Below are 57671 nucleotides of genomic sequence, written 5' to 3' on the forward strand. Positions count from 1 at the left end.
AGCATCTGCCAAGAGCGTAATCAAGGCCACGCCGCTTCGCGGTGGCTGGTTTCTGCACCTCTGGCTCCAAAAACCAATTTTGCTATCGTCACAGAGAGCGATTTACAGAAAAAATCTCACAGAGCCGATTAGGTATTTTTATGGCATTACTTTATCGTGTCTTAGAATAGTGTGGGTAGTTTTGTACTTACAAGAATTCCCCCCTCCAATTACGCGAAATTAAAGAATTAGCATAATTGAGGATTATTATAAACCAAAAGTCCAGGCTTTTTTATTACAGATTTGTTACATTGCTTAAGGCACTTTATTATTCTAAAGTGTACTTAAGTACAAAAATATTTCAAAAAAATAAGCAGTCGTTAGACTGCTCTTTTTTATGCTGTGAACTTCATTCTTCCGACTAGTATATCGAGAGAAATCATGTAATAATCTGCTAGTTTTACTAATGTTCCTATATCCGGTTGCCTATAATTAGTCTCGTATTGTGTGTATGTGTTTGTTGCGACTCCTAGTAGTTTTGCTATTTCTTTTTGTGTCATATTTCTTTGTATTCTCAGGTATTTTAAATTTTCTCCTATGTTCATTGCTATCACCTTCCTTGTTTTAATTATAGCCGAAAATCGAAGCAATTTAAAGTAAATTGGTTATTAAAGGGAAATAATGGATTTTATTTGTCACGTAACGGGATATTTGGGACTTGTCCTATGTCACGAAAAGTGATATCTTATTTTTAATCACGGTGCGTGATATTTTTTACATAATTGGAGGTTGCTACCATGAAAATTCGGGCGGTTAATTGTATGATTGATTGGCTTGAGTTTTCTGTCTTTGGTATGACTGAAATTGATGTTTTGAAGCTTATGGGTATTAATGAACTCATTTTTGATGTTAAGCGTGGTTTTTATTATGAACGTGTTTTGAGCTATGAAAATATTGTACAAGTTAGTTCTGGTTTGAAGGGCAATGACAGTGATAAACATGAGCATATACATGTAAGACTTACAGGAAAGGGTTGTCGTTTGCTTGAACAATTTTATGGTACTGATGATATTAGGACTGAGATTCGTTGTAGGTTCATCCTTAATGAAATTAAGGTATCCAGGATGGATATAGCCGTTGATTACAGTATGAAATTTGTTATAGATTACTTTCATTCGGCACTGAATAAGCGTTTAAATGGTGTAAAATCTATTGACCATGCTGGAAATTTTGTATCTGGGCTTACTCTTTATTTAGGCTCTAGGAAGTCGGAGAAGTTTTTTCGGCTGTATGAAAAAGATTTTGAAACTGGTGATTTTGTAAATTATAAAGACAGGCTTGAACTTGTTTTGAAAAATGAATATGCCACATTTGAAATGTTAAATGAAAACTTGTTGATAAAGATTGTTTCAACGTATATGAACGATATTGTGTGGTTGGAGGATGATAGACGAATGTTATGGTCTGAAATGAAGAATGGTCAATGTGAAATATCTCCTAAGATACGTCATAAAAAGACTACGCTTAAAGAAAAGCGGGATTACATATTGAATACATATGGCAAAACGTTAAAAGCATCCGCTGAAATGTATGGTACAAAGGAAATTACGTCTGCTATTCATGAGTCTGTGTATTCTGAAAGGGATTTAAGGATGATTAAAAACGAAAAGGTTATTAATGTCATGAAATATAAAAAGGAAGCTAAAAAGCGTGATTTATCTCAACGTAAGGTAATTGATGAATTAAAGTACCATAAGGGAATTTGGCTTGATAGGCCAGTATACGAAAATGGTGAAATAGTTCGTTATGAAAAGCAATTTGTACAGCAGTTAGAGCCTGATAGAGACAAGCTTAATCAATTAAGTATTTTAGCAGAGCTGAATAGTGAGGTAGGGTAATGTTGAAGTTGAAATCTAAAAATTTCGTTTATGCTGATATTAAAATCCAAGGTAGGGTAAAAACTTTCTATTTAGGTAGAATTGATAAGTTGATTGAAATTGGTGAATCTGTTGTTACTAGAAGATTAAAAGAACTTGTTGATGCTTATGTATCTGAATATGATATTCAGTACGTTCCTGATAAAACCATATATGGTCGTTATGTTGTTGATATGCAATATTTATACCCCGAATGGAAGCGAAAACATTCGGATCTGTATGGTGAGGTAGGGTAACACATTATTGAATTAGTTATTAACGGTTAAACTGGTGAATAATCGCTGGGCCGTATAAGGAGGATATAAATGAAATTATTAGTTATGAACGTTAATCATGCTGCTGGTATCAGCAAGAAAACAGGTAAGTCTTTTGACTTTATTACAATGACTGCTTTTAAGCCGGGTGCGGTCAGTGAGACTGATTTTAAAGGAATGAAACCGCTTGAATTTTTCTGCAATCCAGATATATTTTCTCGGATTCCCGAACTTCCGTCTGTATGTGATGTTGAATACGAACTTGAGCCTGGTTTCAATGGTCAGCCAAAAATGACTGTTGTTGGTATTAAGACTTTCAGCAAGCTTGAAATTAAGTTTTAATGGGGGGTGGGGCATGAAGCGTAATATAATAATTGCTTTGATTTTAGGGGTATTTTTGAGCGTTTCATGCTCCTTAGTTGCCTATGCTTTAACAGCAAATGACCAAGTAACACAGGCTCAATTGGATGCCTATCCTTATTGGATTGAAGTAATTCAGCCTAACTATGATTCTCGACAACATACTATAATTCGTTCTGCTGGTCCTATACCTGCTAGTTGTTTTAAGTTTTGTACTGATGGTTCTGGTAAGCGTGTTTTGTATATTGATAATAGTCCATATAATTTTATATATTGTGACCATTGGATTCATGTTGCTGATGGTTGGACTGATTATAGTCAACCTTATAATTTTTTTGCTCGTGGTGGTATTGAGGACTCTCGTTGGTATGTTAGTGTAGTTGGTGGCAATTATAGTTTACTTGATTATGAAACTGCTGAACTTAATATTTTAAATCCTGTTGATAATAATACTTACAATACATATCAAGATATTAAGTTTAAATATACTGGTTTTAAGTATCTTGAAGTAGTTTTTAATGATAAAAATATTGCTGATGATCCTAAAACTGGTCTTGTTGAAAACAATATTTTGAATAGATTTTATGATATCCCCGGCGAATACACTATTCCACAATCTGAAATTCCTTATAGCAATTCCGAATATGAATTACAGTTTTATTATTCAAGTGATGGAAGCAATTATGTTTTTTGGAAATCAATTAGTTTTAAAATAAAACCACCTGACAAGAAGTCTATAACGTGTAATTTATCTAATGGACAGACTTATAATATTCCTCAGGATTTAATAATCCGTAGTGTTGGTTATTCTCCATATACGATTTATGTTAACGACTTGCCAATACGCCGAATTGTTGCAGATTGTGGGTTTTCTTTATCTCCGTCTATGGGTAATATTTCGACTGGTTCAACCAATAAACAGGATTTTTATAATTATAGGATTGGCAAAAATACTGTTAAAGCTATAAAGGATGATGGTACGGTTATATTAGATCTATCTGTTACATATTTGAGGGAATTGATAGATTCTTCTGAATTGCCTTCTAATACTGTTGGTGACGGTAAAATGATTGATTTATCATTTCCGCAAAGAAGTGATTATCCTGATGGTATTTTAGGTGATGTTCAATTCGGATTTGCTTATCTTATATATTTAATTACATTTCCATTCATGGCTATAGCTAAACTTTTTTCTATCCTTAACAATCATTTTGCTACATTTTTAAATAGTACGTCTGGTGTTGCAAATTTCTTTAGGCAAATGTTCGGATTTCTTCCTACTGAGGTACTTACAGTCATTGTAATAACTATAACCCTGTCTTCATTCTTTGTAATATTAAGAATGGTTAGGAGGTAGCTGTGGAGCTTTTGGGGGCAATTATAAACACTATATGGCAAATGATGTGTATACCATTCCGAATATCAAATACAATAACATTTTCTCTTTGGCATTACTTTGCCTTTATTATAGTTTTAGCTGTTTTATGTAATTCCATATTTCCAAAAAAGGGGGATGATAAATGAACACTATAGATTCATTAATGACAAATTTGTTAGGTGCTGCTCCTGTAAATTATATAACTGATGCAACTGGTAATGTTTCTGTTGTGTATGATACATGGTTCATTTTAAAGGCCATTATACTTGTTATTACTCTCAAGACTGTCTTTGATTTAATGCTTATTATTCCAAAGATAGTAGCTAGGAGGATTACGAAAAATGATTGATGCAATGTTATTATCATTAACCTTTTTAGAGGGAGTATTCACTACTATAACAACTGCTGACAGCCCTTTTATGTTTGTATTTGGTATGGGGATGTTAGTTGCTATTATATCAATATTCATGTCTTTAACAACTGTAGGAAGGGGGAAACGTCGTTTATGACGGAATCATCTATGTCAACAATTTTATCAGGTTTAACAGATGTAACAACCGCATTAATCTCTGTATGTACAAGTTTGGTAACTGCGGTAGTATCACAGCCTTTATTGCTTGTCTCAGTTTTAATGGGGATGGTAGGCGGGGGAATTGCACTTTTTAAAAGCCTTCGCCACGGTTAAAAATATGGGCGACACTGGGGAAGCGTAGCCCCCCAGTGTTGCCTATATTTTTTATTCTATTTTAGGGGGAAATAAAATGACATTGATATTATTAATTGTATTTATACTTTGTTTGTTATTTTTTATGGGTAGACCGAAGGAAGGCCAAATGGTTCTTGTCTTTGCTAATATAGGTGCAGGAAAAACAACATTGTTGTCTCGTTACGCTTTTAAAGAGCAGAAGAAAATTAAAAGGGGTAAAAGTAAATATAAGCAGATAGTGTCTAATACTCCTATAAGTGACTGTATCTATGTATCAGATATACATAAGCTACTTAACGATTTTGCACCGGAGAGAACGCTATTTTTGATTGATGAAGGTGGTATCGTTTTTAATAATCGAAAAATGAAATTAACAGATAGGGAAATAGAGTATCTTAAGCTTATCCGGCACTATGATAGTAAAATGGTTATTGTATCTCAGTCTTATGATGATGTTGACATTACGATTAGACGTTTGTATACAAATATGTATTTACTTAATAAGTTTATTTTTGGTCAAACTTTAATTAAGCCTATAAGGAAATTTGTAACCATTGAGGAAGAAACAGAACAGATAATAGATGCTTATGCCTTTAGACCAATATTTAGCTGGGGATTCCTTAACCGTAAAAATTATTATCATATGTTTGATACAAAATGGAAGCCAGATGGTAGGCAACAACCTGAATATAAAGATTTTCAAGTTATACCTTATCGTTGGAAACTTAATGTTTATAACAAATATATTCACCCTGCGTTTTATCGTATTAAGATTAGAACTATTATGTTTTTTATGTCTTTAAAGCGTTATATATTTTCTAAAAGGAATATATAAACCATTCTCTTTTGTTGACTTTTATGTAATATTATGATATTATATATGTAATAGATTAATATTACATAAAGGGGCATTAATTATGGATAAAAAATATATGGAATGTATTGCTACTATGGATTTGAGTACTTACAACTATAAAATATTGCTCTTTTTAAATATACAATCATATACTCAATCTCAAATAGCTAATATGCTTGGTTTGCAGAGACAGAATGTTAATAAATATTTCAAGGAATTGGAAGCTTATGGTCTTGTTTCTGTCGAAAAAACAGAAGGCCGTAATACTTTCTATAAGGCTGTTACAAATTTAAGGCTTATAAAGCAGAATGTAAAAGGTCAATTGAAATTGGAATCATTTATTTAATTTTTGCATGTTGACAGCAAGACGGGAGCGTAGCGGTTCGGCTACCGTTCGCCCAGTAGACATTTAAACGCAGAGTTTACGCTAATGCGACGGACAAAACACTGCCAATGTGTGCCATTGCACCCTTAACTCGTATCTGGTTTTATATTAGCTATTGATGCGGAGCTGATGCAGAAGGTAGGGTAAACATCTATTCGCGCCTATATGCCGAGGGTTTTTCGTTTTTCTTTCGGTAGGTAAGCACCAAGGCTGATTTTATACAATTTGTGGATAACTCAAAACCCCCGCTCTGTAATACGGGGGTACAACCGTAGTAACTATAGGTGAAACTGTGGAAAACTCGTCTTTTAATCTTTTAAACTTTGTAGTTTCTTTCGTAGTAGGTTAGAGTTATACCGATAGTTCCAGTAAATTTCTTTCAAGTCGAAGTCTGATTCAGAAAACTTCTTAAAGGTTCTTAAAATCTCCATTTGTGAAAATTCTAGTAGTTTTATTAATATGTCAAGTTCGTCTTGGTCGAATTTGGCTGTATAAACCTTTTTGACTGCACATTTTTTTGTGGGTCTGATGAAATGCCTGTAAGCTCTCTGCAATGTATTCTCCCTCCAATTACGCGAAATTAAAGAATTAGCATAATTGAGGATTATTATAAACCAAAAGTCCAGGCTTTTTTATTACAGATTTGTTACATTGCTTAAGGCACTTTATTATTCTAAAGTGTACTTAAGTACAAAAATATTTCAAAAAAATAAGCAGTCGTTAGACTGCTCTTTTTTATGCTGTGAACTTCATTCTTCCGACTAGTATATCGAGAGAAATCATGTAATAATCTGCTAGTTTTACTAATGTTCCTATATCCGGTTGCCTATAATTAGTCTCGTATTGTGTGTATGTGTTTGTTGCGACTCCTAGTATTTTTGCTATTTCTTTTTGTGTCATATTTCTTTGTATTCTCAGGTATTTTAAATTTTCTCCTATGTTCATTGCTATCACCTTCCTTGTTTTAATTATAGCCGAAAATCGAAGCAATTTAAAGTAAATTGGTTATTAAAGGGAAATAATGGATTTTATTTGTCACGTAACGGGATATTTGGGACTTGTCCTATGTCACGAAAAGTGATATCTTATTTTTAATCACGGTGCGTGATATTTTTTACATAATTGGAGGTTGCTACCATGAAAATTCGGGCGGTTAATTGTATGATTGATTGGCTTGAGTTTTCTGTCTTTGGTATGACTGAAATTGATGTTTTGAAGCTTATGGGTATTAATGAACTCATTTTTGATGTTAAGCGTGGTTTTTATTATGAACGTGTTTTGAGCTATGAAAATATTGTACAAGTTAGTTCTGGTTTGAAGGGCAATGACAGTGATAAACATGAGCATATACATGTAAGACTTACAGGAAAGGGTTGTCGTTTGCTTGAACAATTTTATGGTACTGATGATATTAGGACTGAGATTCGTTGTAGGTTCATCCTTAATGAAATTAAGGTATCCAGGATGGATATAGCCGTTGATTACAGTATGAAATTTGTTATAGATTACTTTCATTCGGCACTGAATAAGCGTTTAAATGGTGTAAAATCTATTGACCATGCTGGAAATTTTGTATCTGGGCTTACTCTTTATTTAGGCTCTAGGAAGTCGGAGAAGTTTTTTCGGCTGTATGAAAAAGATTTTGAAACTGGTGATTTTGTAAATTATAAAGACAGGCTTGAACTTGTTTTGAAAAATGAATATGCCACATTTGAAATGTTAAATGAAAACTTGTTGATAAAGATTGTTTCAACGTATATGAACGATATTGTGTGGTTGGAGGATGATAGACGAATGTTATGGTCTGAAATGAAGAATGGTCAATGTGAAATATCTCCTAAGATACGTCATAAAAAGACTACGCTTAAAGAAAAGCGGGATTACATATTGAATACATATGGCAAAACGTTAAAAGCATCCGCTGAAATGTATGGTACAAAGGAAATTACGTCTGCTATTCATGAGTCTGTGTATTCTGAAAGGGATTTAAGGATGATTAAAAACGAAAAGGTTATTAATGTCATGAAATATAAAAAGGAAGCTAAAAAGCGTGATTTATCTCAACGTAAGGTAATTGATGAATTAAAGTACCATAAGGGAATTTGGCTTGATAGGCCAGTATACGAAAATGGTGAAATAGTTCGTTATGAAAAGCAATTTGTACAGCAGTTAGAGCCTGATAGAGACAAGCTTAATCAATTAAGTATTTTAGCAGAGCTGAATAGTGAGGTAGGGTAATGTTGAAGTTGAAATCTAAAAATTTCGTTTATGCTGATATTAAAATCCAAGGTAGGGTAAAAACTTTCTATTTAGGTAGAATTGATAAGTTGATTGAAATTGGTGAATCTGTTGTTACTAGAAGATTAAAAGAACTTGTTGATGCTTATGTATCTGAATATGATATTCAGTACGTTCCTGATAAAACCATATATGGTCGTTATGTTGTTGATATGCAATATTTATACCCCGAATGGAAGCGAAAACATTCGGATCTGTATGGTGAGGTAGGGTAACACATTATTGAATTAGTTATTAACGGTTAAACTGGTGAATAATCGCTGGGCCGTATAAGGAGGATATAAATGAAATTATTAGTTATGAACGTTAATCATGCTGCTGGTATCAGCAAGAAAACAGGTAAGTCTTTTGACTTTATTACAATGACTGCTTTTAAGCCGGGTGCGGTCAGTGAGACTGATTTTAAAGGAATGAAACCGCTTGAATTTTTCTGCAATCCAGATATATTTTCTCGGATTCCCGAACTTCCGTCTGTATGTGATGTTGAATACGAACTTGAGCCTGGTTTCAATGGTCAGCCAAAAATGACTGTTGTTGGTATTAAGACTTTCAGCAAGCTTGAAATTAAGTTTTAATGGGGGGTGGGGCATGAAGCGTAATATAATAATTGCTTTGATTTTAGGGGTATTTTTGAGCGTTTCATGCTCCTTAGTTGCCTATGCTTTAACAGCAAATGACCAAGTAACACAGGCTCAATTGGATGCCTATCCTTATTGGATTGAAGTAATTCAGCCTAACTATGATTCTCGACAACATACTATAATTCGTTCTGCTGGTCCTATACCTGCTAGTTGTTTTAAGTTTTGTACTGATGGTTCTGGTAAGCGTGTTTTGTATATTGATAATAGTCCATATAATTTTATATATTGTGACCATTGGATTCATGTTGCTGATGGTTGGACTGATTATAGTCAACCTTATAATTTTTTTGCTCGTGGTGGTATTGAGGACTCTCGTTGGTATGTTAGTGTAGTTGGTGGCAATTATAGTTTACTTGATTATGAAACTGCTGAACTTAATATTTTAAATCCTGTTGATAATAATACTTACAATACATATCAAGATATTAAGTTTAAATATACTGGTTTTAAGTATCTTGAAGTAGTTTTTAATGATAAAAATATTGCTGATGATCCTAAAACTGGTCTTGTTGAAAACAATATTTTGAATAGATTTTATGATATCCCCGGCGAATACACTATTCCACAATCTGAAATTCCTTATAGCAATTCCGAATATGAATTACAGTTTTATTATTCAAGTGATGGAAGCAATTATGTTTTTTGGAAATCAATTAGTTTTAAAATAAAACCACCTGACAAGAAGTCTATAACGTGTAATTTATCTAATGGACAGACTTATAATATTCCTCAGGATTTAATAATCCGTAGTGTTGGTTATTCTCCATATACGATTTATGTTAACGACTTGCCAATACGCCGAATTGTTGCAGATTGTGGGTTTTCTTTATCTCCGTCTATGGGTAATATTTCGACTGGTTCAACCAATAAACAGGATTTTTATAATTATAGGATTGGCAAAAATACTGTTAAAGCTATAAAGGATGATGGTACGGTTATATTAGATCTATCTGTTACATATTTGAGGGAATTGATAGATTCTTCTGAATTGCCTTCTAATACTGTTGGTGACGGTAAAATGATTGATTTATCATTTCCGCAAAGAAGTGATTATCCTGATGGTATTTTAGGTGATGTTCAATTCGGATTTGCTTATCTTATATATTTAATTACATTTCCATTCATGGCTATAGCTAAACTTTTTTCTATCCTTAACAATCATTTTGCTACATTTTTAAATAGTACGTCTGGTGTTGCAAATTTCTTTAGGCAAATGTTCGGATTTCTTCCTACTGAGGTACTTACAGTCATTGTAATAACTATAACCCTGTCTTCATTCTTTGTAATATTAAGAATGGTTAGGAGGTAGCTGTGGAGCTTTTGGGGGCAATTATAAACACTATATGGCAAATGATGTGTATACCATTCCGAATATCAAATACAATAACATTTTCTCTTTGGCATTACTTTGCCTTTATTATAGTTTTAGCTGTTTTATGTAATTCCATATTTCCAAAAAAGGGGGATGATAAATGAACACTATAGATTCATTAATGACAAATTTGTTAGGTGCTGCTCCTGTAAATTATATAACTGATGCAACTGGTAATGTTTCTGTTGTGTATGATACATGGTTCATTTTAAAGGCCATTATACTTGTTATTACTCTCAAGACTGTCTTTGATTTAATGCTTATTATTCCAAAGATAGTAGCTAGGAGGATTACGAAAAATGATTGATGCAATGTTATTATCATTAACCTTTTTAGAGGGAGTATTCACTACTATAACAACTGCTGACAGCCCTTTTATGTTTGTATTTGGTATGGGGATGTTAGTTGCTATTATATCAATATTCATGTCTTTAACAACTGTAGGAAGGGGGAAACGTCGTTTATGACGGAATCATCTATGTCAACAATTTTATCAGGTTTAACAGATGTAACAACCGCATTAATCTCTGTATGTACAAGTTTGGTAACTGCGGTAGTATCACAGCCTTTATTGCTTGTCTCAGTTTTAATGGGGATGGTAGGCGGGGGAATTGCACTTTTTAAAAGCCTTCGCCACGGTTAAAAATATGGGCGACACTGGGGAAGCGTAGCCCCCCAGTGTTGCCTATATTTTTTATTCTATTTTAGGGGGAAATAAAATGACATTGATATTATTAATTGTATTTATACTTTGTTTGTTATTTTTTATGGGTAGACCGAAGGAAGGCCAAATGGTTCTTGTCTTTGCTAATATAGGTGCAGGAAAAACAACATTGTTGTCTCGTTACGCTTTTAAAGAGCAGAAGAAAATTAAAAGGGGTAAAAGTAAATATAAGCAGATAGTGTCTAATACTCCTATAAGTGACTGTATCTATGTATCAGATATACATAAGCTACTTAACGATTTTGCACCGGAGAGAACGCTATTTTTGATTGATGAAGGTGGTATCGTTTTTAATAATCGAAAAATGAAATTAACAGATAGGGAAATAGAGTATCTTAAGCTTATCCGGCACTATGATAGTAAAATGGTTATTGTATCTCAGTCTTATGATGATGTTGACATTACGATTAGACGTTTGTATACAAATATGTATTTACTTAATAAGTTTATTTTTGGTCAAACTTTAATTAAGCCTATAAGGAAATTTGTAACCATTGAGGAAGAAACAGAACAGATAATAGATGCTTATGCCTTTAGACCAATATTTAGCTGGGGATTCCTTAACCGTAAAAATTATTATCATATGTTTGATACAAAATGGAAGCCAGATGGTAGGCAACAACCTGAATATAAAGATTTTCAAGTTATACCTTATCGTTGGAAACTTAATGTTTATAACAAATATATTCACCCTGCGTTTTATCGTATTAAGATTAGAACTATTATGTTTTTTATGTCTTTAAAGCGTTATATATTTTCTAAAAGGAATATATAAACCATTCTCTTTTGTTGACTTTTATGTAATATTATGATATTATATATGTAATAGATTAATATTACATAAAGGGGCATTAATTATGGATAAAAAATATATGGAATGTATTGCTACTATGGATTTGAGTACTTACAACTATAAAATATTGCTCTTTTTAAATATACAATCATATACTCAATCTCAAATAGCTAATATGCTTGGTTTGCAGAGACAGAATGTTAATAAATATTTCAAGGAATTGGAAGCTTATGGTCTTGTTTCTGTCGAAAAAACAGAAGGCCGTAATACTTTCTATAAGGCTGTTACAAATTTAAGGCTTATAAAGCAGAATGTAAAAGGTCAATTGAAATTGGAATCATTTATTTAATTTTTGCATGTTGACAGCAAGACGGGAGCGTAGCGGTTCGGCTACCGTTCGCCCAGTAGACATTTAAACGCAGAGTTTACGCTAATGCGACGGACAAAACACTGCCAATGTGTGCCATTGCACCCTTAACTTGTATCTGGTTTTATATTAGCTATTGATGCGGAGCTGATGCAGAAGGTAGGGTAAACATCTATTCGCGCCTATATGCCGAGGGTTTTTCGTTTTTCTTTCGGTAGGTAAGCACCAAGGCTGATTTTATACAATTTGTGGATAACTCAAAACCCCCGCTCTGTAATACGGGGGTACAACCGTAGTAACTATAGGTGAAACTGTGGAAAACTCGTCTTTTAATCTTTTAAACTTTGTAGTTTCTTTCGTAGTAGGTTAGAGTTATACCGATAGTTCCAGTAAATTTCTTTCAAGTCGAAGTCTGATTCAGAAAACTTCTTAAAGGTTCTTAAAATCTCCATTTGTGAAAATTCTAGTAGTTTTATTAATATGTCAAGTTCGTCTTGGTCGAATTTGGCTGTATAAACCTTTTTGACTGCACATTTTTTTGTGGGTCTGATGAAATGCCTGTAAGCTCTCTGCAATGTATTCTCCCTCCAATTACGCGAAATTATTATTTCGCGTAATTGGAGGGGGTATATATTGCAAAAGGCTCACAGACATTTTTCTTGAATTTATAAATAATACAAAAGTTGTAAACATCTTATACAATATAATCAAAAATATCTTCTTTTCACATACTCAATCATTTCCTTATTTACTACTACACAACTGATTTCATCCTTGGCATTATTTCTACTACCACTGTTTGACAGCCAATTATGTGATCCTATCAGCATAAATTCATCATCAATTATTAATGCCTTTGTATGAATTGGGGGAATGTATTTTAAGTCTTCTTTTAATACCTCTTTTAACTTATTAATAGCATACATACTCCCTGCATTATCACCGAAGTTATCCTTTTCAACAATTTTATCGACCTGCTCTAATGTATAGTTGGTTTTGTGGTAACCAAAACATATTAAAAATTTATTGTCGTCAATTACTTTTTGTTTTATTATATTAATCATTTCATCATTAACTACTGATTTAGTTATCCAAGGGCTTACTACATATATTGATTTATTTGACTTTTGTATTATATTTACAAGGAAATTATAATGTTTTTTGGGCTCAACCAACAATCCACTAGTCATATACTCTTTAAACAGTTCAGAATAAATTTCACTTGATGATTTTTTCACGTCAAATAAATTTAAAAACTGTTCGATATGCTTTTTATCTATATCCTTTTCCGCTATCAATTCCGTTCTATAGATAGAATATATCAATCCATAATGCTCAATTGTTTCTATAGCTTTTGTCAGATAATTATTACTATTTTTGTACACTTCATAGTTACCAATAACTATTAGCTGCTTTTTAGCTCTAGTAAATGCAACATTAAGGAAGTTGGGTTTTCGGCCAACAAAACCTACACCATTATTCTTTTTTGAATCATCTATGGCAGAGCAAAGTATTATTATTTCTTTTTCCTGCCCTTGAAAAGAATGAACTGTGCCAACTTCAATTTTATGAACATATTTTTCTATGAGTTTAACTTGATTTTTAAAAGGTGTAACAATTCCTATTTTACTTCTATATTCTTCCCCATAAAGCGCTATTATTGAATTTATAACTCTTTCACAAATGATTGCTTCACTAGAATTTTCGTTATTTTTATTTTTTGACCCTCTTACATCGATGAAGCAAAGATTCTTTCCAAGGAACACCTTATCTTCATCTTCTTTTACAATCTTTAACCGTCTTTCATAAACATGTCTGTTTGAAAATTGAACAATTGCATTTTCACAACGTCTATGTTCATCAAGTATTATTCCTACCCGTTGTTCATTTAAAACCTCATATGTATCAGCTCCGCGGTCAGCCCCATGTTGAACGCTATTTCTCTCGATATCAATACACCCTTCTGTATTCTGATCAAATTTATATCTCTCAACTAGACGTTCTTCACTACCTCTTATAGGTTCAAGTTGAAACACATCTCCAACTATTATACATTTTCTCGCTCTATATAAAGGAGCAACTGCAGTATGCAAAAGTGCTTGTCCTGCTTCATCAAACATAATGGTATCAAATAATCCACTAATCATATGGAATTTGCTTTTATCAAAAGAATGCAAAGTTGTTGTCACAATTGGAAAACATAAAAACATGGTTTCCCACATAACTTTGATACACTTTGTATATGTATCATCATATTTGTTTTCCCTTCTATAGAATGGTTGAAACCATTTGTCAGGATATACTTTTTCCAAGTTAAATATGATTTCTTTCTTGTTCTTTTTAATATATGCCTCATTTATTCTAAGGCCAAGGATAAATAATTCATTTCTGATATTTACAAACACAATATCATTAAAAAACAAATATTCTTTTGCATCCCAACTACAGCTAAAATGGTACTTTTCTTTTAAATAGTCATATGTATCTATTATCCCTTGAACCTTCTCAATATGAGTAAGTTTCTCTTCTATGTAACTACATTCTTCATTTTGACTTTTTAGTTCTACCTTATATTCATCTATCTTTTTGCTTTTTTCTTCATATTCCTGAATCATGTTTTGCTTAACTGTAATAAAGTGTTTCAGTTCAAGCTTATTATCTTCCAGCTTTTCTTCCAATTCTTCTTGTGTTCCATTCTCTTTCTCTATTTTTGAGAACTTCACGATAAGGTTTCCAATAATGGGAACCTTTTTGTACTTTTTTATTGTATCAATAATGACATTTATACTTTGGTTTTCCTTTCCGTTCTGCTTTATTTTTGTTAGGGCATCGTTAAGTGCTACATTAATCTCAACAAGCTCAGCCCGGCATTTACTTGAGCTTTCTTCAATATCAGAAACATGTTTACATATTTTCACATATTCGCTTTGCAAGTCACGGTTTATCTTTTCAATCAGTTCAGTTGTTATCTCATCCCTCACAATATTTTTTTGTTTTAGCTTTTCTAAGGTATCTCGCCGATTACTTAAATATTCCTTAATTTCAGCTTCAGCAATAGATATAACTTCCCAGTTCTTCTTAAAGCTATCAAGTAATGTAACAGTAGCTTCCTCGTCGTAAACATCTGAGTTCTTAAGATACTCTATCAAAGGTTTCAGTGCACCCATATTAAAGATATCCATATTTTCTTTTTTCCCGAGCCTAGCACAAAAAATGCCTTTGAGGTTCTCGTTTTGATATTTTGGAGATAAGCTATTTTGAGCAATTTCACTGAAATATTCAATCTCCCGGAGTAATTCCAGACCGATATTATCCACTGCATCATTGTTTGTACTAGTCAAAATCATAGATTTATTACATTCACCTTTGAAAGGCGAAGAATAAACTTTTTGATTGTTATATCCAAATTCTTCCCACGGTTTATCCCAATTATCAACTATATCCTTAATCTTACGGGTAAGGTTATCTGCTATTATTTCTTTTAGAATGGTTGTCTTACCGGTTCCAGGAGGGCCACTTACAGAAGTTAATTCATTTGAATTATACGAAGAAATTACCTTCCATTGTTTTTCGTTTACAGAAAAGCCACTTGCGTAACTGCCGAAGTGAAAATTGTCATTTATCAAATCTATATGTTTTGAATTTTCATTTGAAAACAAGTATTTTTGAATAAGTGTGGGCAATCCTGAATCCTTAACTATATCTTTTAAATGCTCCAATTCTTCTCTGAAAATAGGTTCCTGCAACTCATTCAAGCTTTCAAGTGTAATTGCTAATTCTTCTGTTACTGCCCAATTCTCATAATCTTTTATACTCCAGATACCTTCAAATTCCTCGCTTGCAAATTTGCTTTTTAAATCTTCATCAATTATATTTATGGTTTCAAAAATATCCGGATTCTGAATACTGGCCAATGAATTTGACAATTCGTAAAATTCATTTCCCATAGCACTGGTTATATCCCTTATTCCATGTTTTAATATACTGGCAACTATCACTCTAAGTGCCTCTTGCTGTACTTTATAGTTCAAAATTACATGTTTATTATCTTGAATTTTACACTCAAAAATAACTAATGGTATTTTCTTTTTACCTCTTGCCAAAATAGGATAGAGCACTATCAGATTATTATCCATAATAATGTTTGCTAGTACATATATATCTAATTCATAGTTGTTGAAAAATTCGTATTGCTTTTTATCAATAATACTCCTCAAATTATCAACCAAATTGTTTTTTTCATTAGTATATTGTAGAAATTCCAATATTTTCGGTAAAATATTTTTACCATATTGTTTATCTTTGAAGGATATTTTTTTAATGAATTCCTTTATTTTCTCTGCCTTAGCTTTATTTACCTTATTTTGTGTTTCTGCTATGTTTGCAAATAATACTTTATCAAGGTAGATCCCCTTACCTTCTTTGATTTCTATCTCATTAAATCTATTCATTAATTCATACTGAATAAAATATTCTATTGTTTTATTAAAACTTTCCATTTTTGCCTCCGGTTTATCTTTAATAGCCCTTGCTTTACTTCTTTTGTCCATGTTTCAATTAGGTCAAGAATATATGGTTACCAATTTTACTGACCAGTTTTATTTTTCATCACTGGAACCTTATTTTTTAAATTATTTTACCTTAATCAGTACGCTAAGAGGTTTACAAATCTCTCGCTTCTTCTTTTTCTAAGTCTCAAGTCAAATGCAACTTTTTAGGAAGGTTTCCTCTGCGCCGGTTAATTTTGTAATCACATTATCATTAATCCTTGCTTTATCAAATTGTTTATTCCAAATTTGGTTAGTCCAGTAGCATAAGTTCTTCCAGACCATTACGCCAATGTATTTAGTATTTTGAAGCGCTAGTTTTTTCTCCCTATCTCTATCCCCTCCAAACTTATTTTTGTTAAGTCTATATATGAATTTATTATTTTTATAAATTCCGAGCCATAATATTTATATAAATAATATTTTACCATAGTTTATCGAAATTGGTAAAAACAAAACTAAAAAATGGTTATATCCCCATCAACATTACAATAATTACATTCAATTATATAAACAAAAATAGAACCTTCAACCGGTTCTATCTTAGCAATTATTTATTATTACAAATATTAACATCTATTCAGTCAGAGTGTTTTCCTCTGTTCTTGCATCAGCCTGACATACGGTCTTTTGAGCATTGTTATTCTTATGCCCCTTAAGCATCATAGGAATCATAAACACCATCATAACAGGACAAATAAAGGGAGCTATTGCAGCCAAGGGCCTGGCAATGGCAGCACCACCGTTATTTATTAAAAATGATACCACAAGTAAAAGGATTAATGGAGCCCCGCAGCAAAGTGCCATTATTAACATGTGAGACATATGGCCTTTATGTTTTTTGTTTTGATTATTATTGTGGTTTCCGTGACAATTCATATTAATTCCCCCTTTTTATTAAGTTCAGAATTAATATAGCACATTATTATGGAGTTTTTATGAAGAGTGACTCAGATTGTATTTTAAAAATATCCCGGCTTCGGCTCATAGCAACAAAGCCAGCGTTCCTGTTGAAATCAAAACAAGGCCCATGGTAGCTTTGAACGTAAGTTTTTCCTTCAGAAACAGATAGGAAAATGCAATTGTAACCAGAATACTCAGTTTGTCTATGGGCACAACAACACTTGCCGGACCGTCCTTTAATGCTCTGTAATAGCACAGCCAGGAGCCCCCCGTTGCAAAGCCGGACAGTACAAGGTAAACCCAGCTTTTCCTATCAATGAGCTTCAGAGTATTCTGCTTCTTAGTCACCACAACTACAATCCATGCCATAATCAATACCACCATAGTCCTGATAGCTGTCCCAAGATTGGACTCTACCCCTTCAATCCCCACTTTTCCAAGAATGGCGGTCAAACTGGCGAAAACTGCCGAGCCAATTGCGTATGCTAACCAAAGATTACTCTGAGGATCGGTTTTATTTGTTTCCTTCCTTTCAATCATAAGATATGTACCGGTACCAATGGCTAATATGGCCACAGCCTTTACAACCGTCATATTTTCACCCAGAAAAACAAACGCCAGAATTATTGTCAGGATGGTGCTGGATTTGTCAATGGGAGTTACCTTGTTAACATTGCCAAGCTGCAGTGCTTTAAAATAGCAGAGCCAGGATGCTCCCGTAGAAAGTCCTGACAAAACCAAAAACAATAATGTGTTACTGCCGATTTCCGGGATAGAAGCCTGAGAACCAACAATAAATACCATAAGCCAGGAGAACAAAAGTACTATTATTGTTCTTAAGGCCGTAGCCAGACTTGAGTCCGTGTTTCTGATACCGCATTTTGATAAAATGGCTGTAAGTCCTGCAAACAATGCAGCCCCCAAAGCATATACAATCCACATAAGAAACATTCCTTACACTTTGATTTTAATCTATATTTTAACATACCCCCTGTTTAATATAAAGAAACTATATGATTTATATAAATTTAAAGTAAAGGTCCTTTCTTAATGCGATTTAACTGTCATATTACAAAATGCAAATGTAAAATTGAAATAATATACAAATAATGTTATAATTTTACTGATTTCAAGTAAATTGGGAATTTAATATCAGATTATTGCACCTTTGGTGCGAATTTTGTGTTGATTCTCAAGCTTGCTGTTTATTTCATAAACGGAAATCAGGAAAAATATTATTTGGAGGGGTGTATTTCAATGAAAAAATTTTTCCGCAAAGCGGTCTCAATAGTGACCGCGCTTGCACTGGCATGTTCTGTTCTTTTATCCATGCCTGTTTCAGTACAGGCTGCTGCTTCCCTGCCGCTAAAGGTTGAAGCGGAAGCCTGCAAACTCAGCAATGGTGCCACTGTTGCCACCAATGTCTACGGAACCAGCTATCCGGGATATTCTGGTGACGGCTTTGTATGGGCAACCAATGCAGGAACCATAACCCTGGAGGTTACAGTTCCGGAAAACGCCATGTATGAACTTTCGACCCGCTGCTGGATGTATCTTGGCAATATTGGTGAAACTAGAATGCAGGTTGTAAGTGTAAATGGCGTATCACAGGGCAACTACTATATTCCAAACAAAGGAGGCTGGATTGACTACAGCTTCGGCTATTTCTTTCTTAAAGCAGGTACTTCCAAAATTGAAATTGGAACATCGGGTAGCTGGGGCTTCATACTTTACGACACAGTGACATTTGACTACGCAGATATGACTGATCTGGACATTGATCCGGCTACCTGCGATACAAATGCGACTTCAGAAACAAAGTCCCTTAAAAAATACTTGACCGGTGTCTATGGCAATCACGTTATTTCAGGCCAGCAGGAAATCTACGGAGGCGGCAATAACGGTGATATGGAACTTGAGTTCAACTATATTTATGACAAAACCGGAAAATATCCCGCAATCAGAGGCTTTGACCTGATGAATTACAATCCGCTTTACGGCTGGGAGGACGGCTCGACCCAGCGTATCATCCAGTGGGTAAAAGAGCGCGGAGGAATTGCAACAGCCTCCTGGCATATCAATGTGCCCAGTGATTTTACCAGCTACAAATTAGGGGATAAACTGGATTGGACAAAATGTACATACAAGCCTACTGCAAGCTTTAAAACTGCCAATTGCCTTGATAAGTCCACCAAGGAATATGCATATCTTATGCTGGCAATTGACGATCTTGCAAAGCAGCTAAAACTTCTTCAGGATGCAAATGTACCAATACTTCTGCGTCCTTTCCACGAAGCAGAAGGCAACAATAATACTGATGGCTCCGGTGCGTGGTTCTGGTGGGGTTCGGGCGGCTCTGAGGTATACAAGCAGCTCTGGAAACTGCTTTACACCACTCTTACCGAGAAATACGGCATTCACAATGTAATTTGGGAGGTAAACCTTTACAGTTACACTAATTCGGCTCAATGGTATCCGGGAGACAACTATGTGGATATAGTGGCCTATGACAAGTACGAGGGCTCACCGTACACCTGGAACACAAGCGCTGCAACCTCGGTATTCCTTACCCTGGTGAACTACACAAAGGATACCAAGATGGTGGCAATGACTGAAAATGACGTAATCCCTGATATTCAGAACATAGTAAATGAAGGAGCCTGGTGGTTGTATTTCTGTCCATGGTATGGTGATTTCATAACCGGCACAAGATTTAACAATCCGACACTTCTAAAAACCATATACAACAGCCCATATGTACTTACGCTGGATGAACTGCCTGATGATATTTACCAGTCTTCACCCTCCACAGGCTTACCAGGTGATCTCAATCTGGACGGAAGCTTTGATGCCGTTGATTTCGGACTTATGAAAGCATACCTTTTGACAAATACCACTCCCATCAATATGAAAAATGCGGATGTGGATGGAAATGGACAGGTAGATGCCCTTGATTTTGCATATATGAAGCAAAGACTCCTGGGCACTATTACAAAATTTCCAATTGAATGACATATAGAAACATATAGAATAATATATACAATAGCAATGAATTAAAATTGAGCTGCACACCTGCTGGTATATTACCCCGGTGTGCAGCCTTTTTTAAAATAATCCTGCCACTTGTTTTAACAGCCGGATTTTAAATTTTATGCGCTGGCACTTATTGCAACCGTAAAGATTTTTTCTATAAGTGACAATGCACCTCTGTAGCCAACATAGGATCTGGACAAAACTACCTCATAGGAGGATGGGAAGCCTACTTCAACAATATTTCCCTTAAGCTCCCGTGCAATGTCCCTGTCCCAGGTAGTGCCGAAAATTATTGCAGGCTTTTCAGGTGATGAACGCAGAGACTCTTCAATAAGATATCCGTCTTCCAGGAATTCAACCTCAAGGCTGACATCAGTATCGATATTTCTGAAATCTTCACGTATTTGTTCTTTAAATTCTTCAGGTGTGTTTTCGGTAATAATTTGCTTGACAGAAATCAGACCCAGCTGCTTGACCAGAAATTTGGTTATGGAAAGATTATATATGCTGTCACTGACAACTGCAAATCTGGCCGGTACTCCCCACCAGTATTCAGAATAGAAGTCCGAGAAGTCCTCCAGGTATTTGTAGTATTCTTTTTCCTCTTTCTTAATAAAGGCTTCGGTGGTTTCCTGGTCAAGGACTGCAAATTGTGTTACCTTTCTCAGAAAATCAGAGGTTTCAATAGCTCCTATTGGAATTGAAGGTATGTGAAGATAGGGCTGCTGGTATTTCTCCTGCAAGTATTCAGCGACACTCTTCCCTACCCAGGGAGATATAACCAGGTTAAAAGCGGCCTTTGGAATATCCAGCCATTCACTTATGCCCTTGGAATCATGCCCGAACAGGATATTCACCTTAAGCCCTATTCCCTCAAGAATCCGTTTGATTTCGCTCAGATCACCCCTCCAGTATGTATTCTGGTATGGAACTTCCGACCATACATTTACTGTGTTTTTGGTTTTATCTCCGGAATAGTCCCCCACATACTGCTCTATTATTGCCCGTATAACAGTTTCGTGGCCTGTCAGATTATTGCCTCGAAAACCACCGGTTTCCGCATATACAATAGGTACGCCCTTACTTTGGAATTCACCTACCACAGAAGGTATGTCATCACCTACAATATCTGGAATACAGCCGGTAAGCACCACAAAAAGGTCGGCATCTACAATTTTAGTGGAAGCCTGTATCAATTCTCTGAGCCGGTCATCTCCACCGAACACAACTTCATTCTCCGAAATATTTGCACTTGGCGGAACAGCACCGCCACTATAGCCCCCTCCCTGAAAGCCGTTGTAAAAGGCCAGGCTTACATACTGCTTATCCGCACAACCCGGGCCGCAGTGGGTAATAGGCACCACACGGGGAATTGCAGATGCAGTGTGCATGGCTCCGATTGCACAGCCGTAACGGGGACGGCTTATGGAATTAGTTTTTAATTCTTCTAGTACAGACATTTTATATCCTCCATTTGAAATAATTGTTCATTCTCATTTTAATCCTGATATATCAGTTCGGGATTTTTGGCAATTATGTACGGGTCAGTTTGCTCCAGCCACCATTTTGTATAAGGCAGCTTGACATGCTTGGAAAGATCCTCATGAAATTTTTTGCGCTGGAGAATTCCCAGAATGGCATTGCCCAGGTTGACTATTCCGTCATAGCCTACTGCAATGTGTTCATCCCCCAGGGGGGCAGCGGGTATTCCCAGCCGGGAAGCAAGCGGAGCAAGGCCATTATGGCGTATAAGTATAAAATCCGGTTGGACTTTTTTAAGAAGGGCATAAAACTGGTGCTGCTGCCTGTTACTGACACTGAAGCTTTCCACATCCCCATAATTATCCACAAGATAGGATAAAGTATCCTGGGCCGGATCTTCACTGTCATATACAGGATCATGGTGAAACACCAAGGAGCCGTTTACCTCTATGCCCAGTTCTCTCATTACTGAGATAAGGCCGTGGGAATATGCGGAGCCTGTGGCAACATAGCCCTTTTTGCCTTTTAATTTGGTTTTTACATCTTCTATGAGCGGTTTCACCCGTGCATGCTCCCTTGCAATATAGCTTTCAGCCAGCTCTTCGCGGTTTGTAAGTTTCGCAAGTCCCCTTATCCATGCATCCGTGCCAGCAAAGCCGTATGGCTGAGGAGCCTTCAATTCCGGCACACCGAAATTCTGCTCCAAGCCCTGGGCAAGATATGAGGAGAGCGTATTGCAGAAACCAACTGTGGCCACAGCTTCCGACATTTGCGCCAGGTCCTCTACTGTTGCCATATCAATAACATAATTTACACGCAGATTCAATTCCTTAAGCATAGGGGTAAAAACATCCGAGCCCCATAGATTAATAACGTTGACCAGATCCTCCTGCTTTTTTGGCTGCTTTCTGACAATATCCCTTAATATACCATGCTGGGTGGAATCAAAGCCTGTACTCCAATGCTTTGAACGGAAGCCTTCACAGTGAAGGGGCACTACAGGAATCCCAAGCTTTTCAGTATACTGGGCGGCAACACTGTCTATATCATCGCCGATTATTCCTGTCGCACAGGAGGTGCCGATGAAAACAGCCTTGGGCTTATATCTGTCCCAGACATCTTCCAGGGTTTGTTTCAACTTATCCAGGCCTCCAAACACCATATCCTTTTCCAGCAGGTTTGTAGATACTATTCTCAGGTTTTCAACAGGCAGATTCCTTATGGACAGTCCATTCCTGTAAATAGAATTGTATATGGTCTGACTGACGGCACAGCCTATGGGTGAATGCTGTATAAGTACGGCATCCCTTACATTCCCTGCCTGACATTCAACCATTTGTTCACTGCACACAGAGCCCTGGGTAAAGGGTCCTCTTACTTCGCATAGCTCACAAGTTTTTCCGCTCCTTTGGGTACAATTCCTGGCATAGCCGGACGCATTCGCCAGAGTGTCGGCATTACCGTCCCAGCCGATTATTGTTCCCAGTCTCTGTTCCCGGCTTTCAACCGCTGTTGCTGCTAAATTGATTCTTTTCATAAAATTCCTCCGGTTATTTTTCAATTTTCAGGTCTGCAATTCAAAATTCAAAGTTTTAAAAGCTTCAAATAAAAAAAGACTGTCAATAAGCATTTACATACTTAAAACAGTCTCTGATATCTTCAGTCAACATTTTATAATTAGTATTCTCAGTAAAAAATCACTATTATATTGTAGAAATTGGGACAAATTATTGTCCGTCCGTCAAATATACTATGCATATATATTTAATATGCTTATATTATCATATACTTTATTCTTTGTAAATCCAAAATTTGGTTAAAAAATCAAATCAATCAATCTTCGGCAAAATAATCAAAATCAAACTGACTTACCTTGTTTTTACCGGAATATTCGTTTTCCTGGTCATCTTCCTTATCAGGCTGTGCTTCGGCCTTTTTGAATTTTGAGGAAGTATCAAATTCCTTATATTCATCTTTTTCCTTAAACTCTTTAGACTCCTTAAATTCCTTGAATTCCTTGAATTCACCAAACTCATTGAATTCCTCGGACTCCAGCAATTCATCCAGCACACCGTTTTCCTTTAAAAGCAGAAAAAGTATTGCCGCTTCCCAATAGGTCAACTTTTTTCCCTTACACTTCTTTTTGTGCTTTCTCAAATCCCCGTCATATTCATTATTCTCATATGCCTGCCCGCTGACCTGCTGTTTGAAATCACCCTTTAAAGAAGCATCATGTTTATTGACCGATGACTTTTTATTCTTTCTTTTTTTGCCATATCTAGCCATAAATTACGCTCCCGGAAAAAATATCATGTTATATAATATGTAAAGTTGACATAACACGAAACAAATTGTTTGCTTTAAAAAAAATAAATCTGAAAGACAGGCAAAAAAACAAGATAGCTTAACTATTTTTAATTGAACTTTTTATAGAAATACCAACCTGAATACAGGCCCGGTATTGCCACCCAGAGTAAAATGCAGACAGGCACTACAGTCTCAGCTTTGATAAAGAATGAAAGGACAAACTGAATAACAGCCAATGGGAAAGCAGTATAGCCCACCAGCTTGTGGGCCAGCCTCCAGGTAGCTTCATCCCTGACCGTCCATGGAAGCCTTAAACCAAGATATCTGTTAAAGGGTATCTTAGGTGCAAGATTGCCAAAAACCAGCATGAATACTGAGATTGCAGCCACCTTCAATTGTTCTGCAGCAGTGTCGGAAAGTTTTCCGTCCAACAGTTTAAACCTTACTGTTATTACAATCAGCAGAATTACAAAAGCAGCTATTCTGTTAGCCAGGCGAAAAGTTTTAACCTTTGGGTTTTCCTCCGACAGCCTGGTGATTGCAGGTGCTTTTATGTCAATGACAACTAATGCTATAAGTATAACGGCGGGAATTACCGCCTCGGCTATAGCATTATCACCGGAAAATATACCTGTGATGATGATTAATACGGATACAGCAAAAAAGAAAATATTTAACAGGTTCACTTTTGAATTTTTCATAGTTGATTCTCTCCTTTTCCATTCTCAAAAAACCCAAGAAATCCTCCGAGCACACTTTGCAAAACCGAAAGGTTTATTGAATATATTACAAATTGCCCCTTCTTTTCGGCAGTTACCAGTTCGGCCAGCTTCAATATCTCAAGGTGCTTTGAGATAGAGGGCTGAGACATGCTGAAGTGCTGCACGATTTCATTTGCCGACATATCCCCCATTGACAGGAGCTTCAGTATTTCCCTTCTTGTGGGGTCGCTCAGTGCTTTAAATGTTCTGTTCAAGCTATCACCTCAACTACTTCTTATAAACATATAACTATTTAGCTATATATTTATATTATTACATTCCTGCACTAATATCAAGTATTTCAAAAATTTTAAATTTAAAGTTTTATAGAATTTCATGATACAAAAACAACCCGGCGCCGGTGATTTGGAAATACAGGCAGTCGGGTTGTTTTCATAAACTGAACGGACACAGCCGTTACTTATTTTATAAAGAACCTATGATTTAATATTCAGGATAAATGAACTTAAGCTTGTTATTTTTATCCAGTGACCCAAGATATCCGGTGGAAAAACCGTCATAGGCATCCTTTCCACTGGCCGCTATCTTGGTGATACTGCTTAAGCCCTTTACTTTTGCTGGCTTTATCTTTTCAGAATTGTACTTCCACTCCCATACATCACCCTTACCGTCAAGTGCATAGCCCGTCATTCTTCCGGCCTCAATCTGCTTGATTCCAGTGAAGCCCGTGATTTTTACAGGCTTCTTGGCAGAATCGGAATTAAAGCTCCACTGCCACACAGTATTGTCCTTAAGCAGTGCCAGTCCGCAATCGGCTCCTGCGGAAACCTGCACTGCATTCTTCAGGCCCTGCACCTGCTGCGGTTTTTTCTGGTCTACAAAATCAGCAATCAACTGCTTATCGCACCACTGCCAGACAGTACCGTCCTTTTTTAATGCAATGGCGTCAAAATCCCTCATGGAAATGCTCACAACATCTTTCAGACCTTTGACTTCAAAAGCCTTAAGATTGTTGCCCACGCCCCAAACCGTACCATCTGTTTTAAGAGCGTAGATTCCTTCAGAGCCAACGCTTATTGAACCCACCTTGGTTAAATTTTCAATCTTTTTCTTCAGCGTATACTTGTTTGGTATTTCATAATCCTGCTCGTAATAATTAACCTCCCCTGATTTGCTTAAGGCCCACAAGCCATAATACATATCGGATGAAGCCATTTTTACGTTGGTCAGCTCCTTTATCTGCAGCAGCTCGGTTTTGTTGTATTGGCTTTTATACACCTTTCCGTCAGATGCAGTGAAATAAATATCATTACTGCCGCCCATGATGCTGGTATAGCTAATTTTAGCAGCCGCTGCAAAGATACTGCCCGACATGGACAATATCAGTATGACTGCGCTGGCAAGGATGGTGAATCTTTTAATATGTTTCTGCAAATGTTTCTTCATTTAGTCCTCCAAAAATAATATTTGTAAGGATATTCTAAAGTAAATTACCTTTTTTGACAATATTTTTATATAAAAATGGTATAATTTCTTTAAACTTTCGTTTTTCTGTTTATTAAAACCGAGGCCAGAATGCTTGCTGCAAGGATTGTAATTATGACCGCCAATGAAAGCTCAACAGGTATTTTTATGTGTACCATCAAAAGTAGCAGCTTAATACCTGTAAAGGTAAGAATCAATGCCACACCATATTTGACATATTTAAACTTTTCGTGAAGATTACCCAGCACGAAATACATGCTTCTGAGTCCCAGAATTGCAAAAATGTTTGAGGTATATACAATAAACGGGTCGGTTGTAATTGAAAATATTGCCGGAATGGAATCCACTGCAAAAATAATGTCGGTAAATTCAATAAGTATTAAAACTGCAAATAATGGAGTGGCATACAAAATGTTCTTCTTTCTTACAAAGAACCTGTCTCCCTCCATACTGTCGCTTACAGGTATGATCTTCCCCAGCACCTTCAGGATTTTACTGTCCTTCACATTGCTGCTCTCCTGCCCAAACATCATTTTTATGCCGCTGATTATAAGAATTGCACCAAAAATGTAGAGCATCCAGTGAAATCTGTTAACAATAGTAACTCCCAGCAACACAAAAATCAGCCTTAGTATAAGAGCACCTGCAATTCCGTAATTCAAAACCCTCCTTTGATACTGCGGCTTTATTCCAAAGCTGCTGAAAACCATAATGAAAAGGAATAAATTATCCACGCTCAAGCTTTTTTCAATAACAAAGCCTCCCAGAAACTCCAGAGCCTTCTCTTGGCCCATGAACAGGTATACCCCAACATTAAAGAGCAGGGCCAGTCCTATCCAGAATGCTACCCAAAGAAGTGCTTTTTTTGTTGACATAAATGTACCTCCGTAATATATGTGTTTTATTTTATAAAGACCCGTAAATAAGCTCATAATACAAAAAGACTCTGAGACAAAACCACAGGTTTTGTCTCAGAGTCTCACGAATTAAGGATAACCGGGCCTAAATGCCGTAATGACGGATAATCCTCTGCTGCTGCAGACCGTTACTCCCTCTGTTGAATTTAAGTTTATTCAGATTGCTTTCTGCCTTTTATCCAGGTTATAACAACCGGCAGCAGTGAAATAGCTACAATGGCAAGTATAACCAGTGTGAAATTTTCACTTACCGCTGGTATGTTGCCAAAAAAGTAGCCTGCGGTAATACAGATGCCAACCCAGGAAATCCCGCCTGCAATGTTATAAAGAATGAACTTTCCGTAACGCATGCTGCCCATGCCTGCCACAAAAGGAGCAAAGGTTCTGATAACTGGAATGAACCTTGCCAGGATTACTGTTTTTCCTCCATGCCTGGTGTAGAATTCATGTGCTTTGTCCAGATGCTTTACATTAAGGAATTTTACATTTTGCTTTCTGAATATTTTCGGCCCAAGATACTTGCCTATATGGTAATTTACCGTATCGCCTATAATTGCTGCTGCAATCAGCACTGCTGCAATCAGCCATATATTCATTGCTCCCGAAGCAGATAAGGCTCCCACAACAAATATAAGGGAATCGCCCGGCAGAAACGGTGCCATGAACAGCCCGGTCTCACAGAATATAATCAAAAACAAAATAACATATGTGAAACCTCCGAATTTTTGAATCAAATCCGTCAGGTGATTGTCCAGATTAACTATGATGTCAATCAGGGTATAAATTATGTCCATTATTCCTCCGTATAATTAATATATCCTGTGCATTTTTCTTTTCTTAATCATTATTATTTCCAGATTTACTTTTTATCAAGAATAATTTAAGACATGTCTTTCAAAAGATTTCTCAAGAAAAGCTGTTTTTCCGACGTATGAACATTGTAATATGATATATATGGCTTTGTCAATCGGCTGAATGTTAATTATATGTTAACTTGAAGTATAAAATTTCATTTTTTTAAAGAAATTGTTGGTCATATTATTTTCAGTTAATCAAATAATAGCAATGAGGTGATTTATTTGAAAAGGTTATTCATTATAACGGCATTGGTTTTCAGTTTGTTGACAGTCGGGGTTTTTGCAAGATCTTATACTTGTAAGCAGGGAGATACCCTCTCGGGAATTGCTGCAAAATACGATACAACTATAAGCAAATTAAAAGCCTGCAACCCCCAGTTGAAAAATTCTTCTGCAATTAAGCCCGGGCAAAAGGTCACACTTCCCGACCAGGGCAGTATAACCGATTATGAGAAGGAAGTGGCGAGGCTTGTTAATGTTGAAAGGTCTAAAAGAGGGCTTCAGACACTCACATTAAACGCACAGATATGCAAGGTTGCAAGAATCAAAAGCCAGGATATGATAAACAAGCGGTACTTTTCCCATACTTCTCCAACTTACGGGTCACCGTTTAAAATGATGGAGAGTTTTGGAATCAGGTTCTCTTCCGCCGGTGAAAATATCGCCTATGGCCAAAGGACGCCTGCAGAGGTTATGCAGGGCTGGATGAATTCTCCGGGACACAGGGCCAACATACTGAGCGCTACCTACACCAATATAGGCGTGGGCCTTGCAAAATCCGGTACAGGGGTAAAGTATTGGACTCAGATGTTTACAAAGCCTTTAAAGTAACGAGTTAATGTATCGGCAAGATTTAATTCATAACTGAATTAAGCAGTGATGATTAAAACAAGAGCAGTGTCACCATGGTGACACTGCTCTTGTTTTGTCATTTTCTATTTTCCTGAAGCTTCGCAGCTTTCAGATTTTTCACAGCCGGAACAGCCGCAGCAACTGCTGCCCTTTTTCTGATTCTTAACAATTTTTCTTATGGCAAAAAACAGAACTACACACACGGCACCAACTAAAATAAAATCAATCATAAACAACGCCTCCTAGCGGGATAGCTCGGCGTATTTCTTGCTGCTTCTGAATTTACCGGAAATTCCGATAATAAGAGCTACAACAATCAATGCACCAAAGACAATCAAAACAATATCTCCATTTACTACCGCATTTTCTGAAGAAGACTCCATAAGTGATATATCAAGCACCTTAGGCTTAACTGCCGAAGTACCCCTGAATATAAAGCTTCCTATGGTATTAACAAGAAACGCACAAATATAGGCAAAACCGGTTTGGTAGGACACGGCAAACAGTGTTGATTTCCAGCTTCCGAATTCCTTCTTCATTGAACCGATGGCAGCAAAGCAAGGTGCGGCAAACAGTGTAAACATCATAAATGCGAAAGCTGATACCTGGGTGAAGGATATTGGTACAGCCGAACCAACGGAAGCAAAAGTGGCAACAACGACCTCTTTTGCAACGAGTCCGGTAAGGGATGCAACAACCGGTGCCCAACTGTCGCCAAAGCCAAGCGGCATAAACACCCAGCGAACCGCATGGCCGATGGTGGCAAGCATGCTTTCGTCAATCCTGTCTGCTCCCACATAACTAAGTGTGAAGCTGAAGTTCTGCATGATCCAGAGTGCAGTACAAGCTACAAATATAACAGTACCGGCTTTTTTTACAAAAGATTTGGCCTTTTCCCACATGTGAATTGCCACACCCTTGAATCTTGGAAGCTTGTAGTTAGGCAATTCCATAACGAAGGGAGCAGGTTCTCCGGCAAATCTTTTTGTTCTCTTCAGGATAATACCCGAAACAATTACCATACATATTGAAATCATATATATGGAAGGCCCTACCCAGGATTCTCCCGGGAACATCATTGCAATGAACATTGCAAAAACAGGAAGCTTGGCACCGCATGGAATAAAAGGTGTAAGCATAATGGTCATTTTTCTGTCTTTTTCATTTTCAATGGTTCTGCTTGCCATTATTCCGGGAATTGAACAACCTGTTCCAATAAGCATTGGAATAAAGGATTTGCCTGAAAGCCCGAATTTTCTGAATATCCTGTCCATAATAAACGCAACTCTGGCCATATATCCGCTGTCTTCAAGCAGAGACAGGAACAGGAACAATATCATCAATTGAGGTACGTAAATAAATATTGCAGATATACTGCCTACAATACCGTTTACTATAAGGTCCAGAGCCCATTCCGAGGCTCCCAGGCTGGTAAGTCCGGTCTCAACGCCTCCCTGAATCCATCCGAAGAAGCTTTCAACCCAGCCTATGGTCATATCGCCCACAGAGGTAATCGAAATATAGTATATAATCCATAAAATACCGAAGAATATGGGCAAGGCCAGCCACCTGTTGGTAACAACCCTGTCAATCCTGTCAGAGGTGGTCATTCCCCTGCCGCTTTTTTTATAGCTCTTTTGAATTACCTTGCTTATATAATTGTATCTTTCATTTGTTATGATACTTTCAGAATCGTCATCAAGCTTTTCTTCACAATTTTTGATGACACCTTCGATTTCAGCAGCCAAGCCGTCATCCAGCTTTAACTTCTCCCTTACCTTTTCATCTCTTTCAAAAAACTTTACAGAGTACCATTTAAGCTCCGAACCGTCAGCTATCCGGGCTTGAACAAGCTCTCCGATTGTGCCCACTGCAGCTTCGACTTCATCGTCGAATTTGTGCCGGGCAACAGTCTTCTCCCCGCTTTTTGCAATTTCCAGGGCTTTTCCGATCAAATCCCTGAGACCCGTCCCCTTTACTGCGGAGGTTTCAACAACCATGCAGCCCAATTCCTTTGAAAGCTGAGCAGTATTAATCTTGTCACCGTTTTTTTCAACTACATCCATCATATTTAATGCAACAATTGTAGGAATACCTATTTCAACTATCTGGGTAGTCAAATAAAGATTTCTCTCTATATTTGAAGCATCAACTATATTGATTATAGCATCGGGCTTTTCATCCAGCAGATAGTTTCTGGTGATTACCTCTTCAAGGGTATACGGGGACAGGGAGTAAATACCGGGAAGATCCATTATAATTACGTCCTTATTTCCCTTGAGTTTGCCCTCTTTTTTTTCTACAGTAACACCGGGCCAGTTCCCCACATATTGTGAGCTTCCTGTCAATTCATTAAACATTGTAGTTTTTCCGCAGTTCGGATTTCCTGCAAGAGCTATTTTTATTGCCATTGTAAGTTCCCCCATCTCTTGTTAGCATAAGCTAACTAAAGCTTAAAAATAATTAAATCCGGTTATTCCACTATAATTTTTTCAGCGTCGGCTTTCCTTAAGGACAATTCATAGCCTCTCACTGTAATTTCAATTGGATCTCCCAAAGGTGCAACTTTTCTTACAACCACCGTAGAACCTTTTGTGATTCCCATATCCATTATCCTTCTTTTGGTGGCCCCTTCTCCTTCAAGTTTGATAACCGTCACACTTTCACCAGTATTTGCGGTTTTAAGAGTTTTCATATTAACCTCCGATTAAATAACAATTCTGCTTGCCATGGATTTGTCCAGAGCCACTCTTGAATTCTTAACGCTGAGAATCATATTGCCTCCCAGTTCCGAAACCACTGTAACACTTCCTCCTACGACAAACCCCAGGCTTTCAAGGAATCTTTTGGTATCATCCTTGCCAAGAATTTTTTTTATATAGTTTTCTTCTCCTGTTTTTGCAAATGTAAGCGGCATATTTAAAACCCCCCTTATTTTCAACAGCCATATAACGGCCATATTATGTAATCATACCAAGTTAGATTTAGCTAACTTTGAAAGCAAAAATACAGTTAGCACGAGCTAACTTTCACTAATAGTTTACTATAGCTAACCTGTCCTGTCAATATATATTTTACCAGTTCATGATAATAAATCCTTGCTGCTTATTCAGTTGTTGATAATTCTATTTACATATACTATAATTAATTGATATATAATTCCAATCAGGAGGCTGGCGATGATTCACGAATCAGGAGAAGATTATTTGGAAACCATTCTATTGCTTCAGAATGAAACCGGTTCGGTCCGCTCAATAGACATAGCAAGGAAACTGGGTTATACCAAAGCCAGTATCAGCCGTGCCATGAGCATTTTAAAAAAATCTGAATATATAGTTATTGATGGTGAGGGCCAGATTATTTTGACTGAAAAAGGCCTGCACAAGGCAAAAGATGTGTATGAACGTCATCAATTGATAACCACCTATCTGGTCAGCGCCCTTGGAGTCTCCATGGAAACTGCTTCCGAGGATGCCTGCAGGATTGAGCATGTCATAAGTGAAGAAAGCTTTGAAAAAATTAAAAAATACGTAAACAGCCTGTAAGGCTGTTTTTTTTATTGCAAAGAAGAATTTGATGACTTTTTTCTCGCCTTCCTGGATTTATATATAATAAATCCTATCACTATGATACATCCAAGAACCACAAGTGATGCCAGGTTGAATATAGACAGGAATCTTTTAACTCCATCAATATTGTTGCCGATGACCCTTCCGATAAAAAGATAGATGATTTGCTGCAGGAATATGGACAGTATGATATAGGTAAAGTATATCCTCTTCTTTACTTTGAATACCCCTGAAAACAGTACCATTATGGAGCTGGTCCCGGGTATGAATTTACTGAGTATCAAACCGTACTTTCCATATTTATGAAAGACCTTTTCAGATCTTTTTATATGCTTTTCATCGATGTATTTCAAGACAAGCTTATACCGGAGTACTTCATCACCTTTTTTATATCCAAACCAGTACACCAATACTGAGCCCATAAGACTTCCAATAACTGAAACCAAAAGTACAGGCAAAAAATAAAAATGCGTTCCCACAGTTGTGACGTAGCCTTCGAATATTATTATTACATCCGACGGATATGGAGGGAATACCAGTTGCAGGACACCTGACAGGAAGAAGAAAATATAAGTAACTACAGGATTGCCATTGACTATGCTGTGTATAGAATTGAGTATAAAATCCTCCATTTACTTTTTACCTTCTTCCTTTGTTTTTTATCTGCATCCTATTATACCCTGTTTTATAATTTATGTCTGAAAAAACAGCCCATTTCAGTATAATAGAAATGGGCTGCAGAAAGGGCAAAGCTCTTACTGTGCCTGTACAGGCATATTTGCTGCATAAGCTTCCTGAAATTCATATATTTTTTTGGAAAGCCCGGCAATATTATTGCAGGCTGTTCCAAAATCCACATTATCGGTCATAACGGAAAGCACATACGGGTGCTTTGCAAATACAATACCCACGTCATTAGCCGTTTTAGTCTGATTTCCGATTTTATGAGCCACCTTTACCTCTTGGGGCAGCTTGGCATCTATACGGTCACTCCAGTTAGTATTTTCCATGTTGTTTATCAGCTCACCGAAGACAGTCTCATTATTCAAATAATGAATATACAGGTCTTTGGCTACAAGTGCCATGTCATAAGGACATGAGCGGTGAGTTTTTCCGTAATAGACCTTGCCCCCCAAGTCCACAAGATACTGGCGGACATTTTCTATGCCTACCCTGCGGATTATCATATTGACGCCGCAATTATCGCTCTTTTTTATGGAAAGCTCAGAGGTTTTGCGTACAGTATATTCAGTACCATAAGCAGAAGACTGAATAATTCCCGTTCCCGGTTCCATATCCTCCTGCTTGTAAACAAGTTTTTCGTCAAATGTGACCTTCCCTGCCTCTATATCCTTAAAAAGCACCATATTAATGGGAAGCTTTGACGTACTGGCTGCAATATATTCAATCTGATCATTGACATTTACCATTTCACCTGTTGCCAAATCTATATAAGTTACACCGTATTTTCCTGAAAGTTTTGACGTATAATCAGTTATAAGCTTTTTCAATTCGTCCATCTTTCCGCTCTTTTCAACAGTTCCAAACTCCGGCAGATAGCCGTGCTGTGCAGTAGTAACACCTTTGTTGCCGGATTGTGAACCCGGAGCAGCAGCGGTAGTGTCCGCAGGTGACTGTGTGGAATCGCCGGATACTGATGACGAGCCTGAAGCAGTATTTCCGGAATCGGTACCCGGCAGTGAGGAACCCGCAGAACTGCCGGCGGGTTGACCTGAGTCCCAGGGGCTTTTTACTCCGGTAATACTATCGCTGTTTAAAAGCAGGTATGCTGCCATAACGATTGCCAACACAGACAGTACAGATATGACTGCAACAAGTGTACGTCTTCTCCTGTACATCCTTTGGTTTTTAAAATGATATTTGGACATTTTGCCTCCTGTATAGTAAAACACACGCTGTCTGATATAGTAGTACAACAGCATCTAATTTTACCACTATTGATACTGTAGATTCAAATACATTTTCATTAATATTTTATTAATTCAGCCTCACATATGGCGGTATTTCCGTTACCGGCCTGTCAGCGGCCTTTTTTCAGCTATTTGCTGTTTTCAAACATAAGCCTGCAATTATCCGCCCTGTACTTTGAATAAATATATTCAACCGCCTGGCCGCTTTTGGAAAAAAGGGTGTTCTGCAGCTTTATAAGCGGTTGTCCAGGCTGAACGCGCAATAATGGTGAATCATTGTTGTCTGCAAAAATTATTTCCAGGATGCTTTTGCTCTTGTCCGGAATTAAAGGATATTTGCCCCTGAGAATATCTATAGAGGATTTTCCGCTTTTTAACTGATGGATAATATCAGGGAAAAGATTCATGGGTATATAAGACTTGTTTAGTGAGTACACGTCTTTTGCCTGATTGTTTATGCAGGACAGATATGTAATCACTGCCAGGGGCATACTGCTGTTATAGTTGAATATCCTGTTTAAAAGCTCAACGGAAGAGCTTTCTATTTCAGATATATCAATTATATTTTTTTCAGAGGGAGCCTGACAATCCAAAATGGAATCAGTAAAACCAGTATAATTTTTCACATCTATTACATTCTTGCGTCCATATACAAAAGTTCCCTTTCCCTTTTCCTTATAAAGAAAGCCGCTGTTTGTCAGCTCTGCTATAGCCTGTCTTACCGTAGGCCTGGATATGTCATACATCTGGCAGAGATCCTGTTCGGAGGGGATTTGAGTATTCGGAGCATATTCATTGCTTTCGATTTTTTTAATTATCAAGTCTTTTAACTGCAGATACAAGGGTATACTGCTGAACTTGTTTATCATAGGTTCTCTCCATTCCGGCTTAAGTATTGTTAAACCCGCTACACGTCTCTTTTGTTTTATAAAAAAAGATAGGATGTCAATACATCATCCTATCTCATATTATAGCAAACAAATAAAATTAACTTCAATAGTATTACTGGTCTATTTTATATCCAGGCTACACTTTCAGCTCAACCTTCACGTCGGAAACGTCAGCTCCGGCAAGAACAGGCTTAACTTCGTTTTCAACAAATTCAACCACCTGCTCGGGACTTCTGCCTATATAATTCTTTGGATCAAGTACCGACTGAATAGCCTCCAGCGACATGCCAAACAACGGGTCGGCTGCTATCCTCTCAATAAGATCATTGGACTCGCCGTCAACCTTGACACGTTTTCCGGCATCCATGGAGTGCTTTCTTATCTGTTCATGAAGCTCCTGCCTGTCACCGCCGTGTTTGACAGCCTCCATCATTATGTTTTCAGTGGCCATAAACGGAAGCTCATCCATGACATGCTTGTTGATGACCTTTGGATAAACTACAAAGCCGCTGGAAACATTGATGTAAATGTTAAGGATGGCATCAATTGCCAGGAAGGCCTCAGGAACAGAAATTCTCTTATTTGCGGAATCATCCAGGGTTCTTTCAAACCATTGGGTGGATGCTGTAATTGCAGGATTAAGCGCATCCACTATAACGTATCTGGCAAGAGAAGAGATTCTTTCACATCGCATTGGATTCCTTTTGTAGGCCATTGCAGAAGAACCAATCTGCTTTTCCTCAAAGGGCTCTTCCATTTCCTTCATGCTCTGGAGCAGTCTCATGTCATTGCTGAATTTATAAGCGCTCTGGGCTATTCCGCTAAGTACGTTCAGAACTCTGCTGTCAAGCTTTCTGGGATATGTCTGGCCTGATACGGCAAAAACAGTCCTATAGCCCATTTTATCCGCAATAAGCTGCTCCAGTTTTTTTACTTTTTCATGGTCGCCGTCAAAGAGGTTCAAAAAGCTTGCCTGGGTGCCAGTTGTACCTTTGGAGCCCAAAAGCTTCATATTGTTTATGGTATGCTCAAGATCCTCCATATCCATAAGGAGCTCCTGAATCCAGAGGGTTGCTCTTTTGCCAACTGTTACAAGCTGTGCAGGCTGATAGTGCGTAAAACCCAGAGTGGGCATATCTTTATATTCCATTGCAAAATCAGAAAGTTTTTTTATAAGAACAAGCATTTTGCTCTTAACCAGCTTCAATGCCTCTGTCATAACTATAATATCTGTATTGTCACCTACATAGCAGGAGGTGGCACCAAGATGGATAATCGCCTTTGCATCCGGACACTGCTCTCCATATGCATGCACATGGGACATGACATCATGTCTGAACTGTTTTTCGTATTGTTCGGCTGCTTCATAATTGATATCATCCTTCATGTTCTTTAACTGTTGGATTTGAGCATCGGTAATGTTAAGACCCAGTTCCTTTTCGGCTTCAGCCAGGGCTATCCAAAGCTTTCTCCATGTCCTGAACTTCATGTCGGGCGAAAATATCTGCTGCATTTCACTGCTGGCATATCTTGCATTAAAAGGACTTTCATAAACATTTTTCATCATCTGATCTCCCATCTGCGTGAACGCAATCAAGCATTACACGTAAACAAAATAGTTTTAAAATCATTTGGACAGATTTTTGTCAATTGCTATTATACAATAAAACCCGAATGTTTGCATTAAAAAAAATAAAAATGTTCGGATTAAAATACTGCAAAAAAAGTGCGGGATAAAATCCCGCTTTAGACATTTATGAATATTAGAATGCACAAGAAAGAAATGATTTTCTACAATTCCTCAGGATACTTTCTAACTCATGTAAAATTATATGCTTAATCGCTTATAGGTTCAAGGTATTTACAAAAAATTTATAGGATTTTCACGGTTACATTGCTGCAAGCATTTTTTTGGCCGAAACCAACTGAACGCTGATGCAGAGTATTTCTATGGCCTTTTTCAGCTCCTCTGCGGGAGGCATGGTTGGCGCTATTCTTATATTCCTGTCCCGTGGGTCCTTACCATAAGGATAGGTGGCTCCTGCTTTTGTAAGGACCACTCCTGCGTCCAGAGAAAGCTTTTCAACTTCCTTCGCACAGTTGTCAAGAGTGTTGAGACTTACAAAATATCCGCCGTTGGGCTTGTTCCACGAAGCTATATCCTTTCCACCCAGTTCGGTTTCCAGGATTTCAAGCACCAGGTCAAACTTGGGTTTAAGAATATCTGCATGTTTTTTCATATGTGCGCTGATACCGTCAATATCCTTAAAGTACTTTACATGCCTGAGCTGGTTGATTTTGTCGTGGCCTATGGTCTGAATAGTCATGCTTTTTCTTATGCTGTTAAGATTTTCTGCACTTGCCGCCATCATGGATATACCGGCGCCCGGGAAACTGATTTTGGAGGTTGAGCTGAACATGTAAACCATGTTTTCATTGCCGGCAGACTTACAGGCAGCCAAAATGTTTTTTAAACTGTCAGGCTTATCCGACAAATGATGCACGCAGTAAGCATTGTCCCAGAAGATTCTGAAATCCTTGGCCTTGGGCTTCAAAGCTGCCATTCTGTCGACTACCTGGTCGGAATAGGTAATTCCGTCAGGGTTGCTGTACTTTGGAACACACCAGATGCCTTTTATGCTATCGTCTTCAGAAACAAGCTTTTCAACGGTATCCATATCCGGACCGTCCGGTTTCATGTCAACAATCACCATTTCAATTCCAAAAAGTTCACATATTGCAAAGTGGCGGTCATATCCGGGACTTGGACACAAGAACCTGACCTTGTCCAGCTTTGACCAGGGAGTTCCCCCCAGAATTCCAAGTGACATGGCTCTGCCAACAGCGTCATACATCAGGTTCAGGCTGGAGTTTCCGCCTATGATTATTTCACTTTTGTCCACTTCAAGCATTTCTGCAAAAAGTGCCTTGGCTTCAGGCAGTCCGTCAAGAACTCCATAATTGAAGGTGTCGGTGCCGTCAGCAGCCTTTCGGAGCTCTTTTGCCGGAATTTCAAGCATTTCGGTGCTCATGTCCAACTGCTGGGAGCAAGGTTTGCCTCTTGTCATATCAAGCTTTAGCTTTTGCTCTTTATATCCGTTATATCTTTTTTCAAGTTTTTCAATTTCACTTTGAAGTTCGTTTTTTGATAATGCACTATATTTGTTCATTATTGTCTCCTCTCAAACACAGTCTAACCGGGTGGTTTGTAACATCTAAATTCATACATTGCCGGCGGTTAAATTCCCCCGGGACGTCGTTGTCGTCAGTTGGAATAAAGCAATTATTCCGCCCTCCTCCGCCTAGACCCGAGAAGATTTTCCTCGCCGGACAATATACGTTTCAGATGTTACAAACCACTAGAATAATATTAATATATATCATCACCGTTTGCAAGTTTATTGTTTTATTTATTCAAAATAATATTTGACGCTTGAATTATTTATTTTGGCACACAGAATTATGCAGGAATCCGATTATTAAGCTGCAGTTATTTGGGAAAACTAAAAAGTTATAAAAAAGGCCCGCCCTCCCGATAGTTCAGGCAGGCAGGCCGTCAACGCAATTTGTATGTTTATTAAAGTACTTCTTTTATCACCCTGAGAAAGTTATCACCGGCTATCTTCTTTACCAGCGCTTCGCTATAGTTGAGCTTAAGCAGCTCGTTCAGGAGCACCGGATAGAACTGCACTCCTTCAAGTCCGTCCGGCGCACAGTCAATCCCGTCAAAATCCGAGCCAAGCCCCAGGGTATCCTCTCCTGTAAGGGAGACAATATACTCTATATGAGAAACTGCATCCTTGATATTTGCTTTTCCGCTGTCAGTGAGGAACAATGGATATAAATTCAGACCTGTAACTCCCCCGATCTGCTTCAGAGCCAGCAGTTGCCGGTCTGTGAGATTCCTGGCATGGGAGCAGAGCTTTTTGGAATTTGAATGCGATGCAATTACAGGTGATTTCGACAGGTTAATGACATCCCAGAAACCGACTTCAGATAAGTGGGAGACATCAACCAGCATCCTCAGCCTGTTCATTTCCCCTACCACCTCACGCCCGAAGGGAGTAAGTCCTCCACCCGATATTCCGTCAAGTACCCCGTCTGCAAGCTGATTTCTGTAATTCCAGGTAAGTGTGATTCCCCTCACACCCAGCTCATAGAGCATCCTCAGTGACGGCAGGCTGCCTTCAAGTGCTTCACCGCCTTCAATAGTCAAAACTGCGGCTATTTTCCCATTGGTAATGGCATTGGTTATATCCATGTAATTACGACATAACATAATGTCATTTTTATTTATATTGATTTCCTGATACAACTTGTCAATGATGTCTAAAGTCCGGCGCAGAGCGCCCATTCTGGCATGTTCAGGAGAAATGAAGGCTGCAAAGAACTGTACGTAGCTGTCAAATTCCTTCAGCCTGGTCAAATCTATATGGCAGTTATTTTTTTGCAAGCCTTCCCCGCTCTTCATTATCGTTGTAATTGTATCGCAATGAGCATCTAAAATCAGCATAAACAAGCCTCCCTTAAATCAATGACTGCACGCTTTCAATCAGGCGAAAGAAAATATATTTGTTCAATATGCATTTTTAATATGATTTATACTATTTATAACGTAATTTGAGCCATTTGTCCCGGAAAATATTATCTCAATGACATCAAACCGCACACACATGTTGAAGGCGTGATTGCGCCCCAGATAAATGGCTGCAATTTTCCGTATCCTGTTCTGTTTTGAAGCTATAACAGCTTCCCCGGGAGTCCCATAGGTTTTTGATCGCCTGGTTTTAACCTCTATAAAACAAATATATTCCGCATCCCGTGCAATAATGTCTATTTCACCCAGGCGGCTTATTCTGAAGTTCCTGTTAAGAATTGCATAATGGTTATGAAGAAGATATTCTGCTGCTTTTTCCTCACCTGCGGCTCCAAGCCTGACAGTGTACATTCCGGACATATATCCACCTTTGCCTTTATAAACCACTTACTATCGGATTTAAGACAGGATTTTCCTTACTCTGGTACAGCATTCCATAAATAGGGTGCATAAATTTGGAGGAGATTTTTGGGAAATACAAGGCGGAGGAGTGCGGAATAATTTCTTTTACTCCAATCAAGAACAACAATGTTGTTCAAAAAAATATACCCAAATTATGTGCCAGGATTTACCGAATGCTGTACTATAGGTCATCCCGGTAGCTTTTATCAACACTGCCTATAAAAATGAGGATTTCAGCTACAACCTCATATATTTCCGGTGGTATCTGATCTCCGATTCCAAGGGACGACAGTGTTTTTGCCAGGCTTGTATTCTGATATACCGGAACATCTGCTTCAATGGCCTTTTCAATAATCTTTTCAGCCACAATTCCTTTGCCGGTGGCCACCACTCGGGGAGCCGCATCTGTTTCGGGAGAATATTGAAGGGCTGCAGCGTGCCTTACAGCTTTTCTGTTTTTCATTTTGTCCTGCATAACCCACCAGCCTTGTTTTAAATAGTTATGTCTATACTGCTTGAACTTTTGAGAAATTCCTTTTTTGCTTCAGTTTCAAAATTAACTATGCTTATTGGCTCGTCCATAAGGCGGTATGTATAGTCCACCAGTCTGAAGCCCTTTTCCAGGAGGCTGTTGTAAAGCATTTTATGATTGTCCCTGAGCAAGGGGAAAACCTCACTGTTTTCAAGTCTGAAATTAGTGCTTATATTTCTTCTGCTCACGCTCAACAATGTATCTACCCTGCCCAGATTATCCGTATCCAGAGAAATGAGTACAGTCATATTTTCGGGATCGAGCTTTTTATTTTTGGAACCCTTTTTCAGCATATACAGTTCACCGGTGGTATTCCGGTCAAATATGCTCAGTGGAAGCTGCACATAGGAACTGTAATTGTTCAGTTGGTTTATAAAATTAATATTGCTTTCCAGATTGCTGACAACTGCTGCTGCGGCTTCACGCATTGTTTGAGGCAGTTGAGGCAGACCGTTTTTTAATATGTGCAGCAAACTGTCCATCTCTTTATAAAGCCTTACAGGATTGATTTCATCACTGGCTTCCGAGACTCTGATATGCAGGTTGGTCAGACCGTGCACGGCAGCTTCAAAGACTCTTTTCTCTCCCGCAAGCTGTCCGGCGGTCTTCATTTCTTCCAGAGACAGCTTGCCTGAGTTCATAAGCAATACCAGCTCCCTGTCAAAGGCCTTTAATAGAGTAAAATCGCTTTCGCCGGGGGGGGCTTCTCCTTTAAGCATGCGCAGCAGAGTAGCTGCCTGTTTTTTTATGACTTCATCCGTTAGCTGTATATCAACAGGTATTGAACCTGGCGTATTGGCCAAAGGCTGCCGGATAGTACCTTTTTCGGTATTGGCAGCAGGCACGGCCTCGTCAGGGACACTTTTTGCCCCCTGTGCAGTCTGTTCGGCTTGCACAGCAGCCGAAGCTTGAGCAGTAGCTGACACTTCAGCAGGCTGATCAGTTTTGGCAGGTTGCGTGCCTTGGGCAGCTTGTGCAGTCTGAGCAGACCCGGCAGTATTTAATTTATTGTCTTGAAAAACTTCTGCCATGCCCCCCCTGCCACTCACATTGACGCTATTGCCGCTGTTGTTTTTTAGGGCGGCAGCACCGCCGTCCGGTGCATTATTTCCGGTTTTTATTTCTGTCCCGGCAGCCCCTCCCGCAATATCAGCTATCTTCCCAGGTGCGGCAGCAGAACCCGGAAGTGAACCGGCCATGCTGCCGTCGCCCGCAAGCCGGGCTGCCACCTTTTGCACCAGCTTGGCCAGTTCGGGCAGTTGATGCGACTGGGAAGCCTGTCCGGAGTTTTCCCTGGCTTGAGTTTCCAGGAGTTTCACAAGCCGGGAAATATCTTCTCCAAGCTTCAGTCTTCCCGCCAGAAGACTTTTAAGCTTATCTATGCTGTTGGCATCGTCTGAAAGTCTGGAGGCTGTGAGAAATGCTGCCGTATCTGCTTTAAGACTGGGATCACTTTTCAGCAATCCTGTCATTTTTTCCATACTTTCCGCCGTCAAGTTCACATTTTGCTCTGTCAGTGCCAGGGCAATCCGGATATTCTGTTCAGACAGCGGAAGCTTCAGTGAGACAAGCTGATTTTTAACATTTTCAAGCACCTTGTCCCCCTGGGGCAAAAGAGCCTTCTCCGAAACCTCAAAAGCAGGTTTGCCGTCAATTGTACCTTTGAAGGTGAGATTGACAAATTCTCCTTCGGCAGCTTCAACCGGCCCATTTGCAGCAGCAGACAGGACGGTGCCGTCAGAAAGCCTTAAAGTCAAATCATTTCCTGAATTCTCAAGAAGCTGCACTCTTATATTGTCTCCCGGCTTCAGTCTGCTCACTATATCCGAAGTGCCGTTTGCCGTACCGGCTGCTGTTGGTACAAATCCGTCTATTCGCAAAGGCTTCACCTCATTTCCATTCTCAAGTACCGCAATACTTATGATATCAACAAGCTCATAATAGTAAAGAATATATAATTACATAAGTTCTTATACAGGTACTATATTTTTTCAAAATAGTCGGTACCATTTGAGCATATGGGACAAACATAACCCTCGGGCAAATTGTCTTTTTCTTCAATGTAGCCGCAAACGGTGCATCTGTAACCTGACTTTTTGTTTTCAGGCTGGTAGGAGGGTGCATTTGCCGGTGTGGTACCCTTCTTTGTCTGATGATAGTATTCATAAGTCATAACCGGAATGTCAGACAATATTTCTGCTTCCTCCACCTGACCTATAAAGAGATAATGGCTGCCCACATCTACAGCTTCAAGTACCTTGCAGCTAAATCTTGCGCACATGTCTTCTGCCAGATATTTGACACCGGAATCGTCAAGTCTGGGGTTGAACTTCTCAAATTTATCCCCTTCTCTTCCGGATTTGAAGCCGAATTCTGCAATAACATTCATGTCAACCGCCTGACTGATGACTGTTGCTGTAAAGCGTCCGGAATTCTTTATGATTTCAGTAGTATAATTATTTTTTGACAATGCCGCCGTAAGCTTTGCGGGACTTGCCGAAACCTGGGTTATAGTGTTGGAGATGCATCCGTTCTGCTTTCCGTTGTAGGAAGCTGAAATAAGGTATAAACCGTAGCTGATCTTGTAAAGTGATTTTGAATCCATGTATAATCTCCTTTTTCTTTTAGCCTTTGTTACCTCAAAAACCAATAAATCATATAAATTTTTCAAAGCTTAATCTATGTATCGGACAAAGGCCAGATTTCTTTATACATAAAACAAACTCTTTAGTAATAAAGGTATAATGTAATAATTTAACCTGTAGTGCTGATTAAAAATGTGGTAACAGTCAGAAAATTCTACTCACTCCCGGACGAGCTTCAAATAAATGCTTGTATATAACGCTTTGGCGAAATTGCATACCTTCCAGCATGCTTTTTCAGCCGTCGCAGCATGCTTTTAATCATACTGCGCATTTCTTTAAAGTCGTCCCCCCGGGACTTGCAAACTTGTCTCTTAAAGACTTTATCAACTGGCACTACAGGTTAATTTAACAAGCAGGTATATTGTTCTATTTATGCGTGTCGAATTTTGTACCAAATTGACTTTTAATAGATTTTAATGTATATTTTTAGGTAATAAACACCCATATTATGGTATGTTTAAATCTATCCTAAGACAAGGAGTACTTTTAATGAAGAACACAAAAAGATTGCTATTAACGATTACATCTGCTATCGTAGTATTTTCACTGGGAGCAGGCGCGGCTACCGCATCCACCGCAATAAAAGCTGCACTGAACAAAGTGCTTGCAATTACAGTTGATGGTGAGGCTTTTCAGCCAAAAGACAGCAAGGGCAACAGATTGTATCCAATAGTATATAATGGTGTTACATACGTTCCCGCTACCGCTTTTGCAAATGCATTGGGAGCTGAAGCTGCATATGTAAGCAAAGGAAACGGAACCATAGCAATAACAAGCGGAATTGATGCTACTCCTACGGAAGACATGAATTCTTCAGGCGGAAATACTTCGTCAAACTCAAATGTTTCAAATAGTGTTTCTACAGATTCAAAGCTTGTAAGCGTCGCATATGATGCCAATAAGAAGTCAACCTGGGTAAAGTTCACAGGTGTAAAGATTGAAGCTAAAACCGCTGCAGATGGCAAAAAGTACTTCCTGGTGTCAATGGATATTACAAACAGATCAAGCTCCGCTGTAGACTTTAAATCCTATGGCGACATACGCCTTATGGATAAGAATGACAATTATCTGGGAGATGCAATCCTTACCTCCGGAAAAACCAAGGCAACCTTGAAGGCCGGCGAGTCAACTACTGTGGTAAAGGCCTTTACAGCTGCTTCTGCCAATGATTTGGCATATATTACGTACTATCCTTTGACAGCAGCTAAAGGAGATTCTGCAAAAGTTTATATAAACAAATAAGCTTGTTATATTCAACTGTTGGTTTAAAACAATAAACTGAAATTTCAATGAAGAGCCAATCGCCTTGGAAGGTGGTTGGCTCTTCAGCCGCTGACAGCCTCATTTTGCTTTTCCAATAATTTCCGTATGGGCTCATAAGTTTTTCTATGGGCAGGACAAGGTCCATATTCACTTAGCGCCAGCATATGTTCCTTTGTCAGATAACCCTTGTTCTTTTGAAAATTATACTGGGGATATCGGTCATGATATTGGAGCATTACACTGTCCCGTTCCACCTTTGCAAGAATCGAAGCGGCACTTATGGAAGGAATGAGATCATCCCCCTTGACCACCGTCTCTACCGGAATATTGATATCAGGTGCATGTATCCCATCCACAAAAACCTTGTCAGGCCGTATATGTAACCCTTCCACAGCACGCTTCATTGCCAGTAAGGTTGCAAAGTGCACATTCAGTTCCTCAACTTCCTCCAGGCTGGTCTTTCCAATACTCCAGCAAAGAGCCTTTTCCTTGATTTTTTCAGCAAGTTCTTCTCTTTTTCTGGGTGATAATTTCTTTGAATCCTTCAAGCCCTCTATTGGGCGTTCAGGATCAAGTATGCATGCTGCAACCCATACTCCTGAAATACAACTGCCGCGGCCAACTTCGTCAACTCCGCATTCTAAAATCACAGCTACCCCCTCACAGTCCTTAATTCTTAATTTTAAGTGCTTAAAACACAACTCTACAAGAGTAATAAATATATAATATTAAATTACTGCCAGTTAGTCAATCCAAGCTGAAGTTTCAAAATATTATTGAAACTATACCGGTTGCCATATGGTCAAAAAAGGTAATTATGTTATAATTAATATAATTCGTTTATTAAAAATATGGAGGTCTATATCCAAATGATAAAAAAATACTCACTGAAGTCCCTAGGTCTTAAATTGATTACCGGAGTTTTAACCTGTCTCATATTTTTATCAGGCCTTATGAGTCTGGAGGCAGTTGATGCGGCACAGACCGTTGATATCTCGAAGCAGGTCAAATTGAAATGGATCGTCATTGGACTGGGAGATCAGGCAGATAAAAAATTGGTAGAAAGCTCCATAAACAAATATCTTAAGGATAAAATAAATGCAGTGCTTGATATTACAACCTTCTCCTGGGGGGAATTTGACCAGAGGATGAACATATATATTGCTGCCGGAGAGCAGTATGATATTAATTTCACCTCAAGCTGGACCACCAACTATAGAAAAATGTCTGAAATGAATGTATATAAGGACTTGACCGGCATGCTGGATAAATATGCCCCGAAAACCAAGGCACTGCTGGGAGACAAGATATTAAAGAGTGCCGGGGTAAATGGAAGAATATATGCTTTACCGGTTTATAACTACAATATTGTTAACAGCTATGGAATATTATTAAACAAAAAGCTGGTGGAAAAGTACAAAATTGATACAGCTAAAATTACAAAGCTTCAGGATATGGAACCTTACTTGAAAAAAATCAAAGCAAGCGAATCCGGTATCGCAGGCTTCTATCCCTTTGATTCCTACCTCTCCGGGACTATAATCAACACATTAAATTATGACAGGCTCTTATATAATTCACCGGCAGCGGTAAAAAGGGACGGGAAAAGCACTGCGGTAGTAAATTTATATGAAACCGGTGATGCAAAAGCGCTCTTCACAATGATGAATAAATGGTATAAAGCCGGTTATATTCCAAAGTCGGCAGAAGCGACACAAAATTATTATGATAATAATAAATCAAAAATTTTTGCCATGTATTCCAGTATCACTCCCACAAAATCGGAGGAATTTTTGAATAGTTATAGTATTGATATGGTTCCTGTAATACTTAACAAGCCTTCTATCACCACCGAAAGCGTCTCAGGTGCCATGCATGCAATATCGGCCATGTGCAAAAATCCCGAAAGGGCTTTGATGCTGCTGGAGCTGGTGAATACCGATCCCAAGCTTTCAAACTTGATCAACTATGGAGTTGAGGAAATTCATTATAAAAAAACGGGTACCAATTCTATTTCACAAACATCCAGAGGTATGGAAAAGTATAATCCCGGTTCACCCTGGGTGTTCGGTAACCAGACTATTACCTATCCCCTTCCGGGATATACCTCAAAGGCCGTGGCAATTTTGAAGGACAATGTAAAAAATGCAGTTGCATCGCCTCTGGCAGGCTTTACTTTCGATTCACAGCCGGTAGCTGCGGAAATAACAAAGACATATTCCATAACAGACAAATATATCAATGACCTGTGCATAGGCAAAGTCAACCCCACTGAAAATTTGAACAAAATGAATACCGAACTGAAAAAAGGCGGTGTTCAGAAAATATTTACTGAAATGCAACTACAGGTGGACAGGTTTGTAAAAAACGGAAGATAGGGAAGATAGAAATATAAGCTTCAACTAAAAAAGCCTCATCACAGGTAATTTTATCATAAAATCAACCTGTGATGAGGCTTTACTTTTTATTTATGTGGGAGTGCCGGTCAGGGTGTCTTCCCTGTCTCCGGGCCTTTCCAGCGTTATTCGTCCAATTTTTCCTCCACGGAATTCATCCAGAACTATTGCAGATATCCTGGAATAGTCAATCTGCCCCTTTGAAACAATACAGCCTCTTTTTCTTGCCACAGTCTCCAGCAGCTCCAAAGGCTCCATACTGATGATACTGTCAGGCTCAAGCTTGAACCTGGTGCACAATTCTGCCGGATATGCTCTTGAGAGCCTTACCAGCAGTTCCATTGCAACCTCGCTGATATCCATTATGTCGTCCTTTATTGCCCCGGTAAAAGCCAGGTTCATTCCCACTTCCAGATCTTCAAACTTCGGCCACAATATTCCCGGAGTATCCAGCAGCTCCATTTCAGAGTTTATTCTTATCCACTGCTTCCCTCTTGTTACACCGGGTCTGTCACCTGTAACAGCAGTAGCTTTGCCTACGATTTTGTTTATGAAAGAGGATTTTCCCACATTGGGTATACCTACCACCATGGTTCTTACAGGTGTGAAAAGCTTGCCTTTTGCTCTGTCTCTTTCAATCTTTTCAGACATAAGTTCCCTGGCTCTGCTCTTTACCTCATTCAAACCTTTGCCGTTAATAGAATTTATGAGGATACATCTTATGCCCTGACTGGCATACCACTGCACCCAGTGTTTTGATATCTGTTCGTCCGCAAGGTCTGATTTATTAAAAGCCACAAGCCGCGGCTTGTTGTTCACCAGGGAATTGATTTCGGGATTTCTGCTGCTGAAAGGAATTCTTGCATCCAGCAGTTCTATTATTACATCTACAAGCTTTAAATTTTCAGCTATAAGTCTTCTGGTTTTTGCCATATGGCCGGGAAACCATTGAATATTCATTAAATTCTCCTTAGTATCAACTGCAGCTTTTACAGTTGGATTATAAACATTATCTGTTACTATTGCAGTTATTTATTAAATTATAAAGCCTTATACATGATACATGCCCCTCTTATAAACCGCCCATTTTTGACAACGGCCAGATTCTCACCACAGCCCTTCCAATAACGGCATCCCTGTCAATAGGCCCTATCTGTCTGGAATCCAGGCTTTGCTCACGGTTATCCCCCATTACAAATATCTTGTCCTCCGGAACGGTAAAAGGAAGCTCCATGCCATGTGAATCCGTAACACCCTGAGTCTTGACATAGGTTTCATCCAGTTTCTTGAACTCTGCTTCACCGGCAGCTTTTCTGTAAACATAACCTTCTCTTATATCTATCTGATCCCCGGGAAGGCCTATAACTCTCTTTATATAGTCCACCTCACCGGGATTTCTTATGGGCAGGTATTTGAAAACTCCCTGGAATTGACCTTCTTCATGCATAAATACTATAATATCCCCGTGTTTCGGCTGGCTGAAAAAGTATCCCGTCTTGTATACTATAACATTGTGACCTTCAAAAAGAGTGCTTTCCATAGATACCATATTGACCTTATAGGTTGAAAAACCAAAGGCCTTTATCAGCATTGAAATAATAATTGCAGCAACAATTACAAGACACCATTCAAAAATTTCCTTTTTTACGGAACTTTTCTTTTTTGTTTCTTTATTTAAAACCTGCTTTTCCTTGCCCTCATCCAATATCTTTTCTTTGCTGTCCTCAAAGTTCTGACCATCCATAGGAAAATCACCTCATTATCAATTTTGTTAAGATTTAAGCCAATAAAATAATTACTCAAGCCGTTTCTATTATATATAATTATTTATAATTATACAAATTACATTTATTTGACACTATTGGCAACACCTTTCACGGTTCTGCCGGCTATGCATGGGCAGGCTGCTGCAAACTAAAAACCTAGAGACCGAAGCCTCTAGGTTTTTTTGTTGTGTGCCCTTAAAGGACACGTATGACTTATTTCGTTTGAAGTCTTTCCTTAACTTTTGCAGCCTTACCAACTCTGTCGCGGAGATAGTAAAGTTTAGCCCTTCTGACAACACCTTTTCTTACTACATCGATATGATCGATTCTTGGTGAGTTAACAGGGAATATTCTTTCAACTCCAACACCATAAGATACTCTTCTTACAGTGAAAGTTTCCTTTAAACCGGAACCCTTCAATGCTATAACAGTACCTTCGAAAACCTGGATTCTTTCCCTGGTTCCTTCCTTGATCTTTGCATGAACCTTAATAAAATCACCAATTTCCAATTTCGGAAGGTCAGTTCTTATCTGTTCATTTTCAATTGATTTCAATATATCCATTCTTGATTTCCTCCTTCCTCTCCTAGACGTTCGTGCATCCAATGAAACTATTGTTCAACGTAAATGACAACTCAATAAAGTGAAGTCATTTCCTGTGCAGAGGACCATCCGTATTACACACGCAGAATATTATAACACAACAACAAACCTGCTGTAAAGTATAATTTTTATAAGCCTCAGAGCTGTTTCTTTTCAAAATCCTTGTACAGCAGGCTGGGTTGTATCCCTGTGTTGTTCTGATACTTTCCGCTGCTGTATTTATCATATTCCCCTTCAATGGAGTGGTAATAAATCTGACAGATTTCAATGCCGGGATACACCTTTATAGGCTGAATGCAGTAAATCTCAAGAGTCCAATAGCCTGAAAAACCCACATCACCAAATCCTGCCGTTACATGGATGAACAAGCCCAGTCTTCCGATGGAGGATCTGCCCTCCAGCATCGGCACATGATTTACCGTCCTTGTATATTCCTTTGTCCTGCCCAGATAGAGCTTATTGGGTTCAAGTATGAGACCTTCTTCAGGAATTACCAGGCTTTTTGCCTTGTTTTCCTTTTTCATGTCAAGAAGTGTATCCTCATAAACCAATAATTCATTGTGCAGCCTTAAATTATAGCTGTTCGGATTCAACTGCTCCGGGTTGAACGGATCTATAAAAATTTCCCTGTCCAATTTTTTCCGTATTTCCTTGCCTGATAAAATCATTTGTATCCCCCCAGTATTCAAATAAGCGATAATCGTATAATACTCCGGTCTGCAGCCCATCTTAAAACCGGTACTTTTAAGTATATCACTAATGGAGTATTGTGAGAATATTTTAAAACCTTCCTTTTGAATGTTCCTTCTGGATTTTTGCTATCTGACGCCCCCATTGCTTTTCCTGAAGTCGCAGCTTTCCGTTTCTTTTAGCTTCCAGATGTGCCAGCTCCTTCTGGAGCTTTTGCCAGCTTTCCCACCTTTTTTTCTCCAGCTTTCCGGAAGCAAGTGCCTCAACAACAGCGCAGCCCGGCTCATTTTCATGCCTGCAGTCATGGAACCTGCAGCTTTCAACAAGCTGTTCAATGTCTCCGAACATGATATCCATACCTGTATCAGTTTCCCACAGGGAGAGCATCCGCATCCCGGGGGTATCAAGTAAAAGGCCTCCTCCCGGCAAAAGCACCAGTTCTCTGTGTGTGGTGGTATGTCTGCCCTTGCTGTCGTCCTGCCGTATCGACTGTGTTTTTAAGAGCTCCTCTCCCGCCAGCCGGTTCACCAGGGTGGACTTTCCAACTCCTGAGGAACCCAGAAGTGCAACTGTTTTTCCAGGCAGCAGATATTTTCTGATTTCTTCAATACCCTGACCTGTCACAGAGCTTATGGCAAAAACCTCTACACCCGGCGCAGCAGCATATACCAGACTGGTTTTTTCAGCGGCATCCTCGCAGCAGTCCGCCTTGGTGAGCACCACCACCGGCAGGGCTCCGCTGTCCCAGGCGGCAATCAGATACCGTTCAAGCCTCCTTAAATTAAAATCCCTGTTCAAGGATTGTATCAGAAAGACCGTATCTGCATTTGCCGCTACAACCTGCTCTTTTACTTCAATTCCCGCGGCAGCTCTTGAAAATTTTGTCCTTCTCTCCAGTACAAACCTTATGACAACACCCGTTCCCTGTAAACTGCTTTCCAGTGCCACCCAGTCTCCCACTGCAAGCTGCATGCTGTCATCCCCCCTGGCTATGGGTCTGCCGGCAGACAACTCACCTTTGCCGGTGGCAATTCTGAGCTGCTGTCCGAAGTCGGCAATAATACGCCCGGGGAACATGCCCTCGTCAGCCTTTCTGTTCCATTCTCCTTCAAAATAATCATTCCATCCATAATCTTTTAAATTTATCATCAATAATCATCCTTTATAAATTTCTTTTCCGACTGTCTTCTTTTCTTTTTGTTTTTCAGGTTGTTTTCCTGAATTCTTGTTCTGGGATTAATAACCCAGCTTCCGCGTACTTCTCTCATATAATCAAAGGTACTTTTCTTTTTAGTCATAATAGCCTCCATTCTGTGCCATATGCACATTTACAATAAACTGCAGGAATAATCCGGGCTCGTTGCTATTAGCATTCCACCTGGTAAGCAAAAACATCATTTATCCGGAGCACAAGCCCAAAAAGGGCATAAAAATTCCGCAGATACGACCACCTGCGGAAGAAAAAGACAAATAAAAAAACACGCCAACTCCGCGTGCACATCCACTCAATAATAAAATCCGGAAACAAAAATAACCTGCTCCAGATCAATACTGATGCTTTTAATTGCATTCACCATTTAGTTGCTCGAAAGAAGCTGCACTGCAGCAAAGTACGCTAAAAAGCTTTCTTTGCAGGCTGTGCCAATATTAAATTAGCAAAGAGCCACCTCAACAATCAATTTTAAAGACATATACCAACAACTCCTTTCGTTAAATTTATTTACAACCTATATAATTATAAGGTATTTTTAAAGCCTCTGTCAATAACATGTTACCTGTATTTTACATATTATGATATGAATAGCCGGATGATTGTATAAATTTAAATTCGTTGTTCAATAATATTTAAAAGAGGTGGCATAAATTTGGGAAAATATATTAAAAATCCTATACCGGTTGAGGCAATAGAATATAGTACCGGTATGGAAGACGGCTTTGACGAACTGGATATTGCTGTTAATTCCGGCCTTGACTCAGAGCATTATGAAAATCCTGCAGATTTAAATAAAATACCATATATTTATACTCTTGAAGGAAAGCATTATATCAATAAAGGCGACTATATCATAACCGGCGTTGACGGAGAAAGATATCCCTGCAAAAGGGAAATCTTTCTGAAAACCTATTCCCCGGCCAATATATAGCTGCTCAGGTTTTATCCGGCTTAATCATGCTGAGCTCGGTACTTCTCCAGTTGCTGTTTTCCTTTTCCAGTATTGAGTTTACTATGCTTATGAGAATTTCTCCCTTGTTCTGGCAGTTATAAGGATTGCAACTGTTAATATACAAATCCTTCTGGTGCTTTAATGCTTCAGCCACCATCCTGTACTCAATCCAGAGCTTGTGATAGCCAAAGGTGGCATTAAATGCGGATACTACGGTTATAATCGACCCCATGAGGGCCACAATGTATTTAGCTGCCGAAAATGTGTCAATAAACAAAGTTGTAAAGGGTATCAGCGCAGACAGGATTATGTCCAGCACCACCAGCGTGGTGTAGCGTTTTTTGTTAAGTACGGATTTCTCGTCATAGTAATCCAGATTTCCATTGAGATAGTTTTCTGCATTTCTATCATTCTCTTTTATGTCTTCCATAATCTGTTCACCAATCTGTTCCCCCTAAAGCCCACTTTTCCGTCTCAGTATTTTAAAATCTGTTCCTCCAGCATTTTGACTACCTTCCCGGGATTGTTTGAATAGAACACCTTCCTGGCAACTATTGCCCTGGGAATCCTTAAATCTTCATTCACATTTATGCTTTCATCTATTACTACGGGAAGGATTTCTTTTATTTTGCTGTTCATAAGCAGCCTTATTGCTTCGTCAAGTTCAAGCCGCACAAATTCACTTTCCAGTGAGTTTCTGGATATAAAAAGCACAAATAAGTCCGACTCTCTCAACCTGTCCAGTATAAAATCCATGGAGGTATTTATGTTATAAGGCTGCATGTAAAAAATCAGCCTGTATTTATCAGGCAGTAATCTCATATGGCTGATAATGCTCTTAATAAAATCATAGTCCTTGCTGCTGCAGGATAAAAATATATTGATCATTCAAAGCCTCACCCATTTACGCTGAGAGTCATCAATATATTTTATGCTTGTACCCTCTAATACATGCCTGATTAAAAGGTTTTAACCGGCAAATATGCAACGAAACCTATGAATACATATATAAATAATATTTATTCATAGGTTTCGTCGGCCGTATAACCGGAGACGGGAAGACTGATGAAAGTTGTCACTTTAAATAAAAAATCAAGTGCATACATATTATTTTAATTTGATTGAGCTTACTTTCAGCACATTGCCCTCAAGGAAACCTGTAACGGTTATTTCAGGAACTTTCTTGGAGGTTGAAGCAGGGATTATCTTTTCCTTGGCCAATTTATGTCCATATGCGTCAAATTTATAATATTTGTAGCTCCCATCCTTCTGCTTCACGGACAAACCATAACCGCTGCTTTCACAATGGGGGCAATTCAGGCAGGCTGCACCCATTTCAGACGGATTCTCAAGCTTTGGACTGCAATCCGAGTCACCCAGCCAACCAGTATAGGTCTGCTCCTTTGATGGAAGCCTGGTTATAGATATTACCTGAACAGTATTGTTTTTTATGTTGCCGTTTACACTGACAGCTTCACCGAGCTTTAGCTTACCGGCTGAAATGAGACTCTTAGCTGCCTTCTGACCGGTTGTATCAAATACCATATATTTTTTTGTTCCATCCTTACTGATTGTTTCTATTCCGTACTTATTATTTTTTACTTTTATTATTCCTTTATATATATAGCCTGCAACTTTTTTATTTGCGGTGGTTTGCGTCCGGTCTGCACTGGCGGCTTCTGCCAGTATGACGTTAGTGAATGCCAGCGACAGCAGCAAAACCAAAATTACAATTATTTTTATGGCTTTCATAATAACCTCCTTAATCAATAACCTTTATTTTACTTTTTATCATGCCCATCCAGCAGGTGTAGACAATATCTCCTGCTTTCTCAGGAATAAACTCTATCACATTGTCACCGGGAAGGATTTTCTTTTCGATTTTCAGGTCGGGAATAATTATTTCGTTATTGCATTCATTAAGTTCTTCTGCTGCTGCCCTCAGGTTCCAGCGTACCTTTATACCTTTTTTAACTACAATAACCGGGTATTCATATGCTTTTATTTCCGAATCTATCAGTTGAACTTCCGCCGTAATTCCGGGAGCCGAGGTATATTCATACTTGGACTGTCCTCCAAAAGGTAGGCCCAAATCAATGCCCGCCAGGGCCAAGCCCCTGCCTGACATGTTAAAACCCAGAATAAGAATGACTACAGCGCTTATAACAGTTATGATTTTTGAGTGTTTTTTGAATAATGCAGAGTTGACAACCCCAAAAGCAAATACCAGGGGAACTGTTCCCAGTGCAAAAACAAAGGACGAAACTGCACCTGATAATACACTTTTTGTTCCCAGGGCATAAAGCTGTACCATCTGAAGGGGACCGCAAGGCATAAGACCGCTTAATAAACCGATTATTAATTTGCTTCTGTATCTGCCTGTAAAGACTTTTTTGGCAATGGAAGAGGGTAAGCTTATATTAAGCCTTCGTAGTACAGGAAAAACATTCAGCATTTTGATTGACAGCAGTATCATAAAAATTCCTCCCAAAAGAGGAACTATACCTTTCCATATGCCGTGGGGGCTGAATACGTGGCCTATTCCCCCTGCCAGCCCGCCGATTATTGAGTAGGATAACACCCTTCCGGCATTATAGGCTGCATTGTGTGAAATCCCCTTACCGCTCATACTGCCGGATAAAACAAGGCCGCCGCACATTCCAATGCAGTGAAAGGCTGTAAGCAGGCCAAACAGGAACAGTAATCCAAGACTTGCCCTGTCTCCCAGCACAGGGAGGTATTCCAGCGAAAACAGCCTTGTCAGGAAGCCTGTTATATGTGTCAAATGTTCCAATTCTTCTCCCCCCTGTCTTTAGTGGTGCTTTTAAGTGATGCTTTTAAGTGATGCTTTTAAAGGTAATAGTCCAGTGCTCCGTGCTCCCATGGGCTCATTTCAGGCAACCTCCTCAGAGCTGCTTTGAAATGCTCCGGCAAACGCCCTTTCCAAATCCTCTATCAAATCCTTGGCATCCTCAAGTCCTATTGAAAGCCGGATAGTTTCCGGAGAGATTTTCGCCAGCAATTGCTCGTCGGCAGTCAGCTCTCCGTGAGTGGTTTTGGGCGCATTTATAATCAGAGATCGGGCGTCTCCCACATTTGCGTGGTAGCTGAAGATTTTTGCAGAATCAATAAAAGTTTTTATTTGTTCTTCCGAAGCCCTTAAGCCAAAGGTGAATACGGAACCCGCGCCTTTTGGGAAATACTTCTGAGCCAGCTTTCCGTATTTGCTGTCTTTAGCGTGGGGATGCAGCACCCAGGCCACCTCCTTTTTTGCTTCCAGATATCTGATTATTTTCTCAGTATTTGAAACCTGCTTTTGAACCCGCTCGGAAAGAGTTTCAAGGCCCAGCAGGGCAAGATATGCATCAAAGGGGCCCAGCGCCGCCCCAAAATAAGCCAAATAATTAATGCGGATTCTTGTGGTAAAGGCAGCATTCCCGAAGGCTTCTATAAAGCTTCTTCCCCTTCCCTGTGCATCCCTGAGCATATATACAGGGGCTGTAAATTGCGGGAACTTGCCGTTGCCCCAATTGAACCTGCCACTTTCAAGCACCAGTCCGGCAATTGCATTTCCATGCCCGTTCAGAGCCTTTGTGGCGGAGTAGATAACTATGTCCGCTCCGTATTTAATAGGATTTAAAAGGTATGGGGTTGCAAAGGTATTATCAACTATAAGGGGTATATCGTGCTCATGTGCAATTGCGGCCAGTGCTTCCAAATCTGCAATGGCTGCATTGGGATTGCTTATGCTTTCAACAAAAAGAGCCTTTGTATCAGGTCTGATTTTGCTGCGCCACTGCTCAAGGTCATCAATATCCTCCACCTGGTCAATTTCTATATTGAAGTTTGGATAGATTTTTTTAAAGCTGTCAAAGGTACCTCCATAAACCTGAGCCGTTGTCAGGATTCTTCCGCCGCCTTCGGCAACATTGAACAAGGAATAAGTCACTGCAGCCATACCGGAGCCCACTGCTATTGCCGAAGCGGCTCCGTCAAGAGCCGCCACTCTTTTTTCCAGTACATCCACCGTAGGATTTCCCACTCTGGTATACAGGTAACCGAATTCTGAAAAGCTGAACAATCTTGCCGCTCTGTCAGTATCACCCAAATCAAAGGAAGCCGTCTGATAAACCGGCACTGCAACTGAATAATTGTGTTCCTTCGGGTCATAACCTGCTCTTACCTTCAAGGTATCAAAACCTAAGTCTGAGAACGCCATAAATACACCTCTCTCATTTAATTAATTTTATGATTCACTTAACCGCCGGCAAGTATGAAATCAGATGTCGTACTAGTAAATGTTTTTGCTGATATACCGGTCACCCCGGTCAGGAAGGAGCACCACAATATTTGCCACTTCGACTCTTTCAGCTATGACCCTTGCCGCATACAGCGCAGCACCCGAGGAGGTTCCCGCAAGCACACCCTCTTTCCCTGCCAGCAGCTTAACCTCCTGCAAGGCTTGAAAATCATTGACCTTAATCACTTCGTCAATTAATGAATTGTCCATGGTTTCAGGCATGAAAGTGTTTCCTATGCCTTCTATGCTGTAGCAGCCCGGCAGTCCTCCGCCCATGGTTGAGCCCACCGGGTCGGCCAGAATTCCCTTGACATGCGGGTTTCTTTCCTTTAAGTATTTCAGGACTCCTGAAATAGTACCTCCACTGCCTGCCCCTGCAACCACATAGTCAATTTTTCCATCCAGGTCCCTGAAAATTTCCGGTCCGGTTGTCTCATAATGTATCTTTGGATTGGCCATATTGGTGAACTGGCTCAGGCATATGGAATTATCAATAGCTGAAAGCAGCTCCTGCACTTTTTCAAAAGCTCCGCTCATGCCTTTTTCCAGTGGAGTATGGATTATTTCCGCCCCTAGAGCTTTCATTATTACCTGCTTTTCCAGAGAAAATTTTTCAGGGACGGCAAATACCACTCTATAGCCTTTGTTCAAAGCTGCGAGGGCAATACCGATTCCTGCATTTCCTGCCGTGGCTTCCAAAATGGTTGTGCCTGCCGAAAGAAGTCCTTTTCTTTCGGCATCCTCCACCAGTGCCGTACCCATTCTGT

General features: G+C 38.8%; 62 protein-coding genes (1 of these 62 running past the window's edge). 22 read left to right on the top strand and 40 right to left on the bottom strand.

What is annotated here, in order from left to right:
• Window positions 1–374: 374 nt before the first annotated feature.
• Window positions 375–584 (bottom strand): helix-turn-helix domain-containing protein, encoded by a 210-nt coding sequence (locus CLHUN_RS17850; RefSeq protein WP_080065993.1) that lies wholly within the window; start codon window positions 582–584, stop codon window positions 375–377.
• 216 nt (window positions 585–800) lie between these two features.
• Between CLHUN_RS17850 and CLHUN_RS17855 the strand changes: the two genes are divergently transcribed.
• From CLHUN_RS17855 to CLHUN_RS17885, 8 genes are all read left to right on the top strand, one after another.
• Complete coding sequence (locus CLHUN_RS17855; protein WP_242656555.1) at window positions 801–1877, top strand: replication initiation factor domain-containing protein; 1077 nt, start codon at window positions 801–803, stop codon at window positions 1875–1877.
• Window positions 1877–2152: a hypothetical protein gene (locus CLHUN_RS17860; RefSeq protein WP_080065995.1), complete on the top strand. Its 276-nt coding sequence runs from the start codon at window positions 1877–1879 to the stop codon at window positions 2150–2152. Before CLHUN_RS17855 ends, CLHUN_RS17860 begins: the two co-directional genes overlap by 1 nt.
• A gap of 69 nt (window positions 2153–2221) precedes the next feature.
• Window positions 2222–2512, top strand: coding sequence for a hypothetical protein (locus CLHUN_RS17865; protein ID WP_080065996.1), 291 nt, complete (start codon window positions 2222–2224; stop codon window positions 2510–2512).
• A gap of 13 nt (window positions 2513–2525) precedes the next feature.
• Window positions 2526–3887, top strand: a complete 1362-nt coding sequence (locus tag CLHUN_RS17870; RefSeq protein ID WP_080065997.1) for a hypothetical protein — start codon at window positions 2526–2528, stop codon at window positions 3885–3887.
• 163 nt (window positions 3888–4050) lie between these two features.
• Window positions 4051–4257, top strand: a complete 207-nt coding sequence (locus CLHUN_RS17875; protein WP_080065998.1) for a hypothetical protein — start codon at window positions 4051–4053, stop codon at window positions 4255–4257.
• Window positions 4250–4417 carry a hypothetical protein gene (locus CLHUN_RS22165; RefSeq protein ID WP_165755791.1) on the top strand — a complete coding sequence of 56 codons (168 nt, stop codon included), beginning with the start codon at window positions 4250–4252 and terminating at the stop codon, window positions 4415–4417. Before CLHUN_RS17875 ends, CLHUN_RS22165 begins: the two co-directional genes overlap by 8 nt.
• Window positions 4418–4669: 252 nt before the next feature.
• Window positions 4670–5449: a zonular occludens toxin domain-containing protein gene (locus CLHUN_RS17880; protein WP_080065999.1), complete on the top strand. Its 780-nt coding sequence runs from the start codon at window positions 4670–4672 to the stop codon at window positions 5447–5449.
• 82 nt (window positions 5450–5531) lie between these two features.
• The gene (locus CLHUN_RS17885) at window positions 5532–5816 is read left to right on the top strand and encodes an ArsR/SmtB family transcription factor (protein ID WP_080066000.1); all 285 of its coding nucleotides are present in this window, start codon (window positions 5532–5534) and stop codon (window positions 5814–5816) included.
• Between the two features lie 774 nt (window positions 5817–6590).
• Here the strand turns inward: CLHUN_RS17885 and CLHUN_RS17895 are convergent.
• Window positions 6591–6800 (bottom strand): helix-turn-helix domain-containing protein, encoded by a 210-nt coding sequence (locus tag CLHUN_RS17895; RefSeq protein WP_080066002.1) that lies wholly within the window; start codon window positions 6798–6800, stop codon window positions 6591–6593.
• Window positions 6801–7016: 216 nt separating this feature from the next.
• On the opposite strand from CLHUN_RS17895, the gene CLHUN_RS17900 reads away from it, so the two are divergent.
• From CLHUN_RS17900 to CLHUN_RS17930, 8 genes are all read left to right on the top strand, one after another.
• Window positions 7017–8093, top strand: a complete 1077-nt coding sequence (locus CLHUN_RS17900; RefSeq protein ID WP_242656555.1) for a replication initiation factor domain-containing protein — start codon at window positions 7017–7019, stop codon at window positions 8091–8093.
• Entirely contained in the window at window positions 8093–8368 is a 276-nt protein-coding gene (locus tag CLHUN_RS17905; RefSeq protein WP_080065995.1) for a hypothetical protein, read from the top strand. The genes CLHUN_RS17900 and CLHUN_RS17905 overlap by 1 nt, the downstream gene beginning before the upstream one ends.
• Before the next feature lie 69 nt (window positions 8369–8437).
• Window positions 8438–8728 (top strand): hypothetical protein, encoded by a 291-nt coding sequence (locus tag CLHUN_RS17910; protein WP_080065996.1) that lies wholly within the window; start codon window positions 8438–8440, stop codon window positions 8726–8728.
• Window positions 8729–8741: 13 nt separating this feature from the next.
• Window positions 8742–10103, top strand: a complete 1362-nt coding sequence (locus tag CLHUN_RS17915; RefSeq protein WP_080065997.1) for a hypothetical protein — start codon at window positions 8742–8744, stop codon at window positions 10101–10103.
• A 163-nt stretch (window positions 10104–10266) separates the two neighbouring features.
• On the top strand, window positions 10267–10473 hold the full coding sequence (locus CLHUN_RS17920) for a hypothetical protein (RefSeq protein WP_080065998.1): 207 nt from the start codon (window positions 10267–10269) through the stop codon (window positions 10471–10473).
• Window positions 10466–10633 (top strand): hypothetical protein, encoded by a 168-nt coding sequence (locus tag CLHUN_RS22170; protein ID WP_165755791.1) that lies wholly within the window; start codon window positions 10466–10468, stop codon window positions 10631–10633. The genes CLHUN_RS17920 and CLHUN_RS22170 overlap by 8 nt, the downstream gene beginning before the upstream one ends.
• Before the next feature lie 252 nt (window positions 10634–10885).
• Window positions 10886–11665 (top strand): zonular occludens toxin domain-containing protein, encoded by a 780-nt coding sequence (locus tag CLHUN_RS17925; RefSeq protein ID WP_080065999.1) that lies wholly within the window; start codon window positions 10886–10888, stop codon window positions 11663–11665.
• A gap of 82 nt (window positions 11666–11747) precedes the next feature.
• Complete coding sequence (locus CLHUN_RS17930) at window positions 11748–12032, top strand: ArsR/SmtB family transcription factor (protein ID WP_080066000.1); 285 nt, start codon at window positions 11748–11750, stop codon at window positions 12030–12032.
• A 725-nt stretch (window positions 12033–12757) separates the two neighbouring features.
• Here CLHUN_RS17930 and CLHUN_RS17940 read toward each other — a convergent pair.
• The 3 genes from CLHUN_RS17940 to CLHUN_RS17950 all read right to left on the bottom strand — a co-directional run bounded on the left by CLHUN_RS17940 (window position 12758) and on the right by CLHUN_RS17950 (window position 18442).
• Complete coding sequence (locus tag CLHUN_RS17940) at window positions 12758–16549, bottom strand: AAA domain-containing protein (protein ID WP_165755792.1); 3792 nt, start codon at window positions 16547–16549, stop codon at window positions 12758–12760.
• A 624-nt stretch (window positions 16550–17173) separates the two neighbouring features.
• Complete coding sequence (locus tag CLHUN_RS17945) at window positions 17174–17476, bottom strand: hypothetical protein (RefSeq protein ID WP_080066004.1); 303 nt, start codon at window positions 17474–17476, stop codon at window positions 17174–17176.
• A 105-nt stretch (window positions 17477–17581) separates the two neighbouring features.
• Complete coding sequence (locus tag CLHUN_RS17950) at window positions 17582–18442, bottom strand: EamA family transporter (RefSeq protein WP_080066005.1); 861 nt, start codon at window positions 18440–18442, stop codon at window positions 17582–17584.
• Window positions 18443–18757: 315 nt separating this feature from the next.
• Here CLHUN_RS17950 and CLHUN_RS17955 point away from each other — a divergent pair, with 315 nt between their 5' ends.
• Window positions 18758–20512 (top strand): glycosyl hydrolase, encoded by a 1755-nt coding sequence (locus tag CLHUN_RS17955; protein WP_080066071.1) that lies wholly within the window; start codon window positions 18758–18760, stop codon window positions 20510–20512.
• A 137-nt stretch (window positions 20513–20649) separates the two neighbouring features.
• Here CLHUN_RS17955 and CLHUN_RS17960 read toward each other — a convergent pair whose 3' ends face one another.
• The 8 genes from CLHUN_RS17960 to CLHUN_RS17995 all read right to left on the bottom strand — a co-directional run bounded on the left by CLHUN_RS17960 (window position 20650) and on the right by CLHUN_RS17995 (window position 28240).
• Window positions 20650–21993 carry a nitrogenase component 1 gene (locus tag CLHUN_RS17960; protein ID WP_080066006.1) on the bottom strand — a complete coding sequence of 448 codons (1344 nt, stop codon included), beginning with the start codon at window positions 21991–21993 and terminating at the stop codon, window positions 20650–20652.
• Between the two features lie 38 nt (window positions 21994–22031).
• A complete protein-coding gene (locus CLHUN_RS17965; RefSeq protein ID WP_080066007.1) occupies window positions 22032–23552 on the bottom strand; it encodes a nitrogenase component 1 in 1521 nt (506 codons plus the stop codon).
• 296 nt (window positions 23553–23848) lie between these two features.
• A complete protein-coding gene (locus CLHUN_RS17970) occupies window positions 23849–24301 on the bottom strand; it encodes a hypothetical protein (protein WP_080066008.1) in 453 nt (150 codons plus the stop codon).
• Between the two features lie 128 nt (window positions 24302–24429).
• Window positions 24430–25023, bottom strand: a complete 594-nt coding sequence (locus tag CLHUN_RS17975; protein ID WP_080066009.1) for an SdpI family protein — start codon at window positions 25021–25023, stop codon at window positions 24430–24432.
• A complete protein-coding gene (locus tag CLHUN_RS17980; protein WP_080066010.1) occupies window positions 25020–25298 on the bottom strand; it encodes an autorepressor SdpR family transcription factor in 279 nt (92 codons plus the stop codon). The genes CLHUN_RS17975 and CLHUN_RS17980 overlap by 4 nt, the downstream gene beginning before the upstream one ends.
• Window positions 25299–25527: 229 nt before the next feature.
• A complete protein-coding gene (locus CLHUN_RS17985; protein WP_080066011.1) occupies window positions 25528–26490 on the bottom strand; it encodes an RCC1 domain-containing protein in 963 nt (320 codons plus the stop codon).
• A gap of 89 nt (window positions 26491–26579) precedes the next feature.
• The gene (locus CLHUN_RS17990; protein ID WP_080066012.1) at window positions 26580–27404 is read right to left on the bottom strand and encodes a TerC family protein; all 825 of its coding nucleotides are present in this window, start codon (window positions 27402–27404) and stop codon (window positions 26580–26582) included.
• A 194-nt stretch (window positions 27405–27598) separates the two neighbouring features.
• A complete protein-coding gene (locus CLHUN_RS17995) occupies window positions 27599–28240 on the bottom strand; it encodes a DedA family protein (RefSeq protein WP_080066013.1) in 642 nt (213 codons plus the stop codon).
• Window positions 28241–28525: 285 nt separating this feature from the next.
• On the opposite strand from CLHUN_RS17995, the gene CLHUN_RS18000 reads away from it, so the two are divergent.
• Window positions 28526–29134, top strand: coding sequence for a CAP domain-containing protein (locus tag CLHUN_RS18000; RefSeq protein ID WP_080066014.1), 609 nt, complete (start codon window positions 28526–28528; stop codon window positions 29132–29134).
• Window positions 29135–29238: 104 nt separating this feature from the next.
• Here CLHUN_RS18000 and CLHUN_RS18005 read toward each other — a convergent pair whose 3' ends face one another.
• From CLHUN_RS18005 to CLHUN_RS18020, 4 genes are all read right to left on the bottom strand, one after another.
• Entirely contained in the window at window positions 29239–29385 is a 147-nt protein-coding gene (locus tag CLHUN_RS18005) for a FeoB-associated Cys-rich membrane protein (RefSeq protein ID WP_080066015.1), read from the bottom strand.
• 12 nt (window positions 29386–29397) lie between these two features.
• A complete protein-coding gene (gene feoB / locus CLHUN_RS18010) occupies window positions 29398–31566 on the bottom strand; it encodes a ferrous iron transport protein B (RefSeq protein WP_080066016.1) in 2169 nt (722 codons plus the stop codon).
• Between the two features lie 62 nt (window positions 31567–31628).
• Window positions 31629–31850 carry a FeoA family protein gene (locus CLHUN_RS18015; protein WP_080066017.1) on the bottom strand — a complete coding sequence of 74 codons (222 nt, stop codon included), beginning with the start codon at window positions 31848–31850 and terminating at the stop codon, window positions 31629–31631.
• Window positions 31851–31862: 12 nt separating this feature from the next.
• On the bottom strand, window positions 31863–32072 hold the full coding sequence (locus CLHUN_RS18020; protein WP_080066018.1) for a FeoA family protein: 210 nt from the start codon (window positions 32070–32072) through the stop codon (window positions 31863–31865).
• 262 nt (window positions 32073–32334) lie between these two features.
• Here CLHUN_RS18020 and CLHUN_RS18025 point away from each other — a divergent pair, with 262 nt between their 5' ends.
• Window positions 32335–32700: a metal-dependent transcriptional regulator gene (locus tag CLHUN_RS18025; RefSeq protein ID WP_080066019.1), complete on the top strand. Its 366-nt coding sequence runs from the start codon at window positions 32335–32337 to the stop codon at window positions 32698–32700.
• 11 nt (window positions 32701–32711) lie between these two features.
• On the opposite strand, the gene CLHUN_RS18030 is transcribed toward CLHUN_RS18025, so the two are convergent.
• The 10 genes from CLHUN_RS18030 to CLHUN_RS18075 form a co-directional block, all read right to left on the bottom strand.
• Window positions 32712–33356: a DedA family protein gene (locus tag CLHUN_RS18030; protein ID WP_080066020.1), complete on the bottom strand. Its 645-nt coding sequence runs from the start codon at window positions 33354–33356 to the stop codon at window positions 32712–32714.
• A 123-nt stretch (window positions 33357–33479) separates the two neighbouring features.
• Complete coding sequence (locus CLHUN_RS18035; RefSeq protein ID WP_080066021.1) at window positions 33480–34613, bottom strand: serine hydrolase; 1134 nt, start codon at window positions 34611–34613, stop codon at window positions 33480–33482.
• A gap of 170 nt (window positions 34614–34783) precedes the next feature.
• Window positions 34784–35524 (bottom strand): GntR family transcriptional regulator, encoded by a 741-nt coding sequence (locus CLHUN_RS18040; RefSeq protein ID WP_080066022.1) that lies wholly within the window; start codon window positions 35522–35524, stop codon window positions 34784–34786.
• Window positions 35525–35681: 157 nt separating this feature from the next.
• A complete protein-coding gene (purB, locus tag CLHUN_RS18045; protein WP_080066023.1) occupies window positions 35682–37109 on the bottom strand; it encodes an adenylosuccinate lyase in 1428 nt (475 codons plus the stop codon).
• A 325-nt stretch (window positions 37110–37434) separates the two neighbouring features.
• On the bottom strand, window positions 37435–38715 hold the full coding sequence (locus tag CLHUN_RS18050) for an aspartate aminotransferase type Ic (RefSeq protein ID WP_080066024.1): 1281 nt from the start codon (window positions 38713–38715) through the stop codon (window positions 37435–37437).
• Between the two features lie 407 nt (window positions 38716–39122).
• A complete protein-coding gene (locus CLHUN_RS18055; protein WP_080066025.1) occupies window positions 39123–40058 on the bottom strand; it encodes a dipeptidase in 936 nt (311 codons plus the stop codon).
• A 63-nt stretch (window positions 40059–40121) separates the two neighbouring features.
• Complete coding sequence (locus CLHUN_RS18060) at window positions 40122–40502, bottom strand: YraN family protein (RefSeq protein WP_080066026.1); 381 nt, start codon at window positions 40500–40502, stop codon at window positions 40122–40124.
• 223 nt (window positions 40503–40725) lie between these two features.
• Window positions 40726–41007, bottom strand: a complete 282-nt coding sequence (locus CLHUN_RS18065) for an EscU/YscU/HrcU family type III secretion system export apparatus switch protein (RefSeq protein ID WP_165755793.1) — start codon at window positions 41005–41007, stop codon at window positions 40726–40728.
• Window positions 41008–41036: 29 nt separating this feature from the next.
• Complete coding sequence (gene fliK, locus CLHUN_RS18070; RefSeq protein ID WP_080066028.1) at window positions 41037–42956, bottom strand: flagellar hook-length control protein FliK; 1920 nt, start codon at window positions 42954–42956, stop codon at window positions 41037–41039.
• 101 nt (window positions 42957–43057) lie between these two features.
• Window positions 43058–43681 (bottom strand): flavin reductase, encoded by a 624-nt coding sequence (locus CLHUN_RS18075; RefSeq protein WP_080066029.1) that lies wholly within the window; start codon window positions 43679–43681, stop codon window positions 43058–43060.
• A gap of 529 nt (window positions 43682–44210) precedes the next feature.
• On the opposite strand from CLHUN_RS18075, the gene CLHUN_RS18080 reads away from it, so the two are divergent.
• Entirely contained in the window at window positions 44211–44963 is a 753-nt protein-coding gene (locus CLHUN_RS18080) for a hypothetical protein (RefSeq protein WP_080066030.1), read from the top strand.
• Window positions 44964–45046: 83 nt separating this feature from the next.
• Here the strand turns inward: CLHUN_RS18080 and rnhB are convergent, their stop codons facing one another.
• The gene (gene rnhB, locus CLHUN_RS18085; protein ID WP_080066031.1) at window positions 45047–45634 is read right to left on the bottom strand and encodes a ribonuclease HII; all 588 of its coding nucleotides are present in this window, start codon (window positions 45632–45634) and stop codon (window positions 45047–45049) included.
• A 219-nt stretch (window positions 45635–45853) separates the two neighbouring features.
• Between rnhB and CLHUN_RS18090 the strand changes: the two genes are divergently transcribed.
• Complete coding sequence (locus CLHUN_RS18090) at window positions 45854–47362, top strand: ABC transporter substrate-binding protein (RefSeq protein WP_165755794.1); 1509 nt, start codon at window positions 45854–45856, stop codon at window positions 47360–47362.
• 90 nt (window positions 47363–47452) lie between these two features.
• Here CLHUN_RS18090 and ylqF read toward each other — a convergent pair whose 3' ends face one another.
• The 6 genes from ylqF to CLHUN_RS22175 form a co-directional block, all read right to left on the bottom strand.
• On the bottom strand, window positions 47453–48340 hold the full coding sequence (gene ylqF, locus CLHUN_RS18095) for a ribosome biogenesis GTPase YlqF (RefSeq protein WP_080066033.1): 888 nt from the start codon (window positions 48338–48340) through the stop codon (window positions 47453–47455).
• A 112-nt stretch (window positions 48341–48452) separates the two neighbouring features.
• Window positions 48453–49124, bottom strand: a complete 672-nt coding sequence (gene lepB, locus CLHUN_RS18100; protein WP_080066034.1) for a signal peptidase I — start codon at window positions 49122–49124, stop codon at window positions 48453–48455.
• A 235-nt stretch (window positions 49125–49359) separates the two neighbouring features.
• Entirely contained in the window at window positions 49360–49710 is a 351-nt protein-coding gene (rplS, locus tag CLHUN_RS18105; RefSeq protein ID WP_080066035.1) for a 50S ribosomal protein L19, read from the bottom strand.
• A 176-nt stretch (window positions 49711–49886) separates the two neighbouring features.
• Complete coding sequence (gene dcd, locus CLHUN_RS18110; protein WP_080066036.1) at window positions 49887–50417, bottom strand: dCTP deaminase; 531 nt, start codon at window positions 50415–50417, stop codon at window positions 49887–49889.
• 112 nt (window positions 50418–50529) lie between these two features.
• Window positions 50530–51588: a ribosome small subunit-dependent GTPase A gene (gene rsgA / locus CLHUN_RS18115; RefSeq protein WP_242656556.1), complete on the bottom strand. Its 1059-nt coding sequence runs from the start codon at window positions 51586–51588 to the stop codon at window positions 50530–50532.
• Window positions 51588–51737 (bottom strand): hypothetical protein, encoded by a 150-nt coding sequence (locus CLHUN_RS22175; protein WP_165755795.1) that lies wholly within the window; start codon window positions 51735–51737, stop codon window positions 51588–51590. The genes rsgA and CLHUN_RS22175 overlap by 1 nt, the downstream gene beginning before the upstream one ends.
• A gap of 567 nt (window positions 51738–52304) precedes the next feature.
• Here CLHUN_RS22175 and CLHUN_RS18120 point away from each other — a divergent pair.
• Entirely contained in the window at window positions 52305–52583 is a 279-nt protein-coding gene (locus CLHUN_RS18120) for a hypothetical protein (RefSeq protein WP_080066037.1), read from the top strand.
• Window positions 52584–52587: 4 nt separating this feature from the next.
• On the opposite strand, the gene CLHUN_RS18125 is transcribed toward CLHUN_RS18120, so the two are convergent.
• The 6 genes from CLHUN_RS18125 to CLHUN_RS18150 form a co-directional block, all read right to left on the bottom strand.
• Window positions 52588–53034, bottom strand: coding sequence for a DUF4231 domain-containing protein (locus CLHUN_RS18125; protein ID WP_080066038.1), 447 nt, complete (start codon window positions 53032–53034; stop codon window positions 52588–52590).
• A gap of 44 nt (window positions 53035–53078) precedes the next feature.
• Entirely contained in the window at window positions 53079–53492 is a 414-nt protein-coding gene (locus CLHUN_RS18130; RefSeq protein WP_080066039.1) for a toll/interleukin-1 receptor domain-containing protein, read from the bottom strand.
• 219 nt (window positions 53493–53711) lie between these two features.
• Complete coding sequence (locus tag CLHUN_RS18135; RefSeq protein ID WP_080066040.1) at window positions 53712–54356, bottom strand: hypothetical protein; 645 nt, start codon at window positions 54354–54356, stop codon at window positions 53712–53714.
• 10 nt (window positions 54357–54366) lie between these two features.
• Complete coding sequence (locus CLHUN_RS18140; protein ID WP_242656557.1) at window positions 54367–55398, bottom strand: sulfite exporter TauE/SafE family protein; 1032 nt, start codon at window positions 55396–55398, stop codon at window positions 54367–54369.
• Window positions 55399–55497: 99 nt separating this feature from the next.
• Complete coding sequence (locus tag CLHUN_RS18145; protein WP_080066041.1) at window positions 55498–56823, bottom strand: O-acetylhomoserine aminocarboxypropyltransferase/cysteine synthase family protein; 1326 nt, start codon at window positions 56821–56823, stop codon at window positions 55498–55500.
• Between the two features lie 72 nt (window positions 56824–56895).
• A protein-coding gene (locus CLHUN_RS18150; protein WP_080066042.1) for a PLP-dependent cysteine synthase family protein crosses the window boundary here: on the bottom strand, window positions 56896–57671 show its 3' portion. 133 nt of this gene lie beyond the right edge of the window; the window shows 776 of its 909 coding nt (coding positions 134–909); its start codon lies off the right edge, out of view; its stop codon occupies window positions 56896–56898.

It is taken from the genome of Ruminiclostridium hungatei, from assembly GCF_002051585.1.
Classification (GTDB): domain Bacteria; phylum Bacillota; class Clostridia; order Acetivibrionales; family DSM-1351; genus Ruminiclostridium; species Ruminiclostridium hungatei.

Bases quoted from the DNA above. Each gene is read 5' to 3' on its own strand.
- CLHUN_RS17940 (WP_165755792.1), bottom strand. From the start codon at position 16,549: ATGGAAAGTTTTAATAAAACAATAGAATATTTTATTCAGTATGAATTA.
- CLHUN_RS17985 (WP_080066011.1), bottom strand. From the start codon at position 26,490: ATGAAGAAACATTTGCAGAAACATATTAAAAGATTCACCATCCTTGCC.
- CLHUN_RS17920 (WP_080065998.1), top strand. From the start codon at position 10,267: ATGAACACTATAGATTCATTAATGACAAATTTGTTAGGTGCTGCTCCT.
- CLHUN_RS17915 (WP_080065997.1), top strand. From the start codon at position 8,742: ATGAAGCGTAATATAATAATTGCTTTGATTTTAGGGGTATTTTTGAGC.
- CLHUN_RS18130 (WP_080066039.1), bottom strand. From the start codon at position 53,492: ATGATCAATATATTTTTATCCTGCAGCAGCAAGGACTATGATTTTATT.
- CLHUN_RS17880 (WP_080065999.1), top strand. From the start codon at position 4,670: ATGACATTGATATTATTAATTGTATTTATACTTTGTTTGTTATTTTTT.
- rplS (WP_080066035.1), bottom strand. From the start codon at position 49,710: ATGGATATATTGAAATCAATTGAAAATGAACAGATAAGAACTGACCTT.
- CLHUN_RS17970 (WP_080066008.1), bottom strand. From the start codon at position 24,301: ATGGCTAGATATGGCAAAAAAAGAAAGAATAAAAAGTCATCGGTCAAT.
- CLHUN_RS17925 (WP_080065999.1), top strand. From the start codon at position 10,886: ATGACATTGATATTATTAATTGTATTTATACTTTGTTTGTTATTTTTT.
- CLHUN_RS22170 (WP_165755791.1), top strand. From the start codon at position 10,466: ATGATTGATGCAATGTTATTATCATTAACCTTTTTAGAGGGAGTATTC.
- CLHUN_RS17905 (WP_080065995.1), top strand. From the start codon at position 8,093: ATGTTGAAGTTGAAATCTAAAAATTTCGTTTATGCTGATATTAAAATC.
- dcd (WP_080066036.1), bottom strand. From the start codon at position 50,417: ATGATTTTATCAGGCAAGGAAATACGGAAAAAATTGGACAGGGAAATT.
- CLHUN_RS17855 (WP_242656555.1), top strand. From the start codon at position 801: ATGATTGATTGGCTTGAGTTTTCTGTCTTTGGTATGACTGAAATTGAT.
- CLHUN_RS18015 (WP_080066017.1), bottom strand. From the start codon at position 31,850: ATGAAAACTCTTAAAACCGCAAATACTGGTGAAAGTGTGACGGTTATC.
- CLHUN_RS17945 (WP_080066004.1), bottom strand. From the start codon at position 17,476: ATGAATTGTCACGGAAACCACAATAATAATCAAAACAAAAAACATAAA.
- CLHUN_RS17865 (WP_080065996.1), top strand. From the start codon at position 2,222: ATGAAATTATTAGTTATGAACGTTAATCATGCTGCTGGTATCAGCAAG.
- CLHUN_RS22165 (WP_165755791.1), top strand. From the start codon at position 4,250: ATGATTGATGCAATGTTATTATCATTAACCTTTTTAGAGGGAGTATTC.
- CLHUN_RS17990 (WP_080066012.1), bottom strand. From the start codon at position 27,404: ATGTCAACAAAAAAAGCACTTCTTTGGGTAGCATTCTGGATAGGACTG.
- CLHUN_RS18080 (WP_080066030.1), top strand. From the start codon at position 44,211: ATGAAGAACACAAAAAGATTGCTATTAACGATTACATCTGCTATCGTA.
- CLHUN_RS18060 (WP_080066026.1), bottom strand. From the start codon at position 40,502: ATGTCCGGAATGTACACTGTCAGGCTTGGAGCCGCAGGTGAGGAAAAA.
- CLHUN_RS22175 (WP_165755795.1), bottom strand. From the start codon at position 51,737: ATGACTAAAAAGAAAAGTACCTTTGATTATATGAGAGAAGTACGCGGA.
- purB (WP_080066023.1), bottom strand. From the start codon at position 37,109: ATGAAAAATGTTTATGAAAGTCCTTTTAATGCAAGATATGCCAGCAGT.
- CLHUN_RS17850 (WP_080065993.1), bottom strand. From the start codon at position 584: ATGAACATAGGAGAAAATTTAAAATACCTGAGAATACAAAGAAATATG.
- CLHUN_RS18065 (WP_165755793.1), bottom strand. From the start codon at position 41,007: ATGAAAAACAGAAAAGCTGTAAGGCACGCTGCAGCCCTTCAATATTCT.
- CLHUN_RS17975 (WP_080066009.1), bottom strand. From the start codon at position 25,023: ATGAAAAATTCAAAAGTGAACCTGTTAAATATTTTCTTTTTTGCTGTA.
- CLHUN_RS18040 (WP_080066022.1), bottom strand. From the start codon at position 35,524: ATGATAAACAAGTTCAGCAGTATACCCTTGTATCTGCAGTTAAAAGAC.
- CLHUN_RS18135 (WP_080066040.1), bottom strand. From the start codon at position 54,356: ATGAAAGCCATAAAAATAATTGTAATTTTGGTTTTGCTGCTGTCGCTG.
- CLHUN_RS18055 (WP_080066025.1), bottom strand. From the start codon at position 40,058: ATGCTGATTTTAGATGCTCATTGCGATACAATTACAACGATAATGAAG.
- feoB (WP_080066016.1), bottom strand. From the start codon at position 31,566: ATGGCAATAAAAATAGCTCTTGCAGGAAATCCGAACTGCGGAAAAACT.
- CLHUN_RS18035 (WP_080066021.1), bottom strand. From the start codon at position 34,613: ATGTCCAAATATCATTTTAAAAACCAAAGGATGTACAGGAGAAGACGT.
- CLHUN_RS17930 (WP_080066000.1), top strand. From the start codon at position 11,748: ATGGATAAAAAATATATGGAATGTATTGCTACTATGGATTTGAGTACT.
- CLHUN_RS18050 (WP_080066024.1), bottom strand. From the start codon at position 38,715: ATGAACAAATATAGTGCATTATCAAAAAACGAACTTCAAAGTGAAATT.
- CLHUN_RS17950 (WP_080066005.1), bottom strand. From the start codon at position 18,442: ATGTGGATTGTATATGCTTTGGGGGCTGCATTGTTTGCAGGACTTACA.
- CLHUN_RS17885 (WP_080066000.1), top strand. From the start codon at position 5,532: ATGGATAAAAAATATATGGAATGTATTGCTACTATGGATTTGAGTACT.
- CLHUN_RS17900 (WP_242656555.1), top strand. From the start codon at position 7,017: ATGATTGATTGGCTTGAGTTTTCTGTCTTTGGTATGACTGAAATTGAT.
- rsgA (WP_242656556.1), bottom strand. From the start codon at position 51,588: ATGATAAATTTAAAAGATTATGGATGGAATGATTATTTTGAAGGAGAA.
- CLHUN_RS18025 (WP_080066019.1), top strand. From the start codon at position 32,335: ATGATTCACGAATCAGGAGAAGATTATTTGGAAACCATTCTATTGCTT.
- CLHUN_RS17860 (WP_080065995.1), top strand. From the start codon at position 1,877: ATGTTGAAGTTGAAATCTAAAAATTTCGTTTATGCTGATATTAAAATC.
- CLHUN_RS17995 (WP_080066013.1), bottom strand. From the start codon at position 28,240: ATGGACATAATTTATACCCTGATTGACATCATAGTTAATCTGGACAAT.
- CLHUN_RS17955 (WP_080066071.1), top strand. From the start codon at position 18,758: ATGAAAAAATTTTTCCGCAAAGCGGTCTCAATAGTGACCGCGCTTGCA.
- CLHUN_RS17960 (WP_080066006.1), bottom strand. From the start codon at position 21,993: ATGTCTGTACTAGAAGAATTAAAAACTAATTCCATAAGCCGTCCCCGT.
- CLHUN_RS18090 (WP_165755794.1), top strand. From the start codon at position 45,854: ATGATAAAAAAATACTCACTGAAGTCCCTAGGTCTTAAATTGATTACC.
- CLHUN_RS17965 (WP_080066007.1), bottom strand. From the start codon at position 23,552: ATGAAAAGAATCAATTTAGCAGCAACAGCGGTTGAAAGCCGGGAACAG.
- CLHUN_RS17910 (WP_080065996.1), top strand. From the start codon at position 8,438: ATGAAATTATTAGTTATGAACGTTAATCATGCTGCTGGTATCAGCAAG.
- CLHUN_RS17870 (WP_080065997.1), top strand. From the start codon at position 2,526: ATGAAGCGTAATATAATAATTGCTTTGATTTTAGGGGTATTTTTGAGC.
- CLHUN_RS18030 (WP_080066020.1), bottom strand. From the start codon at position 33,356: ATGGAGGATTTTATACTCAATTCTATACACAGCATAGTCAATGGCAAT.
- CLHUN_RS18075 (WP_080066029.1), bottom strand. From the start codon at position 43,681: ATGGATTCAAAATCACTTTACAAGATCAGCTACGGTTTATACCTTATT.
- CLHUN_RS18145 (WP_080066041.1), bottom strand. From the start codon at position 56,823: ATGGCGTTCTCAGACTTAGGTTTTGATACCTTGAAGGTAAGAGCAGGT.
- CLHUN_RS18005 (WP_080066015.1), bottom strand. From the start codon at position 29,385: ATGATTGATTTTATTTTAGTTGGTGCCGTGTGTGTAGTTCTGTTTTTT.
- ylqF (WP_080066033.1), bottom strand. From the start codon at position 48,340: ATGAATATTCAATGGTTTCCCGGCCATATGGCAAAAACCAGAAGACTT.
- CLHUN_RS17895 (WP_080066002.1), bottom strand. From the start codon at position 6,800: ATGAACATAGGAGAAAATTTAAAATACCTGAGAATACAAAGAAATATG.
- CLHUN_RS18020 (WP_080066018.1), bottom strand. From the start codon at position 32,072: ATGCCGCTTACATTTGCAAAAACAGGAGAAGAAAACTATATAAAAAAA.
- lepB (WP_080066034.1), bottom strand. From the start codon at position 49,124: ATGGATGGTCAGAACTTTGAGGACAGCAAAGAAAAGATATTGGATGAG.
- CLHUN_RS17875 (WP_080065998.1), top strand. From the start codon at position 4,051: ATGAACACTATAGATTCATTAATGACAAATTTGTTAGGTGCTGCTCCT.
- CLHUN_RS18125 (WP_080066038.1), bottom strand. From the start codon at position 53,034: ATGGAAGACATAAAAGAGAATGATAGAAATGCAGAAAACTATCTCAAT.